Genomic DNA, 57,671 nt, shown 5'->3' on the forward strand with positions numbered 1-57,671 from the left:
CATCAACTTGGCTTTGACGAAGTCAAAGCTATCTTCGTAAGCATCAACTTGGCTTTGACGAAGTCAAAGCTATCTTCGTAAGCATCAACTTGGCTTTGACGAAGTCAAAGCTATCTTCGTATGCATCAACTTGGCTTTGACGAAGTCAAAGCTATCTTCGTATGCATCAACTTTGAGCTTTGACGAAGTCAAAGCTCAATATCACTGAAATCATTCTATTAACAAGAGCTCTGCCAGCGTTGCCCAAGCAAGCGGAAGAGCCTTATAATCAAGGTTTAGCTGGTCGCAAAACCTTTCTTGAATTTCTCAATGGCTTCTTTCAATGCAGTCTCGTTATCCGCAGTCAAATCCTTCGTATCGGTGATAGACTTGAAGATCTCAGGAGCGCTGCTATCTACGAATGCCAGGAATTCTTTCTCGAAACGTCTAACGTCTTTGACAGGAATATCATCCAAATGACCTTTAACAGCCGTGTACAAGCTAACTACTTGATACTCAACGGACAACGGTTGGTTAACACCCTGTTTCAGAATTTCCATCATACGGGCACCGCGGTTCAGACGGGCTTGTGTAGATTTATCGAGGTCGGAGCCGAACTGGGAGAATGCTTGAAGCTCACGGTATTGAGCCAAGTCCAGACGGAGCGAGCCCGCAACCTTCTTCATAGCCTTAATCTGTGCGGATCCCCCTACACGGGATACGGAGATACCGACGTTGATCGCAGGACGTTGGCCGGCGTTGAACAGGTCGGATTCCAGGAAGATTTGGCCGTCAGTGATCGAGATTACGTTCGTAGGAATGTAAGCCGATACGTCAGAAGCCTGTGTTTCGATAAACGGCAAAGCGGTTAATGAACCACCACCAAGCTCATCGCTAAGCTTCGCTGCACGTTCCAGAAGACGGGAGTGCAAGTAGAATACGTCACCTGGGAAAGCTTCACGGCCCGGTGGACGACGGAGCAGCAAGGACAACTCGCGGTATGCGGAAGCTTGCTTGGAAAGGTCATCGTAGATAACCAGTACGTGCTCGCCTTTGTACATGAAGTACTCACCCATTGCGCAGCCTGCGTACGGAGCGATAAAGAGCAATGGAGACGGCTCAGATGCCGATGCAGTTACAACGATGGTATATTCGAGCGCACCATGGCGGCGGAGAGTTTCCACTACCTGTGCTACTGTGGATTGCTTTTGTCCAATGGCAACATAGATACATTTCATACCGTTGCCTTTTTGGTTGATGATAGCATCGATTGCGATTGCGGTTTTACCGGTTTGACGGTCACCGATGATGAGCTCACGTTGTCCGCGGCCGATCGGCACCATCGCATCAATCGCCTTCAGACCTGTTTGCATCGGCTCATGAACCGATTTACGGTCGATAACGCCTGGTGCATTGTTTTCTACAGGACGGAATTCAGTGGTTGCAATTGGTCCTTTGCCATCCAGCGGCTGTCCAAGCGCGTTCACGACACGGCCCAGCAGGGCTTCGCCAACAGGAACCTGCATAATGCGGCCCGTACGCTTCACTTGATCGCCTTCACGAATTTCCGTATACTCACCCAGGATAACAACACCGACGTTGCTTTCTTCCAGGTTGAGTGCCATGCCTACTACACCGTTGGAGAACTCCAGCAATTCGCCTGCCATCGCGTTTTCCAGACCGTAGACACGGGCGATACCGTCGCCGACTTGAATGACGGTGCCAATTTCGGCAACTTCGATATCGGTTTTATATTGCTCAATTTGACTTTTGATCAAAGTGCTGATCTCTTCAGGTCTGATGCCCAATATCCTCACCCCTATCTTCTATGCTTATCGTTAAAAGATTTCTCGAGACGTTCCAGCTTGCCCGACAAGCTGCCATCATACAGCGTGTCGCCGATAACAACCTTCAGTCCGCCGAGCACACTCTCATCAACCACGTTCTTCACACGGATCGTGCGGTTCACCAGTTGACCGAATTCGGCTGCTACCGCTGTCTTCTCATCTTCGCTAAGCGAATAAGCCGAGTATACAGTGGCATCTCCGATTCCGAGAGCGTCTCCTTCGATTTTGATATATGTTTCCAGCAGATCGGCAAAAATGTCGGTTCTGCCCCGAGATACAAGCAGTTCTACCGTGTTCAACACAGTCGGGGAAAGCTTGTCTTCAAGCACAGAACGCAGCACTTTCAGTTTGTCGGATTGCGAGATGCGCGGAGCCAGGATGAAGCGTTTCACTTCATGATCGTTATGAAGAACTTCGACTACCGTCTTGAGCTCCTCTTCAACCTGAAGCGTAATTCCTTTCTCTACCGCAGCGCTATACAGCGCTTTGGCATAGCGTCCCGCAACTACCGTATCGCGGCTCATGATCTGCCTCCTACCTCTTTGAGGTATTGATCAACAAGCTGCTCCTGTTCGCCGCTCGCGCTTACTTCTTTCTTGATCAGCTTGGAAGCAATCCGAACGGATGCTGTACCAATCTCGCTGCGAAGCTCTTCGACAGCTTTGTTCTTCTCGTTCTCGATATCCCGGACAGCCTCGTCCTTGATGCGAGAAGCTTCGGATTTGGCTTGCTCCAGAATCTTGTCCATTTGTTGATTGCTGGTGATCTGAGATTGCTGGATGATGTTCTGAGCTTCCTGGCGTGCATTGTTCAAAGCCTGCTTTTGCTCCTCCACATACGCGACCGCCTGCTCTCTGGTCTTCGCCGCCTCGTCCATTTGCTGCATTACCAGCTCACGGCGTTTCTCCATGATCCCAAACAATTTACTGAATGCAAACTTGCTGAGTAGGAAATACAGAAGCGCAAATGCGACAATTGAAAAAACGATATTTGTCCAAACGATATCCACTGAGGTCACTCCCTTCCATTACCGCGTCTTGCGGACGTATACAAAAGTAAGGCGCGGATGGCACCTTGCCCTCCCCGCCAAACCGTAGGTACGGTTTATTAAGAAAACATGATCAGGAATGCAATAACTGTTGCGGCCAAAGGAATAACCTCGACGATACCTACACCGATAAACATTGTTGTTTGCAGGGCGTTACGAGCTTCTGGTTGACGAGCGATGGATTCTACCGTTCTACTAACGATCATACCGTTACCAAGACCTGCGCCCAGTGCGCCCAAACCAACTGCGATTGCTGCTGCTAAAAATTCCATTTGTAAATATCCTCCTTTAATTTCGGTTCAAATTGTGTTTAATGATATAACATATCTCCCGCGAAGGTACTATCGGCGGCTGCCGTTTGTCTTCACGACAGCTCATTAATGTGCTTCTTCTTCGTGAATCGTCATCTGCGCGATATAGACCATCGTCAGAATCGTAAAGATAAACGCCTGCAGTGCGCCGACGAATATACTGAAGCCCTGCCAAACGGCCAGGAACGGTATACTGAGAATTCCAAGCTTCAGAATGACAGTGATCAGAACTTCACCTGCGAAGATATTCGCGTAAAGCCGGATTGCCAAAGCGATAGGCTTGGCCAAGTTCTCAATAATGTTGAGCGGCAGGAAAATCGGAAACGGCTCAATATAGTGCTTGAAATAATGCTTGCCGTTGAGCTTAATGCCCAGGTAGTTCATCAGTACAAACACGATAAGTGCTAGCCCCGCAGTGACATTGATATCCGCTGTCGGCGATTTGTACCACAGGATCTCAACGTGGTCGCCATGTGCAAGGTTCTTCGTAGCTTCAATCACATGTCCGAATACTGTAACCGGCTCATGCGCCATAGTCACGACTGAGAACGGCAGTCCGAGCAAGTTGGATACGAAGATGAACAGGATTAACGTCAGCCCTAAAGATATGTAAGGCTTCCCTTTCTTCAGATCCATTGCACTTCCAATGACCCCCTGCACAAACTCCACAACCCATTCCATAAAGTTCTGTAGCTTGGAAGGATTCTCAACGGACAGGTTGCGAACTGACAGCATAACCAGAACAAATACCACTGTACAGCTGATCAGCAGCATCAGCACTACGGACAAGTCTATCGGAATTCCGCCTAGCATGATTTTCGGCATAGCATGCATAGCATCCCCCCCTTTCTCTTTAATCTGGTTACATTTTTTTCTTGATGCTCAGATATATTCCCGCAGGAATAGCGAGAAGCTGGGGAATGAAAAGGCCGGCTATGGTTGCTTCCAGCGAGAAATGCTCGATTTTGACCGAGAACATGGTGACCAAAATGGCGAAGCAAATCCGTGTGACAAAACCGAGGCTGAAGGCATTCCCTTCCTTGTTCGCAATACTCTGCGTTACCCGTCTGACCTTAACGGCCAGGTATCGGAAATTTACCAATCCCGCCACCAGCCCCAGAGCCATGCCCAGAGTAATAGTCCGGGTCTCGTGATGAAGCGCCCATCCCATTACCAGTCCTGCCATAAGGACAAGGGTCACTCTGGTGACAGTATTGATCATGGGAGTCATATTATCCATTCTGCTCCCCCAAAAATTTTTTGATTAACAGGACCACATTCACAATCCCCAAAATCATACCGGTGATCGTGCCTATAGCCAGCCAATAATTGTGACCGTCCATCAGGTCTCTCAGCCATTTGGCGAGAAAGAAACCTATAATAATGTAAGCGGCTAACAAAGTGCCTGCACTTCCAATGACAAGAGCAGTACGTCCAAGGCTTTCCCTGTCTTTTTCCTGTTTCATGGCTACAATCCCAACTAATTTTACTGAATTCCCAGACTCTTTGTCAATTCATTGAACATTGCCCAAAAACCCTTGAAAACATGAAAATAATCACAGCAAAACGTTCCAAAACCATATAAACCGTACAGTTTCACTGTATGTTGATTTCAATTCATTCAGAATATTAGTTTTAATGATTTTATTTATTTTTTGTGAACATTCTGTGAAACTCTTCCGGACGCTCCTCAACCACTCCAAAATGATGCAAAATCGCATTGACAATCCTCTCGGATGCCTTGCCGTCTCCATATGGATTTGCGGCCTGACTCATGGATTGATAGAGCTCCTGATCAGTTAACAGAGCATGTGTCCGTTGATACACCTTCTCTTCGTCCGTCCCCACAAGCTCCAGTGTTCCGGCTTCGATCCCTTCCGGGCGTTCCGTAGTGTCACGCAGCACTAGCACAGGTACTCCGAATGAAGGAGCTTCCTCTTGCAGGCCGCCGGAATCGGTCAAAATCAAGTGGGTATGCGGATAAAAATTATGCAGGTCTACGACATCCAGTGGATCAATCAGCTTGATTCTCGGGTGTCCGCCGAGGATCTCATGCGCCGGTTCCTTGACTGCCGGACTCGGGTGCACGGGATACACAATGACTACATCTTCGAATTCATCAGCGATTCTTTTGACAGCACGGAAAATATGACGGTGCGGTTCGCCTTGCGATTCCCTGCGGTGCGCCGTCATCAAAATAAGTCTTTTTCCTGACGCAAAATCAAGTACAGGATGCCGGTAGTCCGGCTGTACGGTATATTGAAACACATCAGTAACCGTATTGCCTGTGATATAAATACTTGATTCTTTTTTATTCTCGTGTCTCAAGTTGTCTGCTGACTTGTCTGTTGGAGCAAAGTGCAAATCGGCCAACACACCGGTCAACTGACGATTCATCTCTTCGGGATAAGGGGAAAGTTTGTTCCAGGTCCGAAGTCCTGCTTCCACATGCCCGACTTGAATTTGCTGCAGGAATGAAGCATAGCTGGCCAGGAATGTAGTCAGCGTGTCACCGTGTACCAGCACCAGATCAGGCTTGGCCTCACGAAGCACCGGCTCCAATCCTTCCAGTACCCGAATGGTAATCTCGTTCAGGGTCTGGCGGTCTTTCATAACATCCAGATCATAGTCCGGTGTAATCTTAAACACCTCAAGCACCTGATCCAGCAACTCGCGGTGCTGGGCCGTCACACAGACGATAGATTCGATATGTTCGGGATGTCTCCCCAGCTCAAGAACCAGGGGTGCCATCTTGATCGCCTCGGGGCGCACTCCGAAAATCGTCATCACTTTAATTTTGGACATATCCCCTACCCACTTTCTCCATAGTTGCAATTCTTCCTAAACAAGCTTCCGTTATAGTATTCGTGATTACTTTGTTCCGTACAGGCGGTCACCTGCATCACCAAGTCCAGGGATGATGTATCCATGCTCATTCAGATGGTCGTCCAAAGCTGCCACATAGATGTCTACATCCGGGTGAGCTTCATGTACAGCAGCAACACCTTCCGGTGCAGCAATCAGGTTCATCATCTTAATCTGGGTACAGCCACGGTTCTTCAGTGAAGTAATGGCAGCAATGGCGGAACCGCCGGTAGCCAGCATTGGATCAATGACAATCAGTTCGCGTTCCTGTACATCTGTAGGAAGCTTAACGTAGTACTCAACAGGCTGTAGTGTATCCGGGTCGCGGAACAGGCCAACATGACCTACCTTAGCCGCAGGCAGCAGCTTCAGTACGCCTTCCAACATACCAAGTCCGGCACGAAGGATAGGAACCAGTCCCAGCATTCTTCCGGAGATCACCTTACTTTGTGTCTCAGCAACCGGCGTCTGCACGGTTATCGTTTCCAGCGGAATATCGCGCGTAATCTCGTAAGCCATCAATGTGGCAACTTCATCAACGTGTTCTCTGAACTCCTTAGTGTTAGTCCGCACGTCGCGGATAAATGTCAGTTTGTGTTGAATCAAAGGATGATCGCAAATCACCAATTTTCCCATTAACTTGTCCCTCCGGTAATTATAAAGTCTTTAGTCTCAAGCCCTAGTAAGCGCTTTGCACCTGTTCAGTGGCTAAATCTCATCTATTATATCATCACCGCCGCCGCTTTTCACCCTACGACAGAAACTGCAACTATACTCTTCGAAAAAAGTCGATCCTCACATTATTATCCAACTGTGGATCTAAAAACTCATCCCAGGTCTGTCACAGCCTGATGAAAACGTGGTTTAGTCTGCACATTTTCAGATTTTTCATACTTTTCACAATTTCATCACGCTTTTTATTGAAAATTCCATGAACTTTCATGATTGATTTCATTAAATTTCAAACCATAACCATTCTTCTAAATGTGAACATTATGCAACAAAAAAACCTCCGTAGAGCCGGAAGCCCGGCCCACGGAGGCAGAAAAACAGCACGAATACTGAAATTATAGAGATTAGTATTTCAACTCAGGGTACAGCGGATATTGATCTGTCAGCTCAGCCACTTGGCGACCAGCTTCAGTCAAGACCGCTTCATCCTTCGGATTCTTAAGCACATTCGCAATGATGCGGCCAATAACACTCATCGCCTTCTCATCCATGCCACGGGAAGTAACTGCAGGTGTACCCAAACGGATACCGCTAGTTACAAATGGGCTGGTAGGATCGAACGGAATGGCGTTCTTGTTCACGGTAATACCAATGGAATCCAGCACTTTTTCAGCTTCTTTACCGGTAACGCCCAGGTTACGGGTATCAATCAGCATCAAGTGGTTGTCTGTTCCACCAGAAATAATGTTAATGCCTTCACCAAGCAACGTCTCGGACAATACCTTAGCATTCTTGATTACATTCTCTGCATAAGTCTTAAACGATGGCTGCAACGCTTCACCAAAAGCAACGGCCTTGGAAGCAATCACATGCATCAGTGGTCCACCTTGTGTACCTGGGAATACAGCTTTATCAATCGCAGCAGCCCAAGGTTGCTTACAGATGATCAAGCCACCGCGTGGTCCGCGCAGCGTTTTGTGTGTTGTAGTTGTTACAAAGTGAGCATGTGGCACTGGGTTCGGGTGCAGACCTGCAGCAACCAGACCTGCGATGTGGGCCATATCTACCATGAACAGTGCGCCAACATCATTAGCAATAGCAGCAAGTTTTTCAAAATCAATGGTACGCGGATAAGCACTCGCACCAGCTACGATCAATTTAGGACGGTGTTTGAAGGCTGCCTTGCGCACTTCATCATAATCAATAAGGAAAGTATCCTCTTGCACACCATAAGCCACGAAGTTATAAAGCAAGCCGGAAGCATTAACCGGGCTACCGTGCGTCAAGTGACCACCATGAGCCAGGTTCATACCAAGTACAGTGTCGCCAGGTTTCAGGGCTGCCAAATAAACGGCCATGTTTGCTTGTGCGCCAGAGTGTGGCTGCACGTTGACATGCTCTGCGCCAAACAGTTGCTTAGCACGGTCGCGCGCCAGATCTTCGACGATGTCTACATCTTCACAACCACCATAAAAACGCTTGCCCGGGTAGCCTTCAGCATATTTGTTGGTAAGCACCGAACCCATAGCTTCAATAACGGCTTCGCTGACGATATTCTCAGAGGCAATAAGCTCAATGTTCGCGCGCTGACGTTTCAGCTCCAATCCCATCGCTTCCAGTACTGCCGGGTCACTCTTACGCAATTGTTCCATGTTCTTAGTTCCTCCCTGGTATTGTGTTTATGTTGTATTTAATGAAAACCATTAAGTTATTCGCAGAGCCGGGCTCCGCTTTGTTCCTGTGTCCGGTAGACTGCACGCTCGCCGCCGATCAAAGCAGGCCTGCTCCATGCAGCGTTCACTCTGGCTTCTCCAATATAACGCAGGCTAGGACGAAAAGGCACGGCCACACGTCTTAAATGCATACCGATCAGCGTCTCTCCGATATCAATGCCAGCATGAGCCTGTACGGTTTCTGCCAGCACAGGGTCTTTCATGGAGCGGTAGGCAGCAGCAGCCATAGAACCTCCTGCACCGGGAATCGGCACAGCTGCAACCTCCTGCAACCCTAACCCATCCAGCAAAGAGCGTTCCATCACCAAGGCGCGATTCAAATGCTCACAGCATTGATACACCGGATGGAATCCGAGTTCATCAGCGACCTGAGTAATGCCTTCAAGCAGTTGCTCTGCCACAGCCAGCGCTCCACCAGTCCCGATTCGGGCACCGGCCACTTCACTGGTGCTGACTCCTACGACAAGAATTTTGCCGGGACCCAGCTTCCCTGCTGCTGCAAGCTCTCGAACTACAGTAGCCGTAGCCTCAGACAGTAAGATTGCACTGTCAGATGGGGAATCTTCTTTCCCGCCAGTTCCTGCCGGGATAGTCGCGCGTTCTTCCCAAGACTTCTGCTTCAACACTTCATCCATTGCTCTACCTCCTAAAATGTTATGATGTAACTCTCATCATCACCACTTTCGCTGCAGGGACAGATACGGCTGTACCTCTCCAGGAGGCGAAAGTTCAAAACTTTCGGAGGCTGGCAGATACTCTTGATTACGCTATACATCACCCATATCTGTAAGTAAGAAATATAAGGATAGGTATCTAACAGTCAGATAATTCCAAATATTTCAAACAAAAAAGAGCAGTCCGCAGGTAGCTGCGGATTTGCTCTTTTGCCCAGGCGACCGGCCGTTTATTCCGATGCTCCATCGTGGTTTGATCCACAGTTGTCGCCAGTTACACCGGAACCGATATTTCTTACATCTTAAAGCAAAGAGAGCCGAAAATCAACCATCTTTACAAACGCCGTGCTGACTCCAGCTTATCCAGCAGGCTATACAGCGCCTTGCGGATCTCAGCAGCTGTCAGCTCATAATCATCACGGGTGCCGCCAAAGGGATCGGAGATGTCAAAGCTCGGAATGCGTTGCCGAATCTCGATGATCCGCTGCAGTGCAGCCGCATCCGGTTCTCCTCCAAGAGCAATACTCATTTCTGCTTCGGCGTAGAGACTATCCAGCTCCTGGATATCTTCAGCGACCTCCGCTTCATCATGTACATATTCTTTGAGCGTATATGTCTTCGCCACGGCATCCGGGAAAAATTGTAGCAAATGCCGCTTGTGACTGCCTGTCAGTGTTAGCACAAGATCCGCCCAGGCCACCTGTTGACCTGTAAGCTGTGAGGATTGAATTGAATCATGAACGCCTTCATCGCGCAGAATCGCCGCGGTATGTCTGGATATAGATGTGCCTGAAATGGCGGATACCCCTGCAGACCGCACCTCCAGCTCCATTCCGCGCTCCTTCGCGTACTTCCGCAGAAGCCCTTCTGCCATGGGACTGCGGCATGTATTGCCGGTGCAGACGAATAAAATATGCAGCATGTTTATCCACCTCCCATAAAATATTTAAATTCATCCCGCCATAGTTTGGTCTGCACAACTTACTTGACTGTACAGGAACTATGGACAGAAACGCATAATTGAAATAGAACAATCCCGGTGCCGTTATTGTATCAGAAGATGAACAGCAAGCCAAACCCCAGCAGGATCGCCCCGCCAATCGCCTCGCCGTAAGACCCAAGCCCACGACTGACGTGGCGCCCTAGCAGCAAACCTGTAATCGACATCAGCCCTCCGCAGACACCAAAAGCTAGTATCGTCAGCAGAATACTGTCCACGAACATCCCTAAAGATACGCCTACCGAAAAAGAATCTACACTGACACTGAGCGATATCAATAGCATCCCCCAGAAGGTGCGATGATCCCATACTCTCGGACTGCCGTCGCCCGAGTGAAAGGAATTGAAGATCATATGCCCGCCCAGAAGGAGCAGCAATCCTCCGGCAACATAGGTGGTAACCTGTCCCAATAAATGCCCGACGTAGCTCCCTGTCACCAGACCGAGCAGAGGCATGAGCACATGAAAAAAGGCAATCAGCAGGCTGAGCTGCAGAATATGCAGCAGACGAATACCTTTCATCCCGATCCCTACTCCAAGGGAGAAAGCATCCATTCCCAGCGCAATTGCCATAATAGCAATCGTTACAACCTGTCCCCAACCGGCATATACCTCTCCTAAGCCCATGGTCATACCCCCAAAGTCGCAAATATCTTGTACAACCACAATATGCGGACAAGAAGGTAAACATGACTATAGGGAAAAGGGGGTGTACCTGCGGGAGATTATCGGGCCGCGATAACCGTTCCGCCGGCGGCTTTCATGAGCCGGTTCATAATGGCAGCGCCGAGGCCGGTCTCCGGACAAGCCTCGGCCAGAATGTAGGTCGCTCCCGCTTCATCAAAGCGCCGCAGCGCGGCATATAGGGAGCGGGCCCCTTCCTCCGGCGAGTGAATCGAGCCGAGAGACACCACGCAGGCAGCAGGAGAGGCGGGATAGAGCGCGGCATGCTCCTCGAAGAGGAGCAGCCCCGTAATCCCGCCGTCACGCTGCGCCGCCTGCAGCAGCTCTGCCGCAGTCTTCGCCACGGCTTGCGGCGAAGACCCGCGCACAACGCCGAGCCAGCCGCGCGGCGCGTAGTGCGTGTACTTCATGCCCGGCGCTCGCGGAGCCGGGCCAGTGTCTTCGCCCGCGCTGTCGCCAGCGGGCGAACCGGCAGCTGAGGCCGCAGGCGAAGCTGCGGTCTCGGCTGCATGGGCGGGCGCGGTATCCACAGCGCCCGCGCCGGCCACCGCCGCCAGCTGCTCGGCGGTAATTCCGCCGGGCCGCAGCACGGCCACCGTGCCGTCCGGCAGGACCTGCACCACCGTCGACTCCAGTCCGACGCCGGCGGCACCGCCATCGACGACCGCGTCGATGAACCCGTTCAAGTCTTCCATAACATGTGAAGCCAGTGTCGGACTCGGCCGGCCCGAACGATTGGCACTGGGCGCGGCTACCGGACAGCCGGCTTCACGCAGCAGTGAAAGTGCCACCGGATGATCGGGAATGCGAACGCCAACGGTATCCAGACCCGCTGTCACCCTTGGAGACAGCACGCCAGTCCGGACAGGAAGCACGAGCGTTAGCGGACCAGGCCAGAAGGCTTCCATCAGCGCCGCCGCTGTCGGATGAATCTCGTCAACCAATTCATCCAGCACCTTCTGATCCGCGATATGAACAATGAGCGGATTGTCGGACGGACGTCCTTTTGCGGCGAACACCGCTTCTACCGCCATTGTATTCCGGGCATCAGCCCCGAGACCGTACACAGTTTCCGTAGGAAACGCTACGGTTCCGCCCTCCCGTAGAAGGGCTGCCGCTGTGGTAATCGCGGCGTGATCTTCTTCTTTTTCCATAAGCGAAGCCCCTGCCGTCTCATCCAACAGATGAAGCTTCCAGTACTTAGTGTTCTCTATATTTCCTGTCTGCCGCGGAAGGGCAAACTTGGTCTCGATGTTCTTTTCCACACATATCACAAGCTTTCCAAAGAGTAGAGTATGATTACAAGCAGAGCATTTTCGTATAAACAGGCAAAGTCACGCCGTTTCTGAATATTTTAAAAAACGACCCCACCCTGTGGAGCCGCGACATTCAGCTTTTTAAAATACTACCATATCACCCCTCAGGACCACAATCCGCTAACCCAGTTCCACAGGTTTTGCAGCAGTTCCCAAACGAAGAATTTCACCTCAGGCGTTTTTCCGGACTCCGCACTTTGATCTGTAGTCACTCCGTCTCCTTGTGCAGCCATTTCACCTTGGGCTTTGGTAACGGACTTGCCTTCCGAACCGGCAGCAGATACGGTCTTTACCTTGGCAGCAGCAGGCGCTGCGGCATCGCCGGACCCGGCATCTATGAAGCAGAGCGGCGGAAACAGGACACACCACCAGTTTTGACCCTTGCCTGCGCCCAGCGTAACCCGTAGAGCTTCATAATCACCAGCTGGATACACCTTGCCCCCGTACATTTTGGTAGGGAACGGAACCACGCCGAGCTCCACATTATACGTATAATCGATGCCCCGCTGCTCCAGTTCTTGGCCCACTAAAGCGTTCAGCTCCGGCAGATGCCGCCGAATTAAGGCCCGGGCTTGTTCCAGACTTTGCGGGTCCTCAAGACCAGACACCCATTGGTTCATTTGAGCCACCACAGCATCACGGATTTGACGTTTAATAAGCTGATCCTGGGTCCCGTCCGAGTTAGCCAGAATCCGCAGCCGGATCGACTCCGTAGGAATAGATGATTCAGCTACAGCCGCATCGGTTTTCTGTCCTTCCCACATCATGAGGATCACCATAAAAAAACAAATTAAAATGGCAGTATACTTAAAGGTAATACGCAGTGAATCCCCTCTGTGTCCTTGATTACTATTCATATCGGCCGCCCCTCTCTCTTAACCTCTCATATTCGTCAGTATGTCCAAGAGAGAGAGAGTCCAAACCTAGTAATCTATTAAATTATACCTTTAACATTCGCGGATTGGCCGAGCCAGCCGAAGGAACAGGGAAGTCGGGCTCAGCCTCGCCTCCGTGCAAATGTACACTCATTACAATGCCCATCGCAGCCATGTTGATAAGCACTGAAGTTCCGCCATAACTGATGAAAGGGAGTGTAATCCCGGTGAGCGGCATCAATCCGATGAACGCCCCGATATTTTCAAGAATCTGATACAGCAGCATAGCTGCAACGCCAATAATGAGGAATGTACCACTTCGTTCCCGGCATTCCAGTGAGATAACTATCATTCGGTGGATAAGGATAAAAAAGAGCAGCAGTACAAACGCAGAACCCAAGAAACCGAATTCTTCAGCGATCTGCACAAAGATAGCATCCGAATATGTGTATGGAACCCTCCCGGCTTGTACGGAGTCCCCGTTCATATATCCTTCCCCTCCCATACCGCCGGAGGCGATAGCAATTTTAGCATTCTTGGTATGATAGCTTGCATCTGCTGTGGCCAAATCCGGGACAAGCCAAGGATCTAGACGTGCAATCAGATGCTTTCGTCCAATCGTCTCCCCGAGAAAATGAACGGCTTGATCATGATAGTGAATATAACTCAGCGCAAGACCCGCCCCGGTAACGACAATCAGGAGCAGGCCAATCAGCGCATGTCTGAATTTAATGTTTCCGATCCATACCAGACCGAGCATAATCACAATATAACTCAGTGCATTTCCCAGATCATTCTGCACAAGCACTAATACAAAAGGAAGCAGCGTCAGTAGGCCAATTGGCATGACCCCTCTCCAGAAAGTCAGAACAGCCCCTTGCTTGCGCAACAGGAATGAGGCCAGGAACAAAATCAGTACGAGCTTAAAAAGCTCGGCGGGCTGCAGCGTTAGATTGCCCAGCTTCAACCAGCCCTGCGCCCCGTTTTGTTCTTTGCCGATAAAAATGACCAGCACCAATAGTCCAAGACCCAAGGCATAAATGTATTTTCCATAGCGGATGAACAATTTGTAGTCCACAAAGGCAAGCACGAAAAAAGCTATAAACCCTAAGAGATCATACTTGAGCATCTGGAGGTGAAAACCGTCCAGTTTCAAGGGACTAATCCTCCCGACTGTAACGCTGTATATAGAAAATATACTAATACTCATCAGCAAAATCAGTACAACAACAATCACAGGGTCCACTCTCTTCAATTTCTCCAGCATGGTTCAGTCTGCTCCTTATCCTGGTTCATTTTCAGCACTTATTTAGCTATGTCGTTCTATGACCAACTTACTTCCAATGAAGAACTTGCTATCCACGGAGAACTTACTATCCATGGAGAACTCACTACTATCCACGAAAAACTTGCTATCCACTTTAAGTCAGCTGTTGTCACTATAGTGAATGCTCGGACCACCGATCGCGTTGGCCCCATATTTTCTTTTATAAACTACTTCTATTCTTTTAAAAGCTCCGCAACCCCTGTCAGATCATTTGCCTTCATGCGAATGATCCACCTAATGACTTCCGAATTGTAATTAGCGGCAATTCTGTACCTTAAATCGTCTGTATCTACCGGTTGAGGGAAATTAAGTGCAATATTGTACCTTAAATCTTCCAGAATACCCTGTCCAGCGTGCTTTTTCGAAAAATAAGATACAAAAATGTCCTTATTCCCCTCATTTGCCTATATTAAAGAAAAATAAGGTACAAAAATGCTCTTAGTTGGGGAGATACACTATTTTTCACCGTTAAGAACGGTAGCTCGTATATTTATTGTAAATGATCCCTATAAATCATACAAATTTATACATCACTCTTAAATGCACCGCCCCCGCCCATAAAGCAAAAAAAACCGCCGGGCACTATCTTTTCAGACAGTTCCGGCGGTTTGCAGATGTAATGATGATATGGAGTTATGCCTGCTTCGCAGGGGCTTGATAGGAATTGCCCGGATTAGGCAAATCCTCTTCTAATTCTTGGCCGTGCAAACGCACACTCATGACCAGACCGATGCTCGCCATGTTGATGAGCAGGGAGGTTCCCCCAAAGCTGATGAACGGCAGTGTAATTCCCGTTAACGGCATCAGGCCGATGAAGGCCCCTATGTTCTCAAAGATTTGATAGAGCATCATCGCGACAATGCCGACGATCAGGAATGGCCCTCCCCTATCCCTGCTTTCCAGGGCAATCAATATCATTCGGTGGATCAGGATAAAGTACAGTAACAATACCAGCGCGGAACCCACGAATCCAAATTCCTCGGCAATCTGCACGAAGATAGAGTCGGAATAGGTGTATGGTACACGATCCGTCTGTACGGAACTCCCTTTCATGTATCCTTCACCACTCATCCCGCCGGAAGCAATAGCCAGTTTGGCATTTTTCGTATGATAACTCGCTTTAGGCGTTGCCTTGTCAGGCACAAGCCATGGATCAAAACGTTCAATCCAGTGGGAACGGCCAATATCTGTAAGGAATACCTTGATATCGTCATGATAATGGATGTAGCTCATAATTCCGGCAATTGCCGAACTTGCAATAACAATTAACCCGATCAAAGCATGTGTGAACTTGATATTCCCGATCCACAGCATCCCGAGCAGAATGACAAGATAAGCCAAGGCATTACCCAAGTCATTTTGCGTCATAACAATCAAGAAAGGAACTAATGTAAGCAAAGTCAGCGGTACGACATCACGCCAGAACAATAATTTGTTCTTTTTCTTTCGGACAAGTACAGCCGCCAAAAATAGAATGAGTACGAGCTTGAACAACTCAGCAGGCTGAAGGCTCATGCCGCCTGGCAGCGACAGCCACCCCTGCGCATTATTCTTGGTCTCGCCCATGAAGCTAACAAGCACTAGCAAGCCGATACCGCCCAAGTACACGTATAAGGCATACTTCACTAATATCCTATAATCGAGAAAAGTGATTCCGGCCAGCGCAATAAAGCCGATCACATAATACTTCAGCATTTGGATATGGTGCCCGTCAAGCTTCTCTCTCCCATGGGTGACACTGTATATGGCTGAAATGCTGACGCACATCAAAATTAACAGAACGACTATGATGACGCCATCGATTTTTTTAATTTTCTGAAGCATGTTCTGCCTCCTTGCTCTCTGCTGGCTTTCGGGTACTCATCATGTACAGAACAGCCGCCATTGTCTATTGTAAGGGACGGCTCAGTAAAAATACAAATCCTTTGCAGCCAGCGGCCCCCATTGTACCTATAACAACGGTTCTCGATCTATCTGCTTAGTCCAAGCACATGACGGGGAATCCCGGCGAGATCATCTACGGTGATGATCTCGTTCCAGTGACCCGCAGCTTTCAGGAGCGCAGCCACCTGCTCTGCCTGGCCGAAGCCAAGCTCGAAGCCAATCAGGCGCGGCGGAGCCGGGAGCAGCGGGAGCTGCTCCATCATGCGGCGGTACGGGTCCAGCCCGTCCACGCCGCCGTCGAGCGCCGTGCGCGGCTCATGGTCGCGCACCTCGCGCTGCAGCCCGGCGATATCACCGCCGGGAATATACGGCGGGTTGGAGACGAGAATATCCGTCTCCATCCCCGCGAACGGCTCGAGCAGGTCGCCGAGCCGCAGGTCCACGGCCGCGCCGTGCCGCTGCGCGTTGCGCCCGGCCACGGCCAGTGCCGCCGGCGAGATGTCGCCGGCGCAGACCACCCACGCCGGCGCTTCCGCCGCCAGCGTGACAGAGATCGCTCCGCTGCCGGCGCCGATATCGACGGCGGTCAGCGGCCGTGCGGCGCCTGTGGCAGGGGCGCCGCCTGCTCGCGCGGCTCCATCTGCCGCGCTGCCCTGCTGCGCCGCTGTGCCCGGCGCAGCAGCCGGCCATAGCTCACCGGCGTACCGCAGGATCGCCTCCACGAGCAGTTCCGTCTCCGGCCGGGGAATCAGCACATCCGGGGTCACCTCGAAAGCCCGGCCGTAAAATTCCTGCTCACCGATGATATACTGCACCGGCTCACCAGATGCACGGCGGGTAACCCCGGCCTCCCAAGCTTCCCGGACATCCGCTGGAAAAGCATCCGCCAGCGCCATGTAATACGCCGCGCCAGACAAGCCCAGCACATGCTCCAGCAGGAGCTGGGCACTGCGCTGCGGCTCGTTGCAGCCGCTGCGGCTCAAAAAAGAAGAAGCCTCCGCAAAGGCTTCCCGGATGCTTTGCACGCGAGGCATGACATATACGTCGTGTTTCAAAGCATTATTCTCCTTTTTCCATCAATTCTGTCTGTTCTGCCAGCGACAATGCCGAGATGATGTCCGTGATCTCCCCGTTCATCACTTGCTCCAGACGGTGCAGTGTCAAGCCGATCCGGTGATCCGTCACCCGGCTTTGCGGGAAGTTATACGTACGAATCCGCTCACTGCGGTCACCAGTGCCGACTTTGCTTCTACGCTCTCCGGCATACTTCGCTTCTTCCTCTTGGCGTTTCATGTCAGAGATACGAGCCCGGAGGACCTGCAATGCTTTCTCCTTATTGGAGTTCTGCGATTTACCGTCCTGACAGGTAGCCACGATACCAGTAGGCACGTGAGTTACACGAACTGCAGACTTCGTTGTATTAACGGACTGACCGCCCGCTCCACTGGAACAGAAGGTATCCACACGAATGTCCTTGTCATGAATTTCAATTTCAAAATCCTCAGCTTCCGGCATTACAGCTACCGTCGAAGTAGAAGTATGAATACGTCCGCCGGATTCTGTGGTTGGAATACGTTGTACGCGGTGTGCACCACTTTCGTATTTCATTTTGCTATAAGCACCCCGGCCGTTAATCAGGAAGATAACTTCCTTGAATCCGCCAAGGTCATTCGCACTAACATCCATCAGTTCGATACGCCAGCCTTGTGCATCAGCATAACGCGTGTACATCCGGTAAAGATCAGATGCAAACAAAGCCGCTTCATCTCCGCCGGCAGCGCCGCGGATTTCCACGATTACGTTCTTATCATCATTAGGGTCTTTAGGCAGCAGCAGAATGCGGATTTTCTCCTCCAGATCAGTCTGACGCGAGGACAGGTCGTCGATTTCCATCTTGACCATTTCTTTCATTTCATCGTCCAGCTTCTCAGCCTGCATCATTCTGGCGGCTTCCAGCTCTTCCACTACATTTTTATATTCAGCATAAGCCTCGTAAGCGGGCTGCAGATCAGATTGTTCTTTGGAATAATCCCTCAGTTTCTTACTGTCGTTTGCAACATCCGGATCACAAAGCAGTTCACTGAGTTTCTCATAGCGGTCCGCCAAGGATTGCAATCGGTCCAACAAGGGAATTCACCTCTCCTGATTCAAAGTTCAATATCTTTCAAGCGTAATAAATGTCGATTAATCAAAGATGATACACGACTTTATATTATACCACCGTTCCTCGCAATTGGCTACACTTCACTTCGCTGAGAATCGGCATGTTAACAGGATATTTTCTATATAAAAAGGGGACAGCCAGGAAAAACACGATCTCCAAGCTGTCCTTTATTATAAATAGGCCTCTGCTTCCTTATACATTGAAGCGGAAGTGCATCACGTCGCCGTCTTGCACCAGATATTCCTTACCTTCCAGACGAAGCTGTCCGCGTTCCTTGGCACCGTTCATCGATCCCGCTGCTACCAGATCGTTATAAGCAACGACTTCCGCACGGATGAACCCGCGCTCAAAGTCGGTATGGATAACACCCGCTGCTCCTGGCGCTTTGGTTCCTTTACGGATGGTCCAGGCGCGAACTTCCTGAACGCCTGCCGTGAAGTACGTGTACAGCCCCAGCAAACGGTAAGCGGCTTTGATCAGACGGTTTAGTCCGGATTCTTCCAGACCCAGCTCCTCCAGGAACATTGCCTTGTCCTCACCTTCCAGCTCGGCAATCTCTGCTTCCACCTTGGCACTGATCGGCACAACTTCCGCATTCTCGGAAGCAGCAAAATCACGCACCTGCTGCACGTATGGATTGCTGTCCGCGCTCGCCACTTCCTCTTCGCTGACATTGGCCGCATATAATACCGGCTTCTGTGTCAACAGGTGAAGGTCGCGAATAATCAGACGCTCGTCATCAGTCAATTCTACACTGCGGACAGGCTTATCGTTATACAGGGCTTCCTTGATACGCTCCAGAAGTTCAACCTCCTGTGCATATTTCTTGTCTCCACCCTTAATGTTCTTGCGGGAACGCTCAATCCGCTTATCCACGCTCTCCAAATCGGCAAGAATCAGCTCCAGATTAATCGTCTGAATATCGCTGATCGGGTTCACCTTTCCATCGACATGCGTTACGTTCTCATCTTCGAAACAACGCACAACATGCACAATTGCATCCACTTCACGGATGTGAGCCAGAAACTTGTTGCCAAGCCCTTCGCCTTTACTCGCACCGCGCACGAGGCCTGCAATATCCACAAATTCAAACGCGGTTGGAACCGTTTTGTTCGGCTGAACCAGCTCAGTCAGCTTGTCCAGACGCTCATCCGGGACTTCCACCACGCCAACGTTAGGGTCAATGGTACAGAACGGGTAGTTTGCGGATTCTGCACCCGCTTGTGTGATAGCATTAAACAATGTGGATTTCCCTACGTTGGGAAGCCCGACGATCCCTGCTTTCAAAGCCATTTATATGACAACTCCTATTTTCAGTTGATTTTGGAACAGATCACCGATAAGTCGTACGATCTAAACCATTATATATTAGAACAAATAGTCCAGCAACACTGATCTCGCCGGAACAGGTGTCTGTACATTTAGCGGGAAGCCGCAAGCTCCAAGACTTTCTTAATCACAGGTTGGTCAAGTAACGGTTTAGAAGTATCCGGGTCGACCTCCATATCCGGGGTAGTCTTCACTTCTCCGCTAATTTAAAGATATATCTCACACTTACATTCCTTCTCTCTCCAACGCAAAAAAGACCTCTCCCGAGGTCTTCTCTGATCAGCATAACACATCATGCTTCATTTATGGATTGGCCGCGTAATTATGAACGGTCCTCTTCTAACTTCAGTTCTTTGGACATGGAGATGTCCGTAATGATGTATCCCATCTTCTTGTACAGTTCAAACGCCCGAGTATTCTGGCCGAACACATGCAGACCGATCTTGGTGACTCCCATCTTGCTTGCTTCTTCATCCAGTGCCTGCATAGTCAGTTTGCCGTAGCCTTTGCCCTGATAGGGCTCAAAAATGTAAATATCATAGATGAAGGCTTCCCGCCCGCCGCGACCTTCGGTCACATTGAACCAGATATACCCGATTGACTCCTCAACGTCCTCATGCACTACCGAATAAAGATACGCACCTTCTGTATGTAGTCCGCTTGGCAGAAAGCGGGTTATCGCTTCCTGTGACAGCTTAAGGGCATTATCCGGGTCCCAAGCTCCTGATTTCACCTTCTCAGCAGCATATTCCCTGGTGGATTGGCTTAAAAAGAATTGAAAGGTCGACTCGTCCATTTGAAGAAGTTTGATCATATCATTATTCCTTCCCAAAATCAGTATTCTTGGTCACAGCCTATTTTCTCAGCAAGCGGGGTGTACTTCGTAGCGTGTTTAGATCAGGTGCGCCAATACCGAACATTGCAGTGCACAGCTCCAGCTCCACCTGAGCCAGTGCATTGTCCAGCGCGGTCTCCGACTCTACAGCAGGGCCAAGCAGGTTGCGGCCAAAGCCCGCTAGATCAGCGCCCAGTGCCAGCGCCTTGGCTGCATCCACACCGTGCCTTAGTCCACCGCTGCCAATCAAAGCTCCTTGGGGAGCGGCAGCCCGGACATCGGCGATACTTTCAGCCGTAGGAATGCCCCAATCGGCAAAAGCTTCCGCCGCGGCCCGCCGCACAGGATCGATGCTACGGAACTTCTCGACCTGACTCCAGGAGGTTCCGCCAGCTCCCGCCACATCGATGAAGGCCGCCCCGGCATTGTACAACCGGACTGCGGTCTCGCCATCGATGCCCCAGCCCACCTCTTTGATGCCAACCGGTACCCCAAGTTCCCGGCAGAGCCTCTCAATCTTCGGCAGCAGCCCAGCGAATCCGGTGTTCCCTTCCGGCTGGAATACCTCCTGAAGGCCGTTCAAGTGCAATACCAGCCAATCTGCTCCGGCAATCTCCACGGCCCGCCGGCATTCATCCACACCAAACCCGTACGATAACTGCACAGCTCCAATATTAGCAATGACCGGAATGCCAGGCGCCTTGTCCCGTACACGGAAGGTCGACGCCAGCTCGGAACGTTCCACAGCGGCCCGGACTGATCCTACGCCAAGGCACCAGCCACGCCGCTCGGCCGCTTCGGCCAGCCGGTCATTGATGGCGCCGGTAGCAGCGCTGCCCCCGGTCATGGAGCTGATCAGCAGCGGGGTGCGCAGCTTTTTGCCCAGAAATACAGTGTCCAGAGAAATGTCTTCAAAATTAAGCTCGGGAAGGGCATTATGCCGGAAGCGGTAATCATCAAAACCTGTCGTAATTCCATTCCCTCCGACCTCTTCATTGAGGCAAAGGCGTACATGTTCGATTTTACGTTCTCCTGTTGTGGATGACGGCAGCAAAGACTCAGAGGCCAGAGCATTTAATGTCTGCGGCTCTCTTGATCGGTTGTCACCTGACCTGCCATCCCTCCCGGTCGGCATATTCTGTGGTGTATGATTCATTCGGTCTTCCTCCGTTCCCGGCCCTCTATTCTACCTCTGCAGAAGAGTAGCCATCCTCTCCTTAGTCGGTTCATTTTGGCAATATGCTTCATTATAACACAACTTCTCAAAGGAACTTACAATGCCATCCATCTCTCTCTGAAAGCTTAGGCTCTGCTGGCAATGTGTTCGCCCACCAGCCGCCCTGACAGTGAAACGACAGGCGTCCCGCCTCCGGGATGCGTCGTGCCTCCCACATACCATAGCCCTTGCACATCCGGGGAACGGTTACCTGGTCTTAGAAAGGTCTGACGTGCGGAATTGGAAGAAATCCCATAAATCGCTCCCCTGTGCGCAAGTGTATCCCTCTGGATATCCTGAGGCGTGTAATGGAGCAATACTTCCGACTGACTCAGACCGGCAATGCCGTGGCCTGCAAGTGTATTGAAGATGCGTTCTCGGTATGACAACGATTCCTCTTCCCAGAGACAGGCATCATTTATATAAGGCGCATTGGCCAAGATAAACAGGTTGCTCCCTCCTGCAGGCGCCATACCCGTCTCCGAATAACCGGAATGGCAGACGTAAACGGCCGGATTCTGCGGTGGACGCTTCTCATCAAAGATCGCCTGAAATTCCAATTCATACTGTTCGGGAAAAAATACTGTATGGTGCCGCAGCACATCGTATTGCCGGGATACCCCGGCAAGTGTCACAAAGCCCGATAGGGATGGCTCGTACCCGGCTATTTTTCGATCGTTCATGTGCGGACGACTGACTTCCGGCAGCAGCAGACGGTTCATGCTGAGTACATCGCCGCCGACAATAACTGTCGATGCCGGATAAAAGCCGGAAGAAGTCTCAATCCCCTTCACGACTCCGTTCAAGACTGATAAGTCAGTGGCTTCAGTGCCTGTAATGATCTCCACTCCCATCCGCTCGGAAAGAGCAAGAAGTCCCTCTATCAGTTGATAGGTGCCGCCTCGCACGCCATACACGCCCTTCTGCCCCTCCAAATAAGCCAGCATTGCGAAAATTGCAGGAGAACGATAGGGAGAAGAGCCTACATAAGTAGCATAACGCCCCAACATCGCAAGGGTATGGGGATGGCTGAAATAACGCAACAGTAGCTTCTGCAGCGTGAGGAACGGCTTTACACGCAGCAGACCCTTGATTAGGGAGGGGGACATTTTATCCCGCCAGGAGAGGAGAAGACGGTTCAGAAACTCCTTTTCGCTCAGTCTGTACATAACAGCGGCTTCTTCCAGAAAATCGCTATAGCGTGCGGCATCCCGAGGACTGTATGCATTGATCTGTGCCTTCATGAACTCGATATCCCTGGAGAAATCCACAACTGTTCCGTCATAAAAAACATTTCGTGTGCGTGGCTCTAATTCATACAGTTGGACGTAGTCTTCCATGTCCACACCTGCCAATTCATATAGGGAACGGAATACACCTGGCATCGTAATCGTACTTGGCCCCCGGTCAAACGTGTACCCGTCCGATTCAATACGTTGCAGCTTGCCACCAGGCCGATCCTGCCGCTCAAGCACCTGAACTTCCCAACCCTTGGAAGCTAGCGTTATGGCACATGATAAACCGCCAAAGCCCGCGCCAATAATGACAGCTTTCCGTTTCATGGATAACGCCTCCCTTTCCATTCATAACCTCGGCCCGGCAAGCTTCCCCGCCAAGAGGCGATAGAGATGCCCACCAGACAGAGAATACTCACCGGCATCAGGAGACACAACCAAGACGGCTGCTTGCCGGAGCCATCACTAACTCTCTTGATCGCCATCCCTGTCATCATGCCTCCCGCAGACCATAACATAGCCGTCCCGCATCCTTCAGCAATTGCGAAAACAAGCATCACGGGCGGCATTACATATAACAGGATGTAAAATACCAGGATTGCCAGAAGCAGCAATGGACGACGGCCCAGACCATCATAAATATTTTTACGATAGCCATTCCAGACCTCCCGGGCATTATGATACATTCGCATGTCGGTGTAATCGGTTATATCCGTCAGCGTGACTGGATTTCCACTTCTTTTAACAGCGCGTGCCAACGCCATGTCATCTACCAGTTCAGTGCGAATTCCAGCGTGGCCCCCGGCGTCACCATAGGTCTCCCTATGTATGAGCATGAATCCACCGTGTGCAGCTACAAATCGGGGATCACCGGATCCCCTGACAAGTGGAAGCGGTAAATGGCAGAGAATGGTGAAGTTCATCAACGGTACTATCAGTCTTTCAAGCCAGCTGACGGTAGTCTGCCGTGGAAACCCAGTGATAAGCCCGCAGCCCTGCCCCCTGGCTGTCGTTAGCGCCGCCATCAGCGCGCCGGGCCGGAGTCTTATATCTGCATCGAGAAACAGCAGCCACTCCCCTCTCGCCGCCTCTGCAAGCTGGGCACAGGCATGGGATTTGCCCAGCCATCCTGAAGGGAGCGGTTGTCCGGCCAGCACCCTGACCCTGCCCTGACCGGCATCACGCGCGACATCGGCCGTTCCATCAGTAGAACTGTCATCCAGCACTAGAATTTCTGTATCGGGGGGAAGTCCGCAATTGAGAACAGACTCCAGACAAGGCCCGATGTTGGTGGCTTCATCACGGGCCGGGATCAAGATTGACAACTCCAAACCTTGAGCCTTGTAATTAGAACGCTGCCGTGACCTAATATTACGTGTCGTAACGCCGAGCTTCGGAAATCGAGAGATGTTCCATACCGCAAAGATACCTTGGAATACCAAGATGGCCATCAGGAGCTGCAGAAACTGAATCATAGTTTTCCCCGTTTCCCCAACACAGCATCGAACCATTCGTTAGTAGACCTTCTACTCTTCACCAGAGGAGCGAACAGCTCTGGCACATGTCCGCCCTGTTCCTGAACCATCCCCCGATGAGCATCAAGCTGCCCCTCCAGCATCACCTGAAGTTGATCACGGATATCGTCCCGGTGCAGCGCCTTCCAGCTTCGATGCATCGGCTTCCCCACAAGCAGGGTGGCTTCCGGCTTGGAATGCTGGAACAGGCCATGGTACAGTGTGACGGGAACTACAACAGCTTCGGGGCAGAGCCGCAAGAGTAGCCCCACTCCGGACTTCAGCATCAGTGGCCGCTGCTCCAACGGTCGAATCTCACCTTCGGGGTAGATCCAGACCCTGCCGCCAGCTTGAAGCAGACCCGCTGAGTAACGCATAGATGCGCTAATTTCTCCCGGTCGACTAGCGTCGATGGAATACGCCCCGAGCTTGCGAAAAAAAGCATATTTGCGCAGCTGCTTCTCCTCCATCATAAAATAGTGATCGCCGCCCGTTAGCATTCGGGCGGCGTGATAGGCCAGCAGCCCATCCCACCAGGAGCTGTGGTTCATGATATAAAGAAGTGGCTTGCCGTCATAGCCCGGAGGCTCCAACTGACCGGCAGAGCCAAAAAAGCGGAAGTGTCGGCGGATCAAATATAGGGCATTATAGTGATAAAACAGCTGATCAAATCTTTTGTGCTTTGTGGCTTCCAGCATAACGCAGACTCCCTTCCGACAGTAGAATACCAATGACGGCTATCACTGTACAAAGTGGCAATCCTTCACGTGCCCCTAGCAGTCCGAACATTATAAGAATCGCCTGATACAGCCTCGTACCCAGCCGTCTGGCCTGGAATGTTACAGACTTCTGGGGAAGGGTTAGGGATAACATAGCGCCCACCATAAACCATCCTACAAAATTGCTGCCCGGGACACCATAAAATCCACCATCCGCATTCCAATGCCAGAAGCCTCTGGCATGGGCAACAGGATCAAGTACCAGATCCATGAGCACAGCCCAGAAGCCCACCTGATAAGCCCGGACAACAGTCAGCCGAACGCCGGACAACCCTAAATCTCGGGTGATCAAGAACGCATTAATTACAACAGCAATCCAGGCAAAACCCAACGTAACAGGTACGCCATACAGTTGCGGACCCAGAATATCGGAATACACGTAGCTTCCGAACAACCTGCCGGAATGAACACCGACCCATTCTACAGTCATTCCTCCAGTCCAAATCACAATGAAAGGTAGCCATCCCTTTACAAGCTGTCCTTTAATCACGGATTGGTCCGGCAACATTTTGGGCTTCCCCCGCTTCATAACATTGATAGCATAAAGAGCATAAAAAATAAGGAAGAGAGCATTGGAAAACTGTAATTGCCGCGGGACTTCAAACAGAAGCAACAGCAGCGCACCTACGAAATACCACACCCAGAACAGATAGTGAATCATCGGAATCCAGCCGCCGTTTCCTGTTCTCCCAATATTAATGCATAACGGGCTAGTGTCCGCTGAAAAATAAGCAGTTTGGATTCATCGCTGACATAGGCCCGGCGGCGGAAAACATCGTATCCACCAGCAGCTACACTATCCAAAATTCCGGCATAATAAGCCGCCGCCAATTCCACAGCCAATCCGCTGGCAGGCGGGTAGGTTTCAATATTCTCCAACCCTTTTTGAAACCAGCCGAGCGCCACCTCTCTCAGCTCTTGGAGAACCGCTATAAACCGATCGTTCACCACACCCTGTGTCAGCTCTTTTTCGCTGTATCTATGTCGTTCCATAACCTCTAGTGGAATATATCGCCGTCTCCGCTCCAGATCTTCGCCTACGTCACGGATAATATTTACGAATTGCATCCCGATCCCCAAAGCGATGCCTGAAGCACGAACCCCATCGCCCCCGTCATCCCGAAGTACGGGCAGAAGCATCTCTCCAACAGTTCCTGCGACCAGATAGCAGTAAGACTCCAATTGCTCCAGCGTGTCATAATGGGTGAACACCAAATCCTTGAGTTGACCTTCCATTTGCAGCAGAAACGGCTCTTTCTTCAACTGCGGATAGCTCCGGAACAACCAGCGAATGGCCGGCCAAATGAAATGCCCTTCCGCCTGCTCCAGATGGAGAAAATGCTCACGAAGCTCATGAATACTATAAGGCGATTTGTCCGGCTCATCGACACTGTCGTCTATGAGCCGGCAAAAGGCGTATATGACATGCACCGCTTCCCGGCGTGGGCTAGGAAGTCCGGCAAAGGCCTTGTAAAATGAGGAAGATCCTTGCTTAATCATCTCTTCACATTGCTGCAATACACGTTCAATCATGAGTTCATCTCCTTTAGCAATTCATGAACCGCCAGCTTTGCACCTTGCATGACTATTGGCACGCCACCACCGGGGTGAACGGATGCTCCGGCAGCATACAAACCCTTAATGGGATAAGGCTGCGATTGTGGACGGAATACACCGGACTGCGATAGTAAGGGCGCGATGCCGAAGCTCCCGCCTCCGTACATACCCTCTTTCTGTGCATCAGCTGGTGTGCGGACCTTACGCCATACCATGCTGGCTGCAAGCCCGGGAAAACCGCGCTTCTCTGCGTCGGCAAGCACTTGAGAGGCCACACGTTCTGCGGCCGTCTCCCAATCCACTCCTGAGGCAGACGGAACAGGCACCAGAAAATACAGCACACTCTCTTCAGGCGGAGCGGCACTTTCATCCAGCGCCACCGGATTAAAAACATAATAAGAAGGATCTCGGGGAATACGCCCATCGTGGAATAACTCCTGTAGACTGGCATTCAGACTATCTGGGAGAAAGAATTGATGTGTCAGCGATTCCTCCCATCGCCTGGAAGCCCCCACGTAGATTAGCAGACAGCCCGAAGAAGGGGTATATGTGACTGGAGGCCGTTTACGCCGCCGGGCTTTCGGTGGCAGGAGCTCATCCAGGTACGGAAAATCTCCGTTATACAAAACGGCATCATACGACAGAGACTCCCCTTTCACCACTACCCCCTCACAGCGACCCTCTTGAACTGTTAGGGACTCTACCTCGGTATCCAGATGCACACTTACGCCCCGGCGTTCCAGTTCGCGGGCCATTATTCTCGGCAGTTCGCCATAGCCGCCCTTCAGCATCCACACGCCGAAGGCATGCTCAGCATAAGGAAGCATCGTGTAGATGCCAGGGGTCTGGGAGGGTGCACCGCCTATATACAAACTTTGCAGAGAATACGCATCCTTCATTTCCTCACTGGAAAAATATTGTCCTACCGTTTCCCTCAAATTCTTATAGGCTCGCAGTCGGGCCATCAGCGCCAGATTCCTGGGACTGAAGAAGGCTCTGTGAGACTTGAAGTTCCGTTCCAGAAAAGAAGACTTGCCCTGCGGATACAAATTGGACATCGTCTGCATGAATCGTATAAATCCCTTGCTTTGGCCAGGAAACGTCTTTTCTATTTCTGCTGCCTGTTCTTCTAATCCGTTAACCTTGGTCAGTACTTGACCGCTCTTAAAATGAATGCGATATAACGGATCACAGCGCAACAGCTCGATGCTCTCCTGTGGAAGGCCCCCCTCCTCCAGAATGCCCAGCAGCATCTCCGGAAGAAGAACAATGGTTGGCCCCCGGTCGATTCGGTACGGACCCTCCTCTTCAAAAACCACCCGTCCGCCGACCTGCGACGCGCGTTCGAATAACGTTACTTCTTCACCATGCTGGCTGAGCAGCAGCGCTGCTGTGAGCCCACCGATTCCGCTGCCAACGATTGCGATCCGGCTCACAGCGATACCCCCTTTCCGGTAAAGCCTGCCCGAACGGCTCTACTACGAACAGTTTCATCGTGTGCCTTGAGTAGCCGTACACTGATCTTGGCCGACTCGAAGATCGTCGGCAAGCCACTCCCGGGATGTGTTCCGCCCCCAACCAGCCAAATACCCTCAATCTCCTGGAAGGTATTGTGGGGCCGCAGATACATCATCTGCCCAAGGTTATGAGCGAGGTTAAAGGTAGCCCCGTTATAGACATCGAGCTGATTCTGCCAATCCAGCGGAGAGAAGAATAGACTCTCCTCGACGCGCTGTGGCAGATCTGCAAGCCCGGGCAGACGCTGCAGGCGATTCATCATCTCTTCCTGTATACGGGCCCCTTCTTGCGCCCAGTCGATATCGGCCGTCAAATTGGGGACCGGCATCAGTACATATAGAGCAGATTTTCCAGCAGGCGCCAGCGTAGGGTCAAGGACGGAAGGATTGTGCACATAAATAGAAGCATCAGCTGATAATACGCCGCGGCGGGTAATGTCCTCGACATTGCGCCGGTAATCCTCCGCAAAATGCACAGAGTGATGGCTTAGATCCACCGCCCCGTTCACCCCTAGATACAGCATTGCTGTAGAGCAGGAATAGCGTTTACGGTCAATTTTCTGCGGCGTGTACCTCTTCAATAGGCCTGGCTCAAACAGCTCGGTCATGGCTGTACCGAAATCAGCACCAAGAACAATATAGTCAGCCTCCACCTTCTCCCCGTTCTCCAGCAAGAGCCCGTTTGCTCGACCATTCTGCACCAGGATTTGTTTAACCCCGCACGAGGTGTGGACACTTTCCCCATGTTCGGCAATAACCTCCGACATCGCCTGAAGAACTTTGTTGATCCCGCCTATAGGATGGTAGAGCCCGTAACGGTGCTCCAAATAAGAGAGTATAGTGAACGTCCCTGGACATTCCCAGGGGGACATCCCTAAGTATTTAGCCTGGAACGTAAACGCATAGCGTAAGCGCTCATCTGCAAAATATTTAGAGAGACGATTATATACTGTATCTGTTGCATGCAGCTTTGGCAGTGCACGCAGTACATCTTTTTTGACATAATCCCTGGGAGATTGAAAGGGCCGCTGCAGCAATGGCATGACCCGTTCAAATTTATCCTCTTCATCAGCCATAAACTGACGATAACCCTTCCCGTTACCCGGAAACAGTCTCTCAATTTCCTCCTCCGTCTGATGTCCATCAGTTGAAGGTTTAAATACTGTCTCACCAAAATGCAGTGAATAAAGGGGATCTAGCCTCAGTAATGTGACGTAATTCTCCAAGGAGCGGCCAGCTGCGGTGAACAGCTCTTCCAGCAGATGGGGCATCATCAGAAAAGTAGCCCCTCGGTCAAATCGGTAAGCGCCAAGCTGAAGCAGACCCGAACGGCCACCGACAGTATCCCGCTTCTCATAAACCTCGACCCGATATCCTTCTGCGGCCAGTAGCATAGCAGCCGCTAACCCTCCCGGCCCCGCTCCAACAACTGCAACCCTTGCGGCATTCTTTTCTCGCAGCGCCATGATCTCTCCTTTGCACCCCTTTTTTTCGTGTAAACCTTATACAAATAACCTTATACAAAAATGATACAAATATCATACAATCATTAGTCCAATTAGTAAATGCGCAAGAGTAAACAAAAAAAGGAATCTGAGGCTCACTTCAAAGTGAGTCCGCAGATTCCCTACAAACAGTATTATCCTCTTCTCCCTTTCCAGGGATTTACTCATTCCTTAACATCTTTGCAAATACATCGTCAAACCAATTCTGCCAGCGATCTGGCGGCTCGTTAATAACATACCGGGCAACCGATTCGGTAGTTGATGCATCGTATCCCTTGCCGCCCACAATAAACGCCGCTTCCGGACATTTCTGTTGGAGCCGCCGGATTAGTTCTTCTGTATAAGGAAGCAATTCCGGGTTGGTCACGGACAGGCATATCGCTCCGATGCTACTCTGCTGCCCCAGCATGGTCATCACCCCTTCTTCAGGGGTATTAGCACCCAGATAGATGACCTCTACACCGTTCTTGCGTAAAAAAAGTGAAAATAACAGCAGTCCGACCTGATGATGTTCTCCCGCCGGGCAAAAGGCCAGCACCTTCGGCAGATGCTCATCGACAGGAAAAACATGAAAAAATTGATAGAAACGATTAGTCACCATATGCGTAATATAGTGTTCCTGCGCCACGGTCGCGTTCCCCTTCTCCCAGGCATCGCCTACCATGACCAGAACCGGAACCAGCACCTGATGAACCATGGCCTCGTATCCGAACAGTGAGAAGCCGTAGTCGATCAGCGCGTTCGCACGTTCACCCTGAAACTCATAGAGTGCACTGTATATTTGATGGTTCATCTTCTCGAAAGCATCCTGCGAGGTTCCGCCTTTAGAGGCGCTCCCTTCATCCAGATGTTGGTTTTTCCTCGCCTTGAGCAGTCGAACAGCATGTGAAATACTTATGCCCTGCTGCTCAGTCTGTTCCTTCAGCCAGCGCAGGTCTTCCACGTTATCTCGGGTATACAGTCGGTACCCCGATTCTGTCCGTTCAGGGGTTACAGCCTGATACCTGTTCTCCCAGGCTCTCAACGTCACCGAAGGGACACCTAACATTTCAACGACCTGCTTTATGGTATACATGCTGCCATTCACTCACTTTCCCACACGGCAAAACCTAATATTTGAATACACAAACCTTATACAAATTATTTACATTCATTATACATAAGCCTTTGTAAGCTGTCATCCGCTGTTGTTCTAAGTCCATTTGCTTAGTCTTCCTTTAGAAGCGGTAATAGATGGTTACAATACTTAAAATACAATGGATGAGGAGTAATCGAACGTCCAACAGGAGGACTATCATGAATTCAGGCCGTCGGCGCTCTGCGCCCTCCCCTTCGCCTCCATCCCACACCATCCGTGGAGGCGATCTGTCCAAAAGGAACGCCCGCTCCTTCCGCCGCTGGATGCTCCTCATCGTGGGCATCTGTATATTGTGGCTGACTGCCGTTATGATCTACCAGACCCATAAGCCGCTGCCATCCGGCCTTTCTTATGAAAGCCCCTTATACAAGGTCAGCAAAGTGCATTTTTGGCATGACCTGACTCATGCGAACGGTACGGAAAACGGCTCACAGGAGGAACAAATTCTGCCGCGCATTCTCCAGATCATCGAGGAGTCCCGGGAGTTTCTGGTGATTGATATGTTCCTTTTCAACAATTACACACATAAGGATCAGCATTTCCCGCCGATCAGCAAAAAGCTCACGGATAAACTGCTCGCCCAGAAGACAGCCTATCCGGAGATGGAGATCGTATTTATTACTGACGAAGTTAATACGAATTACAATTCTGCTCCCAACCCGCTGTTACAAGAGATGAAAGCTGCCGGCATAACGGTAATCATGACCGATGTTGATAAACTAAGGGATTCCACACCCGTATATTCTGCCTTCTGGCGCACCTTCATTCAGTGGTTCGGGCAATCCGGCAAGGGGTGGATTCCCAATCTGATGGCCAGTAACGGTCCGAAGATCACCGCCCGCTCTTATTTGAAGCTCTTGAATGTTAAGGCCAATCACCGCAAGCTGATTATGAATGAAACAACGGCGCTGATATCCTCGGGGAATGTACATGATGCCAGTGCCTACAACTCAAATATCGCACTGGAGGTTCAGGGCCCCATTCTCGCCGATATTTTGCAGACGGAGCAAGCCGCAGCCCGTCTTTCTGGTAGAGGACCCTTATTGCGCAAGGAGCCCGTATTTTCTCAAGCCAACGAGAGGAGCACCGGGGAACACCTTGAAGTCCGATATCTGACAGAGGGTAAAATCTATAAGTATACACTGGAAGCCATCTCCTCTGCCGGGCAAGGTGACACCGTATGGATGGGCATGTTCTATCTGGCTGACGACAAGATCATTAAGGCGCTGCTGGAGGCGTCAAAACGTGGCGCTACCGTCCGGTTACTGCTGGACCCCAATCAGAATGCGTTCGGCAGAGATAAAATCGGTATCCCCAATCGGCCTGTAGCCATGGATTTGAACCGCCGTTCAGATGGAAAGATCGACATCCGCTGGTACAATACGACGAAGGAGCAGTATCATGCCAAGCTGCTTTTTGTCGCCAAGGAAAATGGCAGGTCCGTCATCCTGGGTGGATCTAGCAACTTTACGGCTCGAAACCTCGATGATTACAATCTGGAGAACAACCTGTGGGTAACCGTGCAGAGGGATCAGCCGCTATACGCTGAAATGGAGGCCTATTTCACCCGCCTGTGGAATAACGACGGCGCAGATTACAGTCTCCCCCTTGATACCTACCAAAGCGGGGTCACGTGGATTAAATACATGGTGTTCCGTATACAGAAATTCATCGGGTTCACCACTTTTTAAATATATCCTGACACAAGTAGAAACGGTTTTCCGTCCGCCAAGGTACGGTATCCATCTCAGTGAGAAATATAAGGATGATCTATAGCGTAAAACATATAAATTCTTATATTTTCAAAAAAACCACTTAGAGCACCTTACATAAGGCTGTCTAAGTGGTTTATTATTCTATCCTACAGCAGCGGGGACATCAGACGCGCCGCCGATTCCAGTATCCGTTCCATCAGGCGTTTGTTCATGAATTCCTCATGCACAATCTGTCTTGTAGAGAGCAGATCGCGCTCGAAGTCCTCGACAATCCGCGCCACACTTTCTGTCCGGATCAACAGCGCATTCACCTCGAAATTCAAGTGGAAGCTGCGCATGTCCATATTTGCCGTGCCGATCGTGGCAATTTCCCCGTCCGTAATGAGCAGTTTGGAATGAATAAAGCCCTTCTCATACTCATAAATCTTCACACCGGATTCCAGCAGTGCCGGAAAGTAAGAATGGGATGCCAGAAACGGAATCCACTTGTCCGGTTTGGCCGGAAACAGCAGCCGCACATCAAGCCCCGACATCGCTGCAACGCGCAGTGCGGTCAGAATATCCTCATCTGGAATGAAATACGGCGAAGCAATCCATACGGATTCTTGCGCAGAGGTAATCATCGAGAAAAATAAGTTCTTGAGTGCCCGGCGTTCATTATCCGGCCCGCTGGCAATAATCTGCACCGCGCCGTCCCCAGCCATATACCGGAGCTTAGGCGACAGGTAATCCTGCTCCAGAATCTTCTCCCCCGTCGTATGCATCCAGTCCTGGAGGAAAATAATCTGCATCGTCCGTACTGCCTCACCACGTACCAGCATATGCGTATCGCGCCAGAACCCGTAGGTTTTACTACGGCTCAAATATTCGTCGCCGACGTTAAGTCCGCCCATAAAGCCAACATCGCCGTCGATGACGACGATTTTGCGGTGATTCCGGTAATTCACCCGGCTGGAGAAAAAGGAGGTCGAGTTGCCATAAGCCGCCACCTGCACCCCGGCATCGCTCATTTCCTTCAGAAACGACTTGGAGAGCTGAATACTCCCGACTGCATCATACATGAAGCGGACGGTGACACCGGCACGGGCTTTTTCAATCAGGATTTGCTGGATGCGTGTCCCGATATGATCTGCCCGGAAGATGTAATACTCCATATGAATATGATGCTGAGCCTGCCTCAGCTCCAGAAGCAGGGTTCCAAAAGTCTCTTCTCCGTTGGTCAAGACCCGCGTCTCCGAAGTACAGGAGATCGGCGTCCGTGCCAACCGCTGCGACAAGCCCAACAGCTTCTGATGAGGCTCTGCAAATTCCGACCAATCATGGTGAGTGCGCAGCGCATCGTTCTCAATTCGCTCGTAGGCCATCATGTCAAGCTGGGCCTTTTTATCATATTTACGACGCTTGAACACGTTCTGTCCGAACAGGAAATAAAAGATAAGTCCCACTACCGGGATCAACGCCAGTAGTAAGATCCAAGACATCGTTGTGGAAGGATTACGGTTCTCCATAGAAATGGCAAGTCCAATGGATATGACCGTCAATGTAGAGAAAATACTAATAATGGTCGTGCCCGTACTACCGAACAGGCCAAATCCGAAGTAATAAAAAGCTATAAAAGCTCCAATAATGACAATTGCTTGCAATCCTCTTCTCATATTCTACCTACCTTCTTTTTACATCACGAAAATGACACATTTATATATTACATGAATACGAAGGTTCTTCCTACAAAATCAGTGCCAAATTGATAATTGCGACAAAATTGTAACCTTTGTTAGTGTAAATTTGTAATACCCAGAAAGTTATAATATAATTTTCATGACTAAGCAGTCAATTTCAGAACTTATCAGTCAGAAAGGGGATTCCTCGGTGGTAGACCGTACCCAAGACAAGAAGGAACAGATTATCAAGACGGCGATGCAACTGTTCGCTGTGAAAGGTTCTTCCTCCACTTCCATGCAAGAAATTGCGGAGCTAAGCAGCATGTCCAAGGGCAGCCTTTATCTCCTGTTTAAATCCAAGGAGGAGCTGGAACGCAGCATTTATATATACTGCTTCAAGATGATTCGTGACCCTCTGGTTCACGCAGAGCAGGAGACCGGAAAGACACCACGCGAAAAGCTGCGGAATCAGGTCGAAATTCTGCTTAATCATGTATACGAGCTGCGCGAGTTTTTGCAGCGCCAAATTCAGGATTTTGCCGGAAAAGGCTATTCAGATATCCCGGAATGGCTGCAAAAGAGTAATGTGGCAGTGATGGGCTGGTTCCAATCCAAGATGGAGAGCGTATACGGTAAGGACATCTTGCCCTATACAGGCGATTTATCCATGATCGTTCACGGCATGATCAGCTCTTATGTACGCGTCCTCTTCCACCCTGAATCCTTTGTGCCTACGGCACGCATGGCGGATCATCTGATCAACATGATGGACATCATCACGGCCTCCCTGCTTGCAGACAAGCCCACCCCGCTCATCTCACATGCGATGGTTGTAGGGATGCTGGCTGGCCAAGAGGGGAATGTACGCAAGAACCCGCTTCAGTTGATTAAGGAAATGAAAGACCTGCTCGGTGCCACCCCTCTCAAGACCAGACAACAGAAGGATGCCGCGGATTCACTTGCTATTCTGGAAGGGGAGATGCTCGTTTCCCACCCGCGGAGAGCCATTATTCTAGGGATGCTGTTCAACCTTCAACCCTGTCCCGAACTTGCCGAGCCTCTGAAGGAATTAAGAAAGTTATTATCGCCTTACATGCATAACCAAGAGGAGCTGAATTGTACGCCATGAAAAGTCTGATTAATTTTTCGCTTAAAAACAAATTTGCGATTTGGCTTCTGACGATCATCATCGTCTTTGCCGGTCTGTACAGCGGACTGACCATGAAGCAGGAGACCCTGCCGAATATCAGTATTCCCTACCTGAGTATCACAACGATTTATCCAGGCGCTGCGCCAGAGGGGGTTGTGAACGATGTCAGCAAACCCTTAGAGCAGAAGCTTCGCAACGTGGATGGTGTCAAAACGCTGACCTCCACCTCCCTGGAGAATGCCTCCAGCATTTTCATTGAATTTAATTACGGCACCAACCTGGACAATGCGACAGCAGCCGTCCGCGAAGCATTAAATGAAGTCGTTCTGCCGGACAATGTGCAGAAGCCGAGGATTTCCCGCTTCAGTCTCAGCTCTCTTCCTGTCGTCTCACTCAGCCTTGCCGGTGATGGCTCCAAGCCGCTTGAAGAATTGACCAGCATTGCGGAGAACGACATCCGTCCAGCACTGGAAGACCTCGAAGGCGTAGCATCCGTCCAAATCGCCGGACAATACGTCAAGGAAGTCTCCCTGAAATTTAATCAAGATAAGCTGAAGCAATATGGGCTGACCGAAGATACGGTAAAAGGCATCGTTCAAGGGTCTTCCTTGCGTGTGCCGCTCGGCCTGTTCGAAATGGAAGCATCGCAGAAAGCCGTCGTTGTCGACGGAAATGTCACAACCATTGATGATTTGAAAAATGTTGCTATCCCTGTAATGCCAAGCGGTGCTGGCGCAGCCGGCGGGGCTCCAGCCGGAGTACCAGGCGGCGGCGCAGCTCCAGGAGCTGCTGGTGGTGCGGCCGCAGGAGGTACTGCAAACAACGGTGGAGCCGGAGCGGCCCTCGGAGCAGGACTTCCTACCGTCAAACTTGGCGAATTGGCAGATATTGAAGTTGTAGGCCGTTCTGAATCCATCTCCCGTACTAACGGGAAGGAATCCATTGGTATTCAGATCGTCAAAGCCAATGATGCCAACACCGTTGAAGTAGTCAACAATGTCAAGAAGAAGACCGAAGAGCTGAAAGAACAGTTCAAGGGTCTCGATCTGACGGTTCTGCTCGACCAAGGTAAGCCGATCGAGGATTCAGTAAGCACCATGTTATCCAAGGCTGCCTTTGGTGCCTTGTTCGCGGTCATCATTATTCTGATCTTCCTGCGGAATATCCGCTCAACGATTATCTCGATCATCTCCATCCCGCTCTCATTGCTGATTGCAGTTCTGTGCCTGCGCCAGATGGATATCACCCTGAATATGATGACACTCGGCGCGATGACCGTAGCCATAGGACGGGTCGTGGATGACTCCATTGTCGTCATTGAGAACATCTACAGGCGCTTATCGCTATCAGGCGAGAAGCTGCGCGGCAGAGAGTTAATTAGCGCGGCAACACGCGAAATGTTCGTGCCGATTATGTCGTCCACTATTGTTACGATTGCCGTGTTCCTGCCGCTTGCATTTGTCAGCGGAATGGTCGGCGAATTGTTCCTGCCATTTGCCCTGACTATGGTCTTCGCCCTGCTGGCTTCACTCGTTGTAGCCATCACGCTTGTACCGGCAATGGCGCACTCACTGTTCCGTAACGGTCTGAAAAAGAAGAACGATAATCATGATAAACCGGACAGATTGTCTGCCTGGTATCAGAAAGTGCTGGATTGGTGCTTGTCTCACAAGCTAGTCACTTTTGGTGTTGCCGTTATTCTCCTGGTAGGTAGCTTGTTCCTGATCAAGCCGATCGGTGTCAGCTTCATGCCATCCCAGGAAGAGAAGAACGTTACGTTGACGTATTCGCCTAAAGCAGGACAGCGTCTGGAGGACGTGCAGGCACAAGGCCTGAAGGCAGAGAAATATATTTTGGCACAGAGTCATGTAGATAAGATGCAGTATTCTATCGGCGGAAGCAGTCCGTTCAGCTTGGGCGGTTCTGGCGGCAAGTCGGGACTATTCTATGTTGCTTACGACAGTAATACACCTGACTTTGAAGCCGTGAAAGAGAAACTGATCGAAGGACTCACCAAAGAAGTTCCAGAAGGAGTCTGGGGCGATATGTCCGGTATGGCCGGTGGCGGCCTTGGCGGCAGTACGCTGACGGTGAATATTTTCGGAGATAATCTGGATCAGCTGAAGCCTGTAGCTGATGAAATTGCCGGAATTGTACAGAAGGACACCGCCAACTTCAAGGATGGCAAAACAAGCCTATCCGCAGCCTATGATCAATACACCATCGTTGCGGACCAGCAAAAGCTTAGCTCACTGGGCCTTACAGCCGGACAAATCGCCATGAAGCTCAGTCCTGCTGGAGCACGTCCGGTTCTGACGGAGATCAAGCTGGATGGCAAAAACTATAATGTCTATATTGAGACTGAAAAAGATACGTATACCAGCATTAATGAGATGGAGGATGCGCTTCTTACTTCGCCGCTTGGCATCACCGTGCCGATTAAAGATGTGGCCAAGGTAGAGAAAGGTTCTTCACCGGACTCGATCACTCGTATGGATGGCAAAATGAAAGTGGATGTTACCGCAGATATCATCGCTACTGACGTTAACGCCGCTTCCAATAGTGTGAAGACCAAAATCGAAGCTCTTAACTTGCCGGATGGCGTAACCGTTACGTTCGGTGGTGTTACGGAACAGATCAATGACACCTTCGGACAACTCGGTATCGCTATGGCTGCTGCAATCGCCATCGTATACTTCGTACTGGTGGTTACCTTTGGCGGCGGGCTTGCTCCATTCGCCATTCTCTTCTCGCTTCCGTTCACCGTCATCGGAGCGCTGGTTGCCCTGCTATTAGCCAAGGAGACCTTGAACGTCTCCGCCCTGATGGGTGGTCTGATGCTGATCGGTATCGTCGTCACCAATGCGATCGTACTGATCGACCGTGTTATTCATAAAGAAAAAGAAGGACTTACCACCCGAGCAGCCCTGCTGGAAGCAGGAGGAACGCGTCTGCGTCCAATCCTGATGACGGCACTCGCTACCATTGGCGCATTGCTGCCGCTCGTGAGCGGGCTCGAAAACAGCGCAGGCATCATTTCCAAGGGCCTCGGCGTCACAGTTATCGGTGGTCTCATCAGTTCCACGCTCCTGACACTCGTGGTAGTGCCGGTAGTGTACGAATTCCTGATGAAATTCCGCAGAAAGACTGTGGATGAATAAAGCTTAATCTTTCGCTTCGCTATATTCGCATCGGAAGCACAGGCTGTCGCCAGATTCCAACCGCTAGGAGCGGTTTATAAAGAAGAAATCTGGCGACAACAGCGACCGAAAGTCCAAACATTCCATCGTAGTGACGACTGAGCCTTATGTTAGATCTTGAGTTCGTCTTATATTGCAAGAAGCTTTTACTTGTAAAACGATTGGATGATCCAAGAGGCCCCTCCGTGTATGGAGGGGCCTCTTGGCATGTATAGGGAATCTCCTAGGGAAAAAGGTCAGAAGCAATGAGGTTACGCCATCTTGTGTCAGGGGATTTTCGAACAGTACAATGAAGCTATGAATGCCCATAGAGAGGAAGACCTATTATGAATACAACCGTCACGCTGAATCCGGCTGTCGATAAAATTTATACTGTTCCGGGATTCAATCTAAACAAAATACACCGGGTCACAGACCCTCTCACCCTACCCGGTGGCAAAGGTGTCAACGCCGCACGGGTGTTGCGCCAGTTAGGGACAGAGGTAATCGCCTGCGGCTTTGCCGCCGGATATACCGGTGAGCAACTGCTCGCCGGGCTGGCTGAAGAAGGCGTTGACGCCGACTTCGTCAAAGTCGTGAAGGGGGAGACACGGCTAGCCTTGACCGTGCTCGACTCTGCTTCTGCTACCCAGACGGAGCTGATTGAGTCTGGGCCGGTCATCACCGGGGAGGACCTTTCGGCCCTGCGCAGCAGGCTGGAGAAGCTGGCCCGCCGTTCCCGGTGGGTACTGCTCTCGGGCAGCCTGCCCCCAGGCTGCCCCCCTTGGCTCTATGCAGAGCTGGCGGATATCGCCCATCACGGCAGTGCCAAGGTGATGCTGGACGCCAGCGGCGAGGCTCTGCGCCTCGGCCTGCAAGGCCGGCCCGAGCTCGTGAAGCCCAACGAGCACGAAGCCGCAGAGCTGGCCGGTCTGGCGGACACCGGCAGCGAAGACACCGCTCGGCAGGCGCTGGAAGCGCTGCTGGAGCTTGGGGCGCGTGACGCTGTCGTCACGCTGGGCTCCCGCGGCGCAGTTGCCGCCGCGGACGGGCAGCGTTACCGCGTAACGCTGCCGCAGATCACTGCCGTGAGCGCGCTCGGCAGTGGGGATGCCACGGCCGCCGGCCTGCTGGCGTCGGCTGTGGCTGGGGGTGACTGGCCGGCGCGGCTGACGCTCGGCGCGGCCTGTGGCACGGCAGCGGCTATGCAGCGTGCTGCCGGGTTCGTGAACCCCGGCGATGTGGCAGCCATTGCCGCCGGGGTTACCGTCAGCGTGCTGCCCCGGGGATAACACGGGGCAGCACGCTGACTTGCAAGCACAGCGGGCGTCTCCAAGTCGACGCCCGCTTTGTACTATAAGAGCAGCTTAACGTTGCTCTTATAGTACAAAAAAACTGCCTTGCGCTACCCTTGAAGCACAACAATTCTTGCCTCGCACTGCCTTTGAAACACACAGAGGCCAGCCTGACGCTTCTTTTAAAGTAAACAAAACTGGTGTCACACTGCTTTTGAAGCACATAAAAGCACACAAAAAAGCCCGGTTGCCCGGGCTTTTCTTACGACATAGAGGTAGCGCTTGTCTCCAGCGAAGCCTTCCAGGCCCGCAACATTTGCAGATCTTGCGGCAAAAACTCCTCCAGCATGTGACTCAAGCCGAGGTACAACTTGCTCTCCGTCAAGGAATTAAGACGTTCGCAGAACTTCGGGGTCCATCTCAACAGATGCTCTTCCAGAAAAGCCTCCTGGATCTCCAGCAGCTCCATGGCACTTCTAACTGTGAAGCAGTTATATAGCATCCGTTCGTGCATCACCGCCATGAATTCCAGTTCAATAGCAATATGATCATCGGCTTCTTCACCGCATTTCTTGAACACGACTCCCGCCGAGGCATATACATCGGACAAGACATTGCAGAATTCTTTGGCCCGACCCCGGTTAGCTGCTTCACGTGCAGCCCGTTCATTCATCAACCGGGTGTATTCCTGCGTCTCCTGCTTGCATATCTGCGGCAACTTGCCGGGTTCCAGACTGCAGAGGTAACGCTTCAGTTCGCGGCCGCCTTCGGTCATCTCTGCAGCAACGTTCATTTGACGTTTGCCGCACCACTGGGCCACCAGCGAAAGGGATGGCTTTCTTCCGAAGAAATCGACCAGCAATTGATATATTAATCCTCGACTTTCCAGCCAACGGGTGTAAGCTTCCGGCACAACAAGCGATGAAGCGGATTGTAAGGTCATTTGACAAATCCTCCCCTATTGTTATTCCCGGGTACCGCGGCAAGGAATAGCCGCTCGGCATCTTCCGGTATCCTAGCTGTGATCTTGGAAAAAGGATGCAATGTTCCTTCTATATCTAAATTATATCTGAACCATAAAACGCTTTCGGTGAGCATTCTATGTCCATTCCCTTCATTTGTCGCAGATCTGTCAAATTCAGCAGCAAATCGGCAGGCGCTTGGGAATCATCAGATTTCTCTATCTCCACGGAGTTCCCTATCGAGTATAAATCTCCTCCTCTGCAACCTGTGCTGCAACTATTGTATGCCTGCGGAAGACAAGCAATTCCAGTGGCTCAAAAGGGATAACTATCTAGGATAACTATCCAGTCCATATATTCCACAACTGCATCCCCATATAAATCGCGATCCCCCAGATCAGCAGCGCAGATGCCCTGTTCAAGACACGCAGAATGCGGCCCGAGGGGTCCGCTTGTCCGACCAGCCGCCCGGCAATGGCAATTCCGATGAACCACAGCCACGAGACTGCAGCCGTCGCACCTGCAAATACCCACCGTTCACCACTGCCATATTGCAGGGAACTGGTTCCGATGACACCTACAGTATCCAGCAGTGCATGGGGATTTAGCAGGGACACCGACAAGGCATAGGCTATCTGCCCCTTCGCCGATAATACTTTCACCTCGCCTTGTGCCGGGGTGCTGCCCCAGATGTTCCAGCCCATATAGGCCAGAAAAATCAATCCTACGCTATAAATCACAGGTGTTACCCAGTCCACGGACATAACAACCAGTGAAACTCCACCGACAGCTGCACCAATCAGCAGCGTATCACATAGGGCAGCGGTCAGCACTACCGGCAACACTCCGCGAAATCGCGAATGCAGCGAACCTTGATTAAAGACGAATATATTCTGTACTCCCAGCGGCAAAATAAGTCCAAACGCCAATATGATTCCATGTATAACCGCTTCAAGCATTTGTAAAAACCCTCCTGATGATTTCTTTATGATGAGAAAACCTTTGGTGCACAGCATAGCTGCACCCCATTGATAGTACCTTCCCGTCTCATAACCGTAACCATCCAAATTCCGGATCAATACCCAACCAAGATACAGCAAAACTGCCCGTCCATGATATACTCAACGCAGAATGAGCCGCCAGAGTGGTCCTAGACGATACTGATTTTATATAAAGGAGTTCTGCCGTGAAGCCTACTTCCAAGCAAGCTGCTTTTTCTTCTCCTACATCAAAAGATAGTATAAACCCAGTGGACGCTCTTAACGCCGTATCAGCATCAGGGACAACCACTCTCGGTGGCACTGGTGAATGGCGACCAGACGCAACCTCCGCGCTGCCGCTTCATGCCCAGATATCGGACTATTTTATCGGCAAAATCAGAAGCGGGGCCTGGCCCCCCGGCATGCGGCTGGCTCCGCAGCGGGAGCTGTGCCGACAGCTCGGCGTCAACCGTAGCACCCTTGTAACCGCGTTGGGGCAACTGACCGCGATGGGGCTGATTGAGGGGAAAAGAGGCGGTGGAACCCGAGTTGTCACCCCTTCTGCCGAGCGTGATGGTTCCGGTGCCATACGGGAATCCACCGGCTTCGGCGGACAGGTCCGGGCGGGCAATTGGAATGATTATGTGGAAGAAGGCATTCACTATCCCAACCTGCCAACGATCCAGGCTATTAACCGGCTGGAGTATGCGCGAGGACTAATCCGCCTTGGCACAGGTGAACCTGCCCCGGAGCTGCTGCCTGGCCAGGTTATGCAGGAGATTCTCGCCGGGCTTTCGCGCGAGCCCCTGTTGCCGCTGTCCTACGAAGAGCCGCTTGGCAGCTTGGAACTGCGGACAGCTCTTAGCAACAAGCTATCAGCAGCCGGTATTCATACTTCCCCCGCCTCCATCCTGATTACCTCGGGGGCGCTGCAAGGACTGCAGCTTATTGCCATGGGACTGCTGCCCCGCGGCGCGGCCGTCCTGCTGGAGAAACCGTCCTATCTGTACTCCATCCATGCCTTCCAGTCCGCAGGCGTGAAGTTTAATGGTCTGCCGATGGATGAACGAGGGCTGATGACGGACAGTGTTGCTCAAGAGGCTTACCGGACTAAAGCGTCTATGTTGTATACCATTCCGACCTTTCACAATCCTACCGGTATTCTGATGGATGAAGAGCGGCGGAATGCGTTGATGGCTACTACAGGCGCCCTTGGCCTGCCAATCCTCGAAGATGGGGCCTACCAGGAACTGTGGTTGGATACGCCCCCGCCTCCGCCACTGAAAGCCTTGGATCATGAGGGACGTGTCCTCCACCTTGGCACCCTGTCCAAAGCCGCCAGCCCCGGCCTGCGCATCGGCTGGATTGTCGGCCCGGAAGCAGTCGTCGCACGACTGGCCGATATTAAGATGCAAAGCGACTACGGTGCAAGTTCTCTGTCTCAGCTTGCCGCAGCTAGATGGCTGAGCGGTGGTTATCATGAAGCACATGCCAATGTCTTGCGTCAGAAGCTGCGAATGCGAAGAGAAGCGGTGCTGGAGATACTCCAAGCCCACTTCAGCGAGCTGGCCACCTGGAATATACCTGCGGGTGGTTTCTATATCTGGCTGTCGCTCCGTCAGCCATTGCCCCTGCGCAAGCTGTTCAAAGCAGCCCTGCAGTCCGGCCTGCTGCTCAATACCGGCGATCTGTATGACCGCGGGGACAACCGTCATCTGCGGCTCTCCTACGCCTACGCCTCAATCACAGAGCTGGAAACTGGCCTGTCAATTTTAGCCGGGATAATACGCAATTTGCAGCGTCATCCCTAGAGCAGGATATCTTAGCTCTACCTCTTCCTCTGTTGCTCTTCCGTAACTCGCAGCGTCACTATCTCTAGACCGGCATTTGAAGACCAAAAAACGCCGCTTTCCCTAGCCAACAGGGAAAGCGGCGTTTGCGTTTTATTCCATCGGACACAATACCGACGGTATTAAATGGACAATGCGTCAAGCAATCTGTAGATTGCCGTTGCGGCTTCACCACGGGTGGCTGTGTGCTCCGGACGGAAGGTTTGATCCTCGAACCCGCCCAGAATGCCTGCCGCAGCCCCGGTCTCAATGGACGCAGCCGCCCATTGCGGGATTGCGGAACGATCCGTAAATGTGATGCTGTCGCTAGTCTTCTTATGTGGTGCGCTGTTCAGTGCGTTCGCAAGCATTACCGACATTTCTGCGCGAGAGATGACCTCAGAGCCTTTGAAGATCGTCTTGTCACCGACTTCATAACCACGGATGATTCCGGCTTCTACAGCAGCCGCAATATCTCCTGCAGCCCAAGCCGGGATGGCCTCCTGATCTGCAAAGCTTGCAGCATTGCCGGAAGACTGCAGTCCCAAAGCTCTGGCAATGAGGGTAGCGAATTGAGTCCGGGTTACCTTCTCATCCGGACGGAAGCTATGATCGTCGAAACCTTTCATGACTCCCATACCAATCAGACGGTCCGTATAGGCCTCAGCCCAATGATTGTTCAAGTCGGTCATCGGCAGGGCTTGGTAGTTGAACACGGCATAAGTGGAGAAATGATTAATGCTAGCAGTAACGTTGCCATTGGCATTGTCAGTTCCACCTACATAAATCCACTTGTTACGCTGCTCACTGTAATAATAGACGGCAGCCTTATGGCCTGAAGTAATTTTGTTCTTATCATAAACCAGTGTCAATTCGACCGGTTTATTGAGCAGACCAGCATTAGTACTGGTAATCTCTACGCCCGAGCTGGCAGCTGTCAGAGTTCCGCCAGTAGGAAGTGCTACCGGCTTCAGCGCCACTTTACTGTCTGCAGTCAGTGCTCCTGCAGGAATCTTGAGATCGGCTGCATCTTTAAGACTGGCAGCCCCTCCCTGCAACGCATTGACTTGCAGCTCCACTGCTTCAGTGGATGGCTTCGTTGTATTCCCTGGAGTTGGGGAAGGGGCTGGGGTAGGCGTAACTGTCGGAGCCGGGGTAGGGGTCCCGCCATTGCCGTTTCCGCTATTCCCGTTACCCGAATTACCGTTGTCGTTTCCGTTATTCCCGCTGCCCGAGCGAGATACGTTTACCGTACGTACGACTTCCACAGCATTATTGCCAGCTAAATCTTTGGCATTATATTGCAGCTTGTAAGTACCTGGCGTTCCGGTATCCACTGAACCGCTAACTACGATAGAGCCTGCAATTCCTAGTTTGTCCGTAACCTCCGCACCTGGATCGACAAAGCTGTCGCCTTGAGTCAACGATATCGTGCTACTGCCCTTCAGCGTGATCACTGGCGCTGTGCGGTCAATATTCACAGCAAGCGGCAGTACAGCTGTATTGCCGAGCGAATCCGTAGCCCGGAACTCCAGCGTATGCTGTCCTTCTGCTGTGATCTTCAGGGAATGATTGGTCTCGTAAGGCTGGAATTCTCCGCTTCCATCCAGGGACACCTGCAGGGCAACCGTAGTGCCTGGAACATAAACGCTGGCAATTACACTCACATTTGCATCTTGATTAATCCAGGCACCGCTTGGCTGTACGGCTCCATCTGCAGACTGGATCACCCCAGAAAGCTCAAGTGGTGTAATACTATCGTCCCCGCTAAGATTGACCTCGAATGTCTTCACCTCAGAAGCATTTCCGCGCAAGATTGTTGCCGTCAAGGTAATGGACGTATCCTTTTTCGGACGGAAAGCCAGCTTGCCTTCCTTGGTCATCAGGACTGGATTAGAGCTTTCCCAGACGATGCTTGTCCCCTGCACACCAGCAGCAGGCAGATACAAGTCACTCTTCACGGCGCTAAGATCGCCAAGTGTCAGCTTTTCTTTGGCCAGCTGTACAGCTTCTACATCTGTATATTCCTTAGCTTTTACTGTCACCTCGAAAGTCTTCACAGCGTTCTCTGCACCGCGGCTAACTGTCGCTTTGAGCGATACCACCGCATCCGGTTGTCCGGCAGCAGGACGGGTAATATAGCCAATTCCGTCAGCGACGCGGATCACCTCGGCATTTGTGCTCTCCCATTGAACCTTGGCACCATGCTGGCCTTCGGCTGGTAGCTTCAGGTCTGCAATAACTCCGTTAGTACCATCGAGTTTAAGCGCTGCTGCCGTATCTTCCACTGCCTGCTGATCGGTGTATGGTTCTACGTTCACAAACACCGGATTGGAGTAAAACCAAAGATCGCCGTAGTTGCGGTTGTTGATTTCCTGGAAGCGAGTAGCATTATCCGCGGTGTTATTCTTTACATCAAGTAAAGGTTCGCCGTCTTTCGTCTCTCCCGGTACGTTAAGCCCGAGGTTGGTCCCTCTAAGCCGGTAATATCGGCTCTTGTCTGCCGCTCCCGGCTTGTAAGTAATCACGTTGTAGCCTTCGGCATCCGTAGTCCAGTCTGCACTAGTGAACCGAGCCACAACTTTAGTAGTATCATTCGTTGGCTTGGAATATTCAGGAGTACCCGGCTGAACCTTGCCGCCGACTTCACCGGAGATCAGATCGACATGATCCACCGAGACAGCGTCACCGTTGTTGTTCTTCGCAGGACTCTTGAAACGGATGGTAACCTCGACATTGTCGCCCTGCTTAACCGCAAGTTCCCCGCCCATTGCTTCCTCACGCCCGTCACCGGATGCCTTGAAATCCAGCGCGTTGATCAGATCACCGAAGACGGAGAAAGATTTACCTGAGCGCATACCGTCAACGATATTCTGAACGCTTGAACCATTGACCCAGGTATAGTTCTTGGAATATTCCCCCGGCCAGTATCCGCTAGAATATTTGTTATCCTTGCTGGTCTTGAAATGGAAGTCGGAATTGGCGAAGTTCCAGAATCTGCGGCCCTCGCCAAGCAGTGCATCCCAGAAGCCACCAACTTTGGCTACTTTCACGTCTGTTCCGCCGTATACTTCAGCTGTTTCCCCCCGGTCAGGAGACATCTGGTTGCCCAGCATCCCTTCGAAACCGAAAGCCACATGCGGATCAATATTGTTGAAATCGCGGACATCCTCAATTTTCAACTCAGAGCTTCCGCCATTTTTACGCGAAGGGTGGTTAATCAGCATATAGCTCTCCGGATAGTGATCGCTGAGCCATTGAATGCCCTTGCGGGTATCTGCTTTCGTTGAGAAAGCTCTGTTATCCAGCGCAGCCCATTTGGCAACATCCGCAGGATCGAAGAGGTTCTCAGCACGGTTGGTAAACAAATATTCAAACTGATTGACAGCTTTTAAGGATGCCGCTGAGCCTGGATCATTCGTCACAATCCCGATAGCAGCGTGATCATACTGAGGCATATCCCATTCAAATCCGGAGAAGATGGTTTTGCCAGCATATTTTCCCGAAGCCTGAAGCTCCTTGATTATAGGTGTCTGATAGTCGATGATCCCTTTGGACATCGGGATGGACCCTCCTGGCAGAGGCACGCCTTCATGGTCACGACCGGACATCCGCAGATGGTCGGCCAGGAAGAGCCAGTCCAGACCATTCTTGTCAAAGGCGGTATCCAATACATCCTTCAATGATTCCTGCGCATCATCTGACTCATAGGTGTGAACATGATATTCGCCAGTCATCCATTTTCCGTTGCTGTCTGCAGGTGGACTAGCCATCGGTTCCGTTGAAGCTCCATATGCTGTAGGCAGCGATAAGTTCTGTCCCAATGTCATTACAGCCAGAGTAGCGGTCAGCAATGAACGAACTTTTTTCTTCTGCAAAATAATTAAACCCCCAGTGAACGTAATGAATATGTATTTCCTTCACTAAGAATAGAGAACAAGTGTAAACTCTTGTCGGATTTTGTAGTATTTTTGTGTAATATACTCATCTGCTACCCGTTATGCTATTCTTTTATCACTGGAGGAGGAAGAATCCATGGCACAATCCAAATCAAGCTCATTCCTAAGCAAAACAGAAATCCTGGATGCTGCTGAGCAGACCCTGCGCCGGTTCGGGCCAGACAAAACATCGGTCACCGATGTGGCGAAGCTGCTCGGGGTCAGCCACGGTACCTTATACAGGCATTATCCTAGCAAGGTGGCATTGCGTGAGGCGGTCACGGAGAGATGGCTGGAGGAGCAGATTCTCGCGCCCCTAGCCGAGATTGCGCAGAAAACAACAGGAGATCCGCTGGCACAGTTGCGGATTTATATTTTGAAGCTAATTGAGCTTAAGCGCCGCTGCGCCTCAGAAGATCCGGAGATGTTCAAAATGTATGCAGAGGTTACAGTAAATTCGGCCGCACTGATCGAGGCCCATGTCCAGCGCATCTATGAGCAGATGAGCAGCTTGGTCCAACGGGGAGTTCAGGAAGGTATACTGGCAGATTCGGCTCCGCCGGAAGTGCTATCCCGCTCCATCGTGCAGGCTACAGCAGGCTATCATCACCCGTCTCATGCTTACGAATGGCAGCGCCCCGGTATCGATCAGGAGTTCGAACAGCTTTGGGGGCTGCTGGAGAAAGGTCTTAAACAATAACATTCTGCACATGAACCGGCCTACATCATGGGGTCTGCACAGGCAAGCTTACTACAAAAGCCGTCCCTTCTCCAGGACGGCTAGTTGCCGTTACGCTTCCCTCGTGAATCTCAATAATCTTATTCACAAGAGATAACCCAAGGCCGCTGCCACCTCCACTAGCACTTCTGGCTTTGTCTGCTTTGTAGAAGCGTTCAAAAATGCGCGGCAGATCTTCTGCCGAGATTCCGATCCCGCTATCTCTGATTTCCACTTGAACAACTCCATCCACTACCTCCATCCGGACACGAATACATCCGCCCTCTGGAGTGAACTTAATACTGTTGTGCAGCAGATTGGTCCAGACCTGGCTCAAGAGATCTTCCACGGCGTATACCTCCGCGCTTGCAAGCTCAGCCTCCACCTCAATATTCTTCTCCAGCCACTGCGGTTCGGATGCTAGAATCATATTTCGCAGCTGCTTATCCAGGCGGTAGAGCTGCTTCTCAAACGGAAAATTACCCGATTCCAGCGCAGACAGCTTCAGGAGATTGTCGCTCAGCCCCGATAGCCTTGTGCTCTCGGTTTCAATAATGTCGAGATAATGCCGCCTTGTATCCGGGCTGAGCGTCTCCGACTGAAGTGCACGGGTAAAGCCCCGGATAGAGGTCAAAGGCGACTGGATCTCATGGGAGACATTGGAGATGAAATCCTGGCGCATGGTCTCCATCCGGCCCAGTTCGCTGGCCATCTTGTTGATGCTCTCAGCAATCTCACCAAATTCACCATAATCTTTATCCTTGGCCAGAACGACATTGAAATCACCGGTAGAGATTCTGCGGAGGCCTTCAATAATGGACTTGTAGAAGACCCGCTCCCAGCCACGGAAGATGCCAGAAACACACAGCACCAGCAAAAAGAAGAACACAACCGACACACCCGTGGTCAGTAGCCCTGCCGTATATTCCTCAGCAGGACGGCCAGTCCTGGAAAATATCCAGTTCATTACGAAATAAGATCCACTCCAGCTAAGAAGAATCACGCCGAGGAATCCAATGAACAAAAAAAATCGGATTAATTTCTTGGATTTATTCATATATCACTCTCCAACCGGTACCCCAGACCACGCAGCGTCCGGATCGCGAATCCGTATTTCTCTCTGGGGAATCGTTCCCGCAGACGGTTGATATGCACATCCAGCGTCCGCTCATTACCTTCAAAGTCATAACCCCAGATGTCTTCGATCAGCCGTTCCCGGGCCAAGGTCTGCCCTGGATAACTGCCCAGCTTGAAGAGCAGCTCGAACTCTTTGAGCGGCAATGTAATTTCCCCATCCTCAGTGTGCACCTCGTAGGTTTTACGGTTCATCCGCAGATGGCCGATCACCACACTCTGCGCAGCGGAAATCTGGTACCGCTTGAGCAGCGCCTTCACCCTGGCGATCAGGATCGGCGGTTCAAACGGCTTGACAAGATAGTCGTCGGTGCCAAGTTCAAAGCCTTTTACAATTTGCATCGTTTCCCCTTTGGCCGTCAGCATCAAGATCGGAAAGTCATATAATCTTCGCAGTTCCCGGCATAGCTCCCAGCCATCCATATTCGGCATCATGACATCCAGTATCGCCATATCCACCGAAGTGTTCTCTAGAAGACGGAGAGCTTCCAGTCCGTCAGAAGCTGAGTAGATCTCTTCCATCCCTTCAGCTCTCAGAAACACTTCCACCAATTCGCGGATATGCGGATCGTCGTCCACTACCAGAATTCTGGTCATTTTTAGACAGAACCTCCTCTTTGCTGCCGTCATAGGCAGCTGGTTCATTCATTTGCAGCTGCTGGGTGGCAAACTCCCGGTACAGCGCATGATGATTTAGCAATTCTTCGTGTGTTCCTTTACCGGTAATCCGGCCCTTTTCCATGAAAATAAGCTGGTCCGCATGGACTACCGTAGCCAACCGGTGGGCGATAACAATCGTCGTTCTGCCCTTCATCAGATTCGTCAGCGCCTTCTGCACTACCGCCTCGGATTGGCTGTCCAGACTGGAGGTAGCTTCATCAAGCATCAGAATCTCGGGATCGCGCAACAGTGCTCTGGCAATCGCAATCCGCTGTCGCTGTCCACCTGACAGCTTCACGCCCCGTTCGCCGACATCCGTCTCATATCCATCCGGCAATTCGCCGATAAAGCCGTCGGCATAGGCCATCGAAGCTGCTCTGCGCATCTCTTCCAGGCTGACTTCCCGTTCAAGTCCGTAGCTGAGATTGTCAGCAATTGTACCCGCCAGCAGCGGACTTTCCTGAGACACATACCCGATCAGACTCCGCCAGGATTTCAAGGAAAAGTCCGTAACAGGCCTATCCCCCAGTCGAATCACACCACTCTCGGGCTCATAGAAGCGCTCCAGCATGGAGAACAATGTCGTCTTCCCTCCACCGCTGGGTCCCACAATGGCTGTAACCTGGCCCGGAAGCATGGTAAAGCTCACATTGCTGAGTACCTTCTCGCCGTCCTTGTAGCCGAAGCTCACATCTTCCACTGTGATCGGCCCATGGGCAGCTGTGGCTTCAGCTTCTCCCTCGTAGTTCTCTTCTTCAGCCGCCAAGGTCTCTATGATGCGCTCCGAAGCGCCCTTAGCCTTCTGAATTTGTGTGAAGAACGTGGTCAATTGAGTCAACGGCATAATGATCTGGATGAGATAGAGAATGAAAGCGACCAGTTCACCGGCTGTTAGCGCCCCTGACGATACCTGCATGCCGCCATAACCAATAATTACAACAAGCAACATCATGAAGACAAAAGATACCAGCGGACTGATCATGGCACTGACCTTACCCTCACGGATACCGAAGGTCAGCAGATTCATGATCCCGTTTCTGCCCGCTTCATATTCCCGCTTCTCTGCGCCGGAGGCCTTCACCAGGCGAATCTCCGATAGCACCCCGCTCAGCGTAGCGGTAAAGGAAGCTGTCTCATCCTGCATCCCTTTAGAGATTTTGTACATCTGCCGTCCCAGCGGTACCAATATCAAAGCCGACAGCGGCAGCACGGCGAACAGCACCAAAGTCATTTTCCAATTCAAATAGAGCAGAACGGCAATCGAGCCAACAATCGAGATGACACCGGTAAACAAGCTGGCTAAATGTTCGGAGATCAAGGTCTTAATGATTCCCGTGTCATTAGTCATTCGGCTGACGCTTTCACCCGTCCGGTTGTCATTATAATAGGACACTGGCAGCACAAGGAACTTGCGCCATAGCCGATCCCGCAGACCCGCTACCATCTTTTGTCCGACATAATTCAGCAAGTAGATGGACACGCCTCCGGCAATCGTCTGGGCGATAAAAGCCCCAATGATTCCGGCAATCTGAAGTTTACTTATGGAAGCCAGCGAGAAACCGTCAACCAGTGTTTTGGTGAACATAGGAATTACTAGACCCACCAGCGTAGAGATGACACTGAGCGCAATGGCCGTCGTCAGCAGGCTGTAGGAGGGCTTGGTTTCTCTCAGCAGAGTCAGAAACGGTTTAAGTGCCGCCCCCTGCTTCTGTACAGTTTTTTTGTTATTCATGGAGGTTCTCCTTTTCGTTCGGTTAAATAAATAGAGGAAGGCTTTCAGCTCCCGTCTCCCGTAGTCCAATAATAACCTTGCTTTTTAAACTGAAGTTAAACAATTCAAAATTAAAATAGGGACCAAGGACACAGCGAAGCCAGTAGGTAAAACCGGGATAGCTGCTGTTAATCATGGATAATCTAAGAAAATGGCACCTTGTGCCTTGTATATATAACGACAATCACGCAAAAACCACCAGAGATTTGGAAATCTGCTCAAAAGTTGGTTTGTATCCCTTTTCAACACGTGTTACAGTGATAGAAGCTGCCTAATGACGGCTGTAATGAATATATGCACGGAATTTAGCGGGAAAGGAGTGCCCAAATTGCGGGAGAACCTTCATATGCAATCTTCTTTCACGTCCTTAAAATGGTTCAATTTCTTTGTATATGGAACCATGGTCCTGTTCACCAGCTTTTTTCAACTATACCTGCAGGATGTAGGGATGAACAAGCTTGAGATCGGTAGTGTCATATCCCTGGGTGCACTCGTTTCCATTTTCGCCAATCCGTTCTGGGGCATCTGGACTAACCGTTACCAGAACATTCGCCGAATCGTGCTGATCATGCTGACGGGAACACTGCTCTTATCGCAGCTTGTCTTTCAAGCGAATACATATGAGATGATCTATATCTCCATCATCTTGTTCTTTTTCTTCCAAGGGCCGCTGTTTGCCCAGAGCAATACGATCATTCTGAGCTATATAGACGGAACGAACTATCGTTTCAATTCCTTCCGGCTCTGGGGCTCGTTGGGATGGGCCATCACTGCGCTGGCTGTAGGCCCCATTATTGACCGAACGGGTGTCTCTATTTTATCCTATCTGTTCGCAGCACTGCTATGTGCTTCGATGGTATCGCTGCTGGTACTGCCTAAGCTGAATCATTCCATCGGGATGGCTCCGCTGCCGTTCAGAGGCTTTGGCAAACTTTTTGCTAACCCGTTCTTCCTGTGCTTTATTCTCTTCGGGATTCTCGTTTCCATTCCGAATACGATGAATACGACGTTCATGTCGCTGTATATCACTGATTTGGGCGGCTCCAAAACCATGATTGGACTAGCTGTATTCCTCTCGTCCATCCTGGAGGTTGGCGTGTTCGTCCTCTGCGAACGATTCCTGAAACGCAAAATATCGGTATTAATCGGCTGTCTGACACTGGTCAGTGCCCTGTATGTTCTACGCTGGTGGCTGATGGCTGATGCAACGATGCCGCTGGAGGTAGCTCTCATACAGATTCTGCACAGTGTAACCTTCGGTGGATTTTTCTATGTTGGTGCCCAGTTAACTCGTCTGCTCGTACCACGTCCGTACCATTCTTCAGGACAAGCGCTCTATACCTTGACCTGGAGCGGAATCTCCGGGATTCTAGGCGGTATTCTCGGAGGATGGCTGTATCAGAATCTCGGGGCCCTCAGCATGTATCAGGGCAGCGTATTCCTGACCTTTATCGGGACACTCGGCTTCGGGTTTATGTGGCTGTTCGTCATTCGGGGCCGCTATCAGCCTGTCTCTGAAGAACCAGAGCTAGTGGAGGAAGTGGAGTTATAAATCAGCGTCATGTACAAATAAGGGGAGTTCCTCAGCACTGTTCAGTGTCTGCAGGAACTCCCCTTTTGTATGTCTGATCCTAGTAACTGCGATTCCAGAGTGCTTATTTCGGCAGTTGGAACGAGCTTTTCAAGGATACTATTAGATTGAACACCAGATGACCCAGAGCTGAATATTTGCTGTCTACGTTGAAGTAACCGTGACGGAAGAATTGGAACTTGTCCTGAGGTACGCTGTCCTTCAGACCCGGCTCCACAAAGCCCTGCAGAATCTCCAAGGAGTTCGGGTTCAACTGATCCAGGAAGGTTGGCTCCGGCTTGTCCTCCGCTTCATCCAGACCTTCCACATCAACCACTTGATCCGGCTCTTCTGCTGCAATCAGCGGCTCTAAGAGGCGGAATTCTGCCGGAACGGCTTGGCTGGCTTCGACCCAATGCAGCGTTCCTTTAACCTTACGGCCTGTAAACCCGCTGCCGCTTTTCGTCTCAGGATCATAGGTACAATGCAGTTCAACAACTTCACCGTTCTCATCCTTGATAACCTCATTGCACTTGATGAAGTAAGCATGCTTCAAGCGTACTTCATTGCCAGGGAACAAACGGAAATATTTGCTTGGCGGATTCTCCATGAAGTCATCGCGTTCGATGTAGATTTCACGGGAGAACGGAATTTGGCGAACGCCCATTTCTTCGTTCTCTGAGTTATTCTCCGCTTCCAACAACTCACTTTGGCCTTCCGGATAGTTCGTAATGACAACCTTAAGCGGGCGAAGCACCGCCATTGTACGCGGCACAGTCAGCTTCAGATCCTCACGAATGAAATGCTCCAGCATCGGATAGTCTACCAGACCATTGTTCTTGGAGATTCCGGTCTCGAATACAAAATTGCGAATGGCTTCAGGTGTATAGCCACGGCGGCGCAGACCCGAAACCGTCGGCATACGCGGATCGTCCCAGCCATCGACATGGCCTTCATCAACCAGCAGCTTCAGCTTGCGCTTGCTCGTAACGGTCTGAGCCAGGTTGAGGCGTCCAAATTCGTATTGATGCGGTACAGACGGCATTTCGCATTCCGCGATCACCCAATCATAGAATGGACGTTGATCCTCGAACTCCAGAGAACACAGGGAATGCGTTACACCTTCGATAGCGTCTTCTAGCGGATGGGCAAAGGCATACATCGGATAAATGCACCATTTGTCGCCGGTGTTGTGGTGATGGGCATGAGAAATCCGATAAATGACGGGATCACGAAGGTTAATGTTCGGCGAAAGCATGTCGATCTTGGCACGAAGCACCTTCTCGCCATTTTGGAATTCACCTGCACGCATGCGGCGGAACAGGTCGAGGTTCTCCTCAATACTGCGTTCACGGTAAGGACTGTTCTGTCCCGGCTGCGACAACGTGCCGCGCAGCTCGCGGATCTGATCAGCACTGAGATCGTCCACATAGGCTTTACCTTTGTTGATCAGCAGTTCCGCGCGCACGTACATTTCCTCGAAATAATCGGAGGCGAAGCGCAGCTCTTCCCATTCATAGCCAAGCCACTTCACGTCTTCTTTAATGGAATTGACGAACTCGACATCCTCTTTGACGGGATTCGTGTCATCGAATCTCAGGTTAGTCTTGCCGCCGAACTCATCCGCAAGTGTAAAGTTGATCCAAATCGCCTTGGCATGTCCGATATGTAAATAGCCGTTCGGCTCCGGCGGAAACCGGGTGATCACTTCCTTGGCTTTACCCGAGCGGAGATCTTCGGTAATGACATTCTTAATAAAATTGGAGGGGGTGCTACGGTTCTCCACAGATATCAACCTTTCTTTCTGGAATGTTACTACTACCTTGTATGAACATGTTTCCTACTAATATACCCGTTACGCAGGGATTGTTCAATAAAAGCGGACAGGGTTCCGAATGCTTTCTTCCGGTACCTATGAATCTTTTGACTTCACTCCCGGCGATAGAGTAGCATGAGAGCATAGAGCCTTTTTACCTTAATTTACATCTAAAAGGGGGATTGACCTGTGAAAGTCATCAAACTGCCCAAGGAGCAGCGTGAGCTTCTTGTAGAGCATATCCGCAGCCACTTTGAAGCTGAACGCGGTGAGACCATCGGTCACCTGGCCGCAGATCATCTGCTCGACTTCTTCCTGCAAGAATTGGGCCCTTCCATCTATAATGAAGCGCTCAAGGACTGCCGTAGCCTGGTAGGGCAGCGGATGCAGTCGCTGGAAGAAGACATTTATGCGCTAGAATGGCGACAACGCAGATAGACAGATTAGGCTATGGGCTGCAAAGGAGGCTGCGACTTGTTTAATTACGTTATTGATGAAGAACTTATGCTAAAACCACTGGCGCCGGAGCATGCCCGCCCGATGTTCCAACTGGTGGATCGCTCACGGGAGCGGCTTAGACAATGGCTGCCATGGGTTGACGGCGTTACGGAGCAGGCTCATATCGCCAGCTTCATTAAGAATGCCATGAAGCTGGGCAGCGACAACGGGGGCTTCTCCGCAGGATTATGGGTGCAGGGCGAGCTGGCTGGCGTGATCGGCTATCATGAGATCGACTGGCATAACCGTTCCGTCGGCATCGGTTACTGGCTGGGCGAAGGCTACGAAGGCAAAGGATATATGACCAGTGCTGTGCGGGTATTCGTCGACTACGCGCTGCTGGAGATGGAGCTGAACCGTGTAGAAATCCGCTGTGCTACCGGCAACGCCCCTAGCCGCGCCATTCCTGAGCGGCTGGGCTTTGTACTGGAAGGTGTCATTCGCCAGGCAGAAAAGCTGCCGGACGACTTCGTTAACCACGCTGTATACGGCCTGCTGCGCAGTGAGTGGCAGCTATTGGGCTAGCCACAAGTCCTAACCTTATGTCCCAACCAAGCAACCCGTTCTCCTTACACAATGGATAACGGGTTGCTTGGTTTTAGGCGGTACCCGTCTCTTCGTTTTGCTCTCCAGTAAGCATAAGACCCATAAAGATTTCATCGACATAATGGCCGCCGAGATAAAACTCTTCCCGCAATCGTCCCTCCTCCTGAAATCCACAGGATCGGTAGAAGGTCAGTGCCACCTCATTACTTGCAAGCACACGCAGGCGGAGCTTGCGGATGCCGTAATCCCTGACATGCCTTTTGACCGCTTCCACCAATTGGCGTCCAATACCGGACCGCCGAAACTCTGGATGGACTGCAATATTAATCTCACAGACATGCCGATGGCTCTTCATCGGGCTGGGACTGCCAAAGCCGACATACCCGTATAGCCGGCCCTGATTTAAGGCCAATAACTGAGAGCCGGGTGGTGAATGCTGCAAATAATCCTCCCGCGAACGCCATTTCAAAGGTCCCGGTGTCGTTTCCTCAGTCCAGACGAGATGATCCAGCGCAATCAGATCCCCGGCATCCCTGATCTCCGAGGGCCGGATCATCAGCGCGCCGCTATCCATTCGTTGCATAAGCCTCCCCCTTACCCCAACTCTGGAATATATATCAGGCCGATGGCTACCCATGCCAAAGCCTAAGGTGATACAGTTACCTGGTCCGCCGAGCCGAGCCGGCGATTGATATAGGCATGAATAATGAAGAACAAGGTGGACAGCACTGCCATGGCACACGCCAGCCAGGCGGTAGGCGACAATCCTCCGCTGTCATACAAGCTGCCCATGAAATATGGGCCGATAACTCTGCCGATGGCCCCAATACCTCCGCTCAGCCCCAGGTAGAACGGGGCACTGCGGTTCGCATGTTCGGTGATGAAAGCCGGCATAGCCGGAGAAATTAACATTTCACCGAACGTAGTTAACACCATGGCCAGAATCAGGCCAGGGTAATTCTGCACGCCCAGGATCACGGCATAGCCGCTCAAATAGAGCAGCGCACTGGCCGTCATCTGGGCCGTGGAATCTTTGGCGAACCAGCGTTTCAGCAAACTGATCACGGGCTGGGCAGCAAAGATCAGAATGCCGTTCAGCGTCCAAAGGAAGCCATACGCTTTCTTGGGCCAGTCTTCCGAAATAATAAACGGTGACACACCCGTGTTCCAGATGGAGTTGCCGACCAGCAGGAACAGCGAAGCTACCGACATATAGAGGTAGATTCTTGTATTGCCCATCAGTAGC

The 57,671-nt window shown here is 51.2% G+C and carries 49 protein-coding genes and 1 riboswitch (1 of these 50 running past the window's edge); of the genes, 9 read left to right on the forward strand and 40 right to left on the reverse strand.

The genetic code is table 11. The features are described from left to right. Positions 1–275: 275 nt before the first annotated feature. From atpA to HPT30_RS05280, 30 genes are all read right to left on the reverse strand, one after another. Positions 276–1,787, reverse strand: a complete 1,512-nt coding sequence (gene atpA / locus HPT30_RS05135) for a F0F1 ATP synthase subunit alpha (RefSeq protein ID WP_175370372.1) — start codon at positions 1,785–1,787, stop codon at positions 276–278. A gap of 11 nt (positions 1,788–1,798) precedes the next feature. Then, positions 1,799–2,350, reverse strand: a complete 552-nt coding sequence (locus HPT30_RS05140; protein ID WP_175370373.1) for a F0F1 ATP synthase subunit delta — start codon at positions 2,348–2,350, stop codon at positions 1,799–1,801. Beyond that, positions 2,347–2,835, reverse strand: coding sequence for a F0F1 ATP synthase subunit B (gene atpF / locus HPT30_RS05145; protein WP_066379081.1), 489 nt, complete (start codon positions 2,833–2,835; stop codon positions 2,347–2,349). Before atpF ends, HPT30_RS05140 begins: the two co-directional genes overlap by 4 nt. 98 nt (positions 2,836–2,933) lie before the next feature. Then, positions 2,934–3,146 carry a F0F1 ATP synthase subunit C gene (gene atpE, locus HPT30_RS05150; protein ID WP_039877624.1) on the reverse strand — a complete coding sequence of 71 codons (213 nt, stop codon included), beginning with the start codon at positions 3,144–3,146 and terminating at the stop codon, positions 2,934–2,936. A gap of 105 nt (positions 3,147–3,251) precedes the next feature. Further along, positions 3,252–4,019, reverse strand: coding sequence for a F0F1 ATP synthase subunit A (gene atpB, locus HPT30_RS05155; RefSeq protein WP_175370374.1), 768 nt, complete (start codon positions 4,017–4,019; stop codon positions 3,252–3,254). A gap of 28 nt (positions 4,020–4,047) precedes the next feature. Further along, positions 4,048–4,425: an ATP synthase subunit I gene (locus HPT30_RS05160; RefSeq protein WP_066379087.1), complete on the reverse strand. Its 378-nt coding sequence runs from the start codon at positions 4,423–4,425 to the stop codon at positions 4,048–4,050. Beyond that, the gene (locus HPT30_RS05165; RefSeq protein WP_066379089.1) at positions 4,418–4,651 is read right to left on the reverse strand and encodes an AtpZ/AtpI family protein; all 234 of its coding nucleotides are present in this window, start codon (positions 4,649–4,651) and stop codon (positions 4,418–4,420) included. The genes HPT30_RS05160 and HPT30_RS05165 overlap by 8 nt, the downstream gene beginning before the upstream one ends. 178 nt (positions 4,652–4,829) lie before the next feature. Continuing rightward, a complete protein-coding gene (gene wecB / locus HPT30_RS05170) occupies positions 4,830–5,990 on the reverse strand; it encodes a non-hydrolyzing UDP-N-acetylglucosamine 2-epimerase (RefSeq protein WP_175370375.1) in 1,161 nt (386 codons plus the stop codon). A gap of 66 nt (positions 5,991–6,056) precedes the next feature. Beyond that, a complete protein-coding gene (gene upp / locus HPT30_RS05175) occupies positions 6,057–6,686 on the reverse strand; it encodes a uracil phosphoribosyltransferase (protein WP_066379093.1) in 630 nt (209 codons plus the stop codon). A gap of 440 nt (positions 6,687–7,126) precedes the next feature. After that, complete coding sequence (gene glyA, locus HPT30_RS05180) at positions 7,127–8,374, reverse strand: serine hydroxymethyltransferase (RefSeq protein ID WP_175370376.1); 1,248 nt, start codon at positions 8,372–8,374, stop codon at positions 7,127–7,129. Between the two features lie 56 nt (positions 8,375–8,430). Beyond that, a complete protein-coding gene (locus HPT30_RS05185) occupies positions 8,431–9,090 on the reverse strand; it encodes a TIGR01440 family protein (protein WP_175370377.1) in 660 nt (219 codons plus the stop codon). Between the two features lie 244 nt (positions 9,091–9,334). Beyond that, a riboswitch (ZMP/ZTP riboswitch) is annotated at positions 9,335–9,417 on the reverse strand. A 46-nt stretch (positions 9,418–9,463) separates the two neighbouring features. Next, a complete protein-coding gene (locus tag HPT30_RS05190) occupies positions 9,464–10,051 on the reverse strand; it encodes a low molecular weight protein arginine phosphatase (RefSeq protein ID WP_175370378.1) in 588 nt (195 codons plus the stop codon). Between the two features lie 131 nt (positions 10,052–10,182). Continuing rightward, positions 10,183–10,755, reverse strand: coding sequence for a manganese efflux pump MntP (locus tag HPT30_RS05195; protein ID WP_175370379.1), 573 nt, complete (start codon positions 10,753–10,755; stop codon positions 10,183–10,185). Between the two features lie 98 nt (positions 10,756–10,853). Continuing rightward, positions 10,854–12,077: an L-threonylcarbamoyladenylate synthase gene (locus HPT30_RS05200; protein WP_312876296.1), complete on the reverse strand. Its 1,224-nt coding sequence runs from the start codon at positions 12,075–12,077 to the stop codon at positions 10,854–10,856. 155 nt (positions 12,078–12,232) lie between these two features. Further along, complete coding sequence (gene spoIIR / locus HPT30_RS05205) at positions 12,233–12,985, reverse strand: stage II sporulation protein R (RefSeq protein ID WP_175370380.1); 753 nt, start codon at positions 12,983–12,985, stop codon at positions 12,233–12,235. Positions 12,986–13,067: 82 nt separating this feature from the next. After that, a complete protein-coding gene (locus HPT30_RS05210) occupies positions 13,068–14,270 on the reverse strand; it encodes an FtsW/RodA/SpoVE family cell cycle protein (protein ID WP_175370381.1) in 1,203 nt (400 codons plus the stop codon). Positions 14,271–14,963: 693 nt separating this feature from the next. Beyond that, the gene (locus tag HPT30_RS05215; protein WP_175370382.1) at positions 14,964–16,154 is read right to left on the reverse strand and encodes an FtsW/RodA/SpoVE family cell cycle protein; all 1,191 of its coding nucleotides are present in this window, start codon (positions 16,152–16,154) and stop codon (positions 14,964–14,966) included. Positions 16,155–16,300: 146 nt separating this feature from the next. Further along, positions 16,301–17,248 carry a peptide chain release factor N(5)-glutamine methyltransferase gene (gene prmC, locus HPT30_RS05220; protein WP_175370415.1) on the reverse strand — a complete coding sequence of 316 codons (948 nt, stop codon included), beginning with the start codon at positions 17,246–17,248 and terminating at the stop codon, positions 16,301–16,303. A 25-nt stretch (positions 17,249–17,273) separates the two neighbouring features. Next, positions 17,274–18,341, reverse strand: coding sequence for a peptide chain release factor 1 (gene prfA / locus HPT30_RS05225; RefSeq protein ID WP_175370383.1), 1,068 nt, complete (start codon positions 18,339–18,341; stop codon positions 17,274–17,276). 229 nt (positions 18,342–18,570) lie between these two features. Further along, positions 18,571–19,671, reverse strand: a complete 1,101-nt coding sequence (ychF, locus tag HPT30_RS05230) for a redox-regulated ATPase YchF (protein WP_175370384.1) — start codon at positions 19,669–19,671, stop codon at positions 18,571–18,573. A gap of 358 nt (positions 19,672–20,029) precedes the next feature. Then, positions 20,030–20,521, reverse strand: coding sequence for a GNAT family N-acetyltransferase (locus HPT30_RS05235; protein ID WP_246316935.1), 492 nt, complete (start codon positions 20,519–20,521; stop codon positions 20,030–20,032). 40 nt (positions 20,522–20,561) lie between these two features. After that, complete coding sequence (fni, locus tag HPT30_RS05240; protein WP_246316936.1) at positions 20,562–21,698, reverse strand: type 2 isopentenyl-diphosphate Delta-isomerase; 1,137 nt, start codon at positions 21,696–21,698, stop codon at positions 20,562–20,564. Between the two features lie 146 nt (positions 21,699–21,844). Next, positions 21,845–23,320: a phytoene desaturase family protein gene (locus HPT30_RS05245; protein WP_175370385.1), complete on the reverse strand. Its 1,476-nt coding sequence runs from the start codon at positions 23,318–23,320 to the stop codon at positions 21,845–21,847. Next, positions 23,317–24,468 (reverse strand): glycosyltransferase family 2 protein, encoded by a 1,152-nt coding sequence (locus tag HPT30_RS05250; protein ID WP_175370386.1) that lies wholly within the window; start codon positions 24,466–24,468, stop codon positions 23,317–23,319. Before HPT30_RS05250 ends, HPT30_RS05245 begins: the two co-directional genes overlap by 4 nt. After that, the gene (locus HPT30_RS05255; RefSeq protein ID WP_175370387.1) at positions 24,465–25,205 is read right to left on the reverse strand and encodes a lysophospholipid acyltransferase family protein; all 741 of its coding nucleotides are present in this window, start codon (positions 25,203–25,205) and stop codon (positions 24,465–24,467) included. The genes HPT30_RS05250 and HPT30_RS05255 overlap by 4 nt, the downstream gene beginning before the upstream one ends. Next, the gene (locus HPT30_RS05260; RefSeq protein WP_175370388.1) at positions 25,174–25,947 is read right to left on the reverse strand and encodes a carotenoid biosynthesis protein; all 774 of its coding nucleotides are present in this window, start codon (positions 25,945–25,947) and stop codon (positions 25,174–25,176) included. Before HPT30_RS05260 ends, HPT30_RS05255 begins: the two co-directional genes overlap by 32 nt. Then, positions 25,944–26,819: a phytoene/squalene synthase family protein gene (locus HPT30_RS05265; protein ID WP_175370389.1), complete on the reverse strand. Its 876-nt coding sequence runs from the start codon at positions 26,817–26,819 to the stop codon at positions 25,944–25,946. The genes HPT30_RS05260 and HPT30_RS05265 overlap by 4 nt, the downstream gene beginning before the upstream one ends. Beyond that, a complete protein-coding gene (locus HPT30_RS05270; RefSeq protein WP_175370390.1) occupies positions 26,816–28,279 on the reverse strand; it encodes a phytoene desaturase family protein in 1,464 nt (487 codons plus the stop codon). The genes HPT30_RS05265 and HPT30_RS05270 overlap by 4 nt, the downstream gene beginning before the upstream one ends. Continuing rightward, positions 28,276–29,826 carry a phytoene desaturase family protein gene (locus HPT30_RS05275; RefSeq protein WP_175370391.1) on the reverse strand — a complete coding sequence of 517 codons (1,551 nt, stop codon included), beginning with the start codon at positions 29,824–29,826 and terminating at the stop codon, positions 28,276–28,278. Before HPT30_RS05275 ends, HPT30_RS05270 begins: the two co-directional genes overlap by 4 nt. A 199-nt stretch (positions 29,827–30,025) precedes the next feature. Beyond that, entirely contained in the window at positions 30,026–30,940 is a 915-nt protein-coding gene (locus tag HPT30_RS05280; RefSeq protein WP_175370392.1) for a MerR family transcriptional regulator, read from the reverse strand. A gap of 221 nt (positions 30,941–31,161) precedes the next feature. Between HPT30_RS05280 and HPT30_RS05285 the strand changes: the two genes are divergently transcribed. Continuing rightward, complete coding sequence (locus HPT30_RS05285; RefSeq protein ID WP_175370393.1) at positions 31,162–32,694, forward strand: phospholipase D family protein; 1,533 nt, start codon at positions 31,162–31,164, stop codon at positions 32,692–32,694. Between the two features lie 170 nt (positions 32,695–32,864). Here the strand turns inward: HPT30_RS05285 and cls are convergent, their stop codons facing one another. Beyond that, positions 32,865–34,373, reverse strand: a complete 1,509-nt coding sequence (gene cls, locus HPT30_RS05290; RefSeq protein ID WP_066379137.1) for a cardiolipin synthase — start codon at positions 34,371–34,373, stop codon at positions 32,865–32,867. A 214-nt stretch (positions 34,374–34,587) separates the two neighbouring features. Here cls and HPT30_RS05295 point away from each other — a divergent pair, with 214 nt between their 5' ends. From HPT30_RS05295 to HPT30_RS05305, 3 genes are all read left to right on the forward strand, one after another. Continuing rightward, positions 34,588–35,508 carry a TetR/AcrR family transcriptional regulator gene (locus tag HPT30_RS05295; RefSeq protein WP_175370394.1) on the forward strand — a complete coding sequence of 307 codons (921 nt, stop codon included), beginning with the start codon at positions 34,588–34,590 and terminating at the stop codon, positions 35,506–35,508. Next, positions 35,505–38,690 carry an efflux RND transporter permease subunit gene (locus HPT30_RS05300; RefSeq protein ID WP_175370418.1) on the forward strand — a complete coding sequence of 1,062 codons (3,186 nt, stop codon included), beginning with the start codon at positions 35,505–35,507 and terminating at the stop codon, positions 38,688–38,690. The genes HPT30_RS05295 and HPT30_RS05300 overlap by 4 nt, the downstream gene beginning before the upstream one ends. Before the next feature lie 365 nt (positions 38,691–39,055). After that, positions 39,056–40,000 carry a 1-phosphofructokinase family hexose kinase gene (locus tag HPT30_RS05305; protein WP_175370395.1) on the forward strand — a complete coding sequence of 315 codons (945 nt, stop codon included), beginning with the start codon at positions 39,056–39,058 and terminating at the stop codon, positions 39,998–40,000. A 265-nt stretch (positions 40,001–40,265) separates the two neighbouring features. Here the strand turns inward: HPT30_RS05305 and HPT30_RS05310 are convergent, their stop codons facing one another. Together HPT30_RS05310 and HPT30_RS05315 are read right to left on the reverse strand one after the other, a co-directional pair. Next, entirely contained in the window at positions 40,266–40,946 is a 681-nt protein-coding gene (locus HPT30_RS05310; RefSeq protein WP_175370396.1) for a TorD/DmsD family molecular chaperone, read from the reverse strand. A 360-nt stretch (positions 40,947–41,306) separates the two neighbouring features. Then, positions 41,307–41,924 carry a LysE/ArgO family amino acid transporter gene (locus tag HPT30_RS05315; protein ID WP_175370397.1) on the reverse strand — a complete coding sequence of 206 codons (618 nt, stop codon included), beginning with the start codon at positions 41,922–41,924 and terminating at the stop codon, positions 41,307–41,309. Positions 41,925–42,214: 290 nt separating this feature from the next. Between HPT30_RS05315 and HPT30_RS05320 the strand changes: the two genes are divergently transcribed. Next, positions 42,215–43,756 carry an aminotransferase-like domain-containing protein gene (locus HPT30_RS05320; RefSeq protein WP_175370419.1) on the forward strand — a complete coding sequence of 514 codons (1,542 nt, stop codon included), beginning with the start codon at positions 42,215–42,217 and terminating at the stop codon, positions 43,754–43,756. 161 nt (positions 43,757–43,917) lie between these two features. Here the strand turns inward: HPT30_RS05320 and HPT30_RS05325 are convergent, their stop codons facing one another. Beyond that, a complete protein-coding gene (locus HPT30_RS05325; RefSeq protein ID WP_175370398.1) occupies positions 43,918–47,652 on the reverse strand; it encodes an immunoglobulin-like domain-containing protein in 3,735 nt (1,244 codons plus the stop codon). 157 nt (positions 47,653–47,809) lie between these two features. On the opposite strand from HPT30_RS05325, the gene HPT30_RS05330 reads away from it, so the two are divergent. After that, positions 47,810–48,412 (forward strand): TetR/AcrR family transcriptional regulator, encoded by a 603-nt coding sequence (locus HPT30_RS05330; RefSeq protein ID WP_175370399.1) that lies wholly within the window; start codon positions 47,810–47,812, stop codon positions 48,410–48,412. 25 nt (positions 48,413–48,437) lie between these two features. Here the strand turns inward: HPT30_RS05330 and HPT30_RS05335 are convergent, their stop codons facing one another. From HPT30_RS05335 to HPT30_RS05345, 3 genes are read right to left on the reverse strand one after another with little or no spacing between them, the layout of a single operon-like run. Further along, the gene (locus tag HPT30_RS05335) at positions 48,438–49,487 is read right to left on the reverse strand and encodes a HAMP domain-containing sensor histidine kinase (protein WP_175370400.1); all 1,050 of its coding nucleotides are present in this window, start codon (positions 49,485–49,487) and stop codon (positions 48,438–48,440) included. Then, positions 49,484–50,161 carry a response regulator transcription factor gene (locus HPT30_RS05340; RefSeq protein ID WP_175370401.1) on the reverse strand — a complete coding sequence of 226 codons (678 nt, stop codon included), beginning with the start codon at positions 50,159–50,161 and terminating at the stop codon, positions 49,484–49,486. The genes HPT30_RS05335 and HPT30_RS05340 overlap by 4 nt, the downstream gene beginning before the upstream one ends. After that, positions 50,091–51,956, reverse strand: a complete 1,866-nt coding sequence (locus HPT30_RS05345; RefSeq protein ID WP_175370402.1) for an ABC transporter ATP-binding protein — start codon at positions 51,954–51,956, stop codon at positions 50,091–50,093. The genes HPT30_RS05340 and HPT30_RS05345 overlap by 71 nt, the downstream gene beginning before the upstream one ends. 385 nt (positions 51,957–52,341) lie before the next feature. Here HPT30_RS05345 and HPT30_RS05350 point away from each other — a divergent pair, with 385 nt between their 5' ends. Next, entirely contained in the window at positions 52,342–53,547 is a 1,206-nt protein-coding gene (locus HPT30_RS05350) for an MFS transporter (protein ID WP_175370403.1), read from the forward strand. Between the two features lie 103 nt (positions 53,548–53,650). On the opposite strand, the gene HPT30_RS05355 is transcribed toward HPT30_RS05350, so the two are convergent. Continuing rightward, a complete protein-coding gene (locus HPT30_RS05355; RefSeq protein WP_175370404.1) occupies positions 53,651–55,360 on the reverse strand; it encodes a glutamine--tRNA ligase/YqeY domain fusion protein in 1,710 nt (569 codons plus the stop codon). Between the two features lie 210 nt (positions 55,361–55,570). Between HPT30_RS05355 and HPT30_RS05360 the strand changes: the two genes are divergently transcribed. Together HPT30_RS05360 and HPT30_RS05365 are read left to right on the forward strand one after the other, a co-directional pair. Continuing rightward, positions 55,571–55,819 carry a DUF2164 domain-containing protein gene (locus tag HPT30_RS05360; protein ID WP_175370405.1) on the forward strand — a complete coding sequence of 83 codons (249 nt, stop codon included), beginning with the start codon at positions 55,571–55,573 and terminating at the stop codon, positions 55,817–55,819. A 36-nt stretch (positions 55,820–55,855) separates the two neighbouring features. Further along, the gene (locus tag HPT30_RS05365) at positions 55,856–56,404 is read left to right on the forward strand and encodes a GNAT family N-acetyltransferase (RefSeq protein ID WP_175370406.1); all 549 of its coding nucleotides are present in this window, start codon (positions 55,856–55,858) and stop codon (positions 56,402–56,404) included. A gap of 73 nt (positions 56,405–56,477) precedes the next feature. On the opposite strand, the gene HPT30_RS05370 is transcribed toward HPT30_RS05365, so the two are convergent. Beyond that, complete coding sequence (locus HPT30_RS05370) at positions 56,478–57,008, reverse strand: GNAT family N-acetyltransferase (RefSeq protein WP_175370407.1); 531 nt, start codon at positions 57,006–57,008, stop codon at positions 56,478–56,480. A gap of 62 nt (positions 57,009–57,070) precedes the next feature. Beyond that, positions 57,071–57,671, reverse strand: the 3' portion of a protein-coding gene (locus HPT30_RS05375; protein ID WP_175370408.1) for an MFS transporter. It continues 626 nt past the right edge of the window; 601 of the gene's 1,227 nt are visible here — the last part of the coding sequence; the start codon falls outside the window, past its right edge — the gene reads right to left on this strand; it ends in the stop codon at positions 57,071–57,073.

Source organism: Paenibacillus agri, from assembly GCF_013359945.1.
GTDB lineage: Bacteria > Bacillota > Bacilli > Paenibacillales > Paenibacillaceae > Paenibacillus_AQ > Paenibacillus_AQ agri.

What these genes read in the sequence shown, in the direction of transcription:
- HPT30_RS05245 (WP_175370385.1), bottom strand. Translation starts at nt 23,320, where the DNA reads ATGAAACGGAAAGCTGTCATTATTGGCGCGGGCTTTGGCGGTTTATCA.
- HPT30_RS05235 (WP_246316935.1), bottom strand. Translation starts at nt 20,521, where the DNA reads ATGATCAAACTTCTTCAAATGGACGAGTCGACCTTTCAATTCTTTTTA.
- HPT30_RS05275 (WP_175370391.1), bottom strand. Translation starts at nt 29,826, where the DNA reads ATGGCGCTGCGAGAAAAGAATGCCGCAAGGGTTGCAGTTGTTGGAGCG.
- HPT30_RS05335 (WP_175370400.1), bottom strand. Translation starts at nt 49,487, where the DNA reads ATGAATAAATCCAAGAAATTAATCCGATTTTTTTTGTTCATTGGATTC.
- HPT30_RS05195 (WP_175370379.1), bottom strand. Translation starts at nt 10,755, where the DNA reads ATGGGCTTAGGAGAGGTATATGCCGGTTGGGGACAGGTTGTAACGATT.
- HPT30_RS05260 (WP_175370388.1), bottom strand. Translation starts at nt 25,947, where the DNA reads ATGATTCACTATCTGTTCTGGGTGTGGTATTTCGTAGGTGCGCTGCTG.
- HPT30_RS05345 (WP_175370402.1), bottom strand. Translation starts at nt 51,956, where the DNA reads ATGAATAACAAAAAAACTGTACAGAAGCAGGGGGCGGCACTTAAACCG.
- cls (WP_066379137.1), bottom strand. Translation starts at nt 34,373, where the DNA reads ATGAGAAGAGGATTGCAAGCAATTGTCATTATTGGAGCTTTTATAGCT.
- HPT30_RS05285 (WP_175370393.1), top strand. Translation starts at nt 31,162, where the DNA reads ATGAATTCAGGCCGTCGGCGCTCTGCGCCCTCCCCTTCGCCTCCATCC.
- HPT30_RS05305 (WP_175370395.1), top strand. Translation starts at nt 39,056, where the DNA reads ATGAATACAACCGTCACGCTGAATCCGGCTGTCGATAAAATTTATACT.
- prmC (WP_175370415.1), bottom strand. Translation starts at nt 17,248, where the DNA reads ATGCCTCGCGTGCAAAGCATCCGGGAAGCCTTTGCGGAGGCTTCTTCT.
- HPT30_RS05250 (WP_175370386.1), bottom strand. Translation starts at nt 24,468, where the DNA reads ATGATTCAGTTTCTGCAGCTCCTGATGGCCATCTTGGTATTCCAAGGT.
- glyA (WP_175370376.1), bottom strand. Translation starts at nt 8,374, where the DNA reads ATGGAACAATTGCGTAAGAGTGACCCGGCAGTACTGGAAGCGATGGGA.
- HPT30_RS05265 (WP_175370389.1), bottom strand. Translation starts at nt 26,819, where the DNA reads ATGATTGAACGTGTATTGCAGCAATGTGAAGAGATGATTAAGCAAGGA.
- upp (WP_066379093.1), bottom strand. Translation starts at nt 6,686, where the DNA reads ATGGGAAAATTGGTGATTTGCGATCATCCTTTGATTCAACACAAACTG.
- HPT30_RS05185 (WP_175370377.1), bottom strand. Translation starts at nt 9,090, where the DNA reads ATGGATGAAGTGTTGAAGCAGAAGTCTTGGGAAGAACGCGCGACTATC.
- HPT30_RS05300 (WP_175370418.1), top strand. Translation starts at nt 35,505, where the DNA reads ATGAAAAGTCTGATTAATTTTTCGCTTAAAAACAAATTTGCGATTTGG.
- HPT30_RS05215 (WP_175370382.1), bottom strand. Translation starts at nt 16,154, where the DNA reads ATGCTTCAGAAAATTAAAAAAATCGATGGCGTCATCATAGTCGTTCTG.
- atpE (WP_039877624.1), bottom strand. Translation starts at nt 3,146, where the DNA reads ATGGAATTTTTAGCAGCAGCAATCGCAGTTGGTTTGGGCGCACTGGGC.
- HPT30_RS05330 (WP_175370399.1), top strand. Translation starts at nt 47,810, where the DNA reads ATGGCACAATCCAAATCAAGCTCATTCCTAAGCAAAACAGAAATCCTG.
- HPT30_RS05160 (WP_066379087.1), bottom strand. Translation starts at nt 4,425, where the DNA reads ATGGATAATATGACTCCCATGATCAATACTGTCACCAGAGTGACCCTT.
- HPT30_RS05370 (WP_175370407.1), bottom strand. Translation starts at nt 57,008, where the DNA reads ATGCAACGAATGGATAGCGGCGCGCTGATGATCCGGCCCTCGGAGATC.
- HPT30_RS05165 (WP_066379089.1), bottom strand. Translation starts at nt 4,651, where the DNA reads ATGAAACAGGAAAAAGACAGGGAAAGCCTTGGACGTACTGCTCTTGTC.
- HPT30_RS05315 (WP_175370397.1), bottom strand. Translation starts at nt 41,924, where the DNA reads ATGCTTGAAGCGGTTATACATGGAATCATATTGGCGTTTGGACTTATT.
- spoIIR (WP_175370380.1), bottom strand. Translation starts at nt 12,985, where the DNA reads ATGAATAGTAATCAAGGACACAGAGGGGATTCACTGCGTATTACCTTT.
- HPT30_RS05140 (WP_175370373.1), bottom strand. Translation starts at nt 2,350, where the DNA reads ATGAGCCGCGATACGGTAGTTGCGGGACGCTATGCCAAAGCGCTGTAT.
- atpB (WP_175370374.1), bottom strand. Translation starts at nt 4,019, where the DNA reads ATGCATGCTATGCCGAAAATCATGCTAGGCGGAATTCCGATAGACTTG.
- HPT30_RS05280 (WP_175370392.1), bottom strand. Translation starts at nt 30,940, where the DNA reads ATGTATACCATAAAGCAGGTCGTTGAAATGTTAGGTGTCCCTTCGGTG.
- HPT30_RS05310 (WP_175370396.1), bottom strand. Translation starts at nt 40,946, where the DNA reads ATGACCTTACAATCCGCTTCATCGCTTGTTGTGCCGGAAGCTTACACC.
- HPT30_RS05190 (WP_175370378.1), bottom strand. Translation starts at nt 10,051, where the DNA reads ATGCTGCATATTTTATTCGTCTGCACCGGCAATACATGCCGCAGTCCC.
- HPT30_RS05210 (WP_175370381.1), bottom strand. Translation starts at nt 14,270, where the DNA reads ATGCTGGAGAAATTGAAGAGAGTGGACCCTGTGATTGTTGTTGTACTG.
- fni (WP_246316936.1), bottom strand. Translation starts at nt 21,698, where the DNA reads ATGAATCATACACCACAGAATATGCCGACCGGGAGGGATGGCAGGTCA.
- wecB (WP_175370375.1), bottom strand. Translation starts at nt 5,990, where the DNA reads ATGTCCAAAATTAAAGTGATGACGATTTTCGGAGTGCGCCCCGAGGCG.
- HPT30_RS05350 (WP_175370403.1), top strand. Translation starts at nt 52,342, where the DNA reads ATGCAATCTTCTTTCACGTCCTTAAAATGGTTCAATTTCTTTGTATAT.
- HPT30_RS05255 (WP_175370387.1), bottom strand. Translation starts at nt 25,205, where the DNA reads ATGCTGGAAGCCACAAAGCACAAAAGATTTGATCAGCTGTTTTATCAC.
- HPT30_RS05340 (WP_175370401.1), bottom strand. Translation starts at nt 50,161, where the DNA reads ATGACCAGAATTCTGGTAGTGGACGACGATCCGCATATCCGCGAATTG.
- ychF (WP_175370384.1), bottom strand. Translation starts at nt 19,671, where the DNA reads ATGGCTTTGAAAGCAGGGATCGTCGGGCTTCCCAACGTAGGGAAATCC.